This window comes from Clostridium sp. (genome assembly GCF_017888565.1).
Lineage (GTDB): Bacteria > Bacillota > Clostridia > Clostridiales > Clostridiaceae > Clostridium.
Map to the genome: position 1 here is coordinate 1 of NZ_JAGHFX010000049.1, position 57,671 is coordinate 57,671.

Sequence of the window (57,671 nt, forward strand, 5' to 3'; positions counted from 1 at the left end):
GATTATACTCCAACTAAGGCTGGAAGATATACATTTACAGTGCATGTAAAACATAAGAGCAGCAATAGTAGTGTAGAAGATGATTATAGATCAGTAGATGTAGATGTAACAAAACCTACGTCTAAGGTATCATCACTTACAGTAACAGGAAATAAAACTGTTGGTAGCAAGTTGACAATGTCAGCAAATGGAACACCTGAAGCAGATACATTATATAAGCTATGGATAGGCGATAGACAAACTGGAACATGGACAGTACTAAGCGATTGGAGTACTAAGAAGACAATAGATTATACTCCAAGTAAGCCTGGAAACTATACATTTACAGTGCATGTAAAACATAAGAATAGTAATAGCAATGTAGAAGATGATTATAGATCAGTAGATGTAAAAGTTGATACAGGTAAATCTTCTGTAGCTAGTATTAATGTAGAAGGAGATATGTTTTTAGGAAGTACGCTTAAGCTTAAAGCAGAGGCTAATCCATCTGATAGTACCTTGTATAAGCTATGGATATGTGATAGAAGCACAAATACTTGGACTGTACTAAGCGATTGGAGTACAACAAAGGCTATTAATTATACTCCTAATAAAATTGGTAAGTATACATTTACTGTACATGTAAAACATAACTCTAATACTGGAAACGTAGAAGATGACTATAAATCTGTAGATTTTTATGTTACAAAAAAGAATGAATCTATGGCTATTGATCTAAATATAACTGGAGAAGTTAAAAAGGGCAGCACACTTACAATTAGTGCTACAGCTGCACCTGAAGCAGATACTTTATATAAGTTATGGGTATGTGATAGACAAACTGGAGTGTGGACAGTGTTAAGTGATTGGAGCTCTAAAAGAACAGCCACATATAAGATACCGGATGAAGGTAACTATACATTTACGGTTCATGTTAAACATAAAAATAGTGCAAATGTAAATGAAGATGATTATTTATCTAAGGATATATTTGTAAAAGATAAAATTACTATAGTTATAGATCCAGGTCATAATCATGGTGGTGATTATGGAGCTGTGTCTAATATAAATGGCAAAAAATATGAGGAAACAGAACTAAATATGCAAGTAGCTGAATTACTTAGAAAAGAACTTGTTACTAGAGGATATAATGTTGTTATGACTAGAGAAGTTGGGGACAAGCTATACGATGAGTTAAGGCCTAGCTTAAAAAAGAGAGTAGACTTAGCAAATTCACTAAAAGCAGATTTATTTGTAAGTATTCATCATAATACTGCAGGTGATTCAAGAGCAAATGGTGTTGAAGTTTATTATTCAGATGAAAAACCGGAGTCAGGAACAGCAAACTCAAACAAGGTTTCAGTAAGTAAAAAGCTTTCTGAAGTTATGGTTAATAATTTATCAAAAGCTGTTGGTCAAACTAACAGAGGGTCAAAGAATGATGCATTTTATGTAGTAAAGAATACATTGATGCCTTCTGTATTAGTTGAAACTGGGTTTATTACTAATCCTGATGAAATAAATAAGATTTCCAAACCAGAAACTCAAAAAGTAATAGCAACTCAATTAGCTAATTCAATAGATTCTGTATTGAAATAGTAAGGATAGGAAAAGTGGAACTGAGTAAACATCAGTTCCACTTTTTCGTATAGTAGATTATTTGATATTTATGATATAATGATATAAAATAAAAAAAGAATATGATTTTATGAGGTGTGCGATATGAAAATTGTAGTAATTGGACTTGGATCAATGGGAAAAAGAAGGCTTAAGTTATTAAAAGATGAGTATAAAGATATTGATATAATAGGGGTAGATTTAGATAGTAATAGAAGGAATTTTGTTGAAGTGAATTTTGGAATTAATACATATGATGACTTAGAGTTAGCAGTAAAGGAAGAAAGACCTGATGCAGCAGTTATAAGTACATCACCACTATCTCATAGTAACATCATTTTAAAATGTCTTGATTTAGGGTTGCACGTTTTTACTGAAATTAATTTAGTTAAAGATAAATATGAAGAAATAATTAATAAAGCAAAAGAAAGGAAATTAGAGATATTCTTATCATCAACTCAATTATATAGAGAAGAAATCAAGGAAATAGAAAGTAGGGTTTCTGATTGTACTAAAAGAGTTAACTATATTTATCATATAGGTCAATATCTACCGGATTGGCATCCTTGGGAAAGTTATAAGGAGTTCTTTGTAAGCGATAAAAGAACAAATGGCTGTAGAGAGTTATTTGCAATAGAACTACCATGGATATTTAAGATATTTGGAAAGTTGAAAGATATAACAGTTAAGAAAGATAAAATATCAAAGTTAGATTTAGACTATAATGATTCTTATTTATGCATTTTAGAACATGAAAATGGCAATAAGGGGATAGTTTGCGTTGATGTTGTATCAAGAAAAGCTATAAGCAACCTTGAAGTGTATGGAGAAGAAATTTACTTAACTTGGGAAGGAACTCCTGATTCATTAAAGGTAATGAATTTAGAATCTAAAATGATTGAAAATATTAATACCTATAATGATGTAAAGAAAGATAATAAATACGCTGAAAATATTATAGAGAATCCTTATTTAGAAGAATTAAAAACTTATATAAATAAGATAAACGGAATTAATAATGTGAGATATACATTTGAAGATGATTTATATACTTTGAGTATAGTTGATAAAATTGAGGAGGAAGCTTAATGAAAGTATGTTTTGTAGGGTTAGGCTCAATAGGAAAGAGACATATTAAGAATTTAAAATTTATATGTGAAAAGAATAGTGTTGATTTAGAGGTTCATGCATTAAGAAAAACAAATAGGAAACTAGAGGAGGATATAAGTTCTATTATATCAAGATCAGAAACTAGTATTAATGCTTTGGATAATGATTATGATATTACTTTTATAACCAATCCTACGTCTTTACATTATAAAACTATTGAAGAGTTTAAAGATAAGTCGAAAAATATGTTTATTGAGAAACCATTATTTCATAGTACAGATTGTAATTTAGATAATTTAAACTTAAACAAAGAAGGTGTTTACTATATTGCTGCGCCTATGAGATATACTAATGTTATTATGGAATTAAAAAACATAATCAAAAATGAAAAAATATATTCTGTTAGAAATATATGTTCAACTTATTTACCAGAATGGAGAAAAGGCGTAGATTATAGAGATGTTTATAGTGCAAAAAAAGAGCTTGGTGGAGGAATTAGTCTTGATTGCATTCACGAATGGGATTATTTAGTGTATTTATTTGGATTTCCAAAGGAAGTAATAAATATTCAGGGTAAATATTCTGATTTAGAAATAAATAGTGATGATATATCTATATATATTGCAAGATATAAAGATAAATTAGTAGAGTTACATCTTGACTATATTGGAAGAGAATCAAGAAGAGAAATTGAATTGTTTACAGATAAAGGGTTAATAACAGCAGATTTTATAAAGAATGAAATAAGATTTTCTTACAAAGAAACGATTAAGTTTGAAAATGATGATGATGAAATTTACATTAGAGAATTACAAGAATTTTTTGATATGATTCAATTAAAAAAGAAAAATACTAATGATTTAGAGCATGCATATAAAGTTTTAGAAATTGCAAAAGGAGAAAGTTAAAATGAATATTTTATTTACTGTATGTGGTAGAGCTGGTTCTAAGGGGTGTAAAAATAAAAATATTAAAGAATTTTTAGGTAACTCTTTAATGTATTATACATTATCTTCAATAGATTTATTTATAAAGAGAAATAAAAACAATTATAATAATATTGATATATGCATAAATAGTGATAGTGATGAATTATTAGATCTAGCAAAAAAAAGTAACTTAAAGTTAAATATTGTTAAGAGAAATATAGAGTTAGCTGGTGATAATACACCTAAAACTGATGTTATAAAATCATCAGCTGAAATATGTGAAAATAATAATAAAATAAAATATGATATAGTAGTTGATTTAGATATAACTTCACCACTAAGAAAAGTTTCTGATATAGAGGCTGCTATAAAAAATAAAATTGATAATAGGGAAAATAAGGTAGTTTTTTCAGTAGTAGAAGCTAGAAGAAATCCATATTTTAATATGGTTATTAACGATAACAATAACTATAAACTAGTTATTGAATCTACTTATGTAACTAGACAAGAGGCTCCTTCAGTATATGATATGAATGCGTCAATATATGCTTATGAAAGAGTTTGCTTAGTAGATGGAGAAACTGAAAAAATATTTGATGGCCCATGTGGAATTATTGAAATGAATGATACTGGTGTCTTAGATATAGATTCTGAAAGGGACTTTGAAATTATGCAAGTTATTGCAAAGTACTTTTTTGAAAAAGATAATGAACTAGCTGAAGTTAAAGATAATATTGAAAATGTATTAATATAATTTTACGTGGAGATTATCCATGATACGTTTAATATTCAGTTTTTTTATTTGAGCATCATAATTTATAAAGAGGTGTAGTTAAATGAGGAAAATAGCTGTAGTAACAGGAACAAGGGCGGAGTATGGGCTTCTTAAGAATATTATGAAGGCAATAGATAATGAAGAAGAACTTTCTCTCCAAATAGTAGTTACAGGAATGCATTTGTCTCCAAAGTTTGGAATGACCAAGGATGATATTGAAAAAGATGGATTTAAAATAGATGAGGAGTGTCCTATATTATTAGATTATTCAGGTAGAGATAAGAATGCAAGAGAAATATCTTGTGCTATTTCTGAATTCGTTGGTGTGTTTAATAGACTTAAACCAGATATAGTTATGATATTAGGAGATAGATATGAAGCTTTTGCTGCTGCCACTACTGCTATGGCTATGAATATACCAATAGCACATATTTCAGGTGGAGAAATTACAGAAGGTGCTATAGATGAACAAATAAGGCATGCTATAACAAAGATGGCACATATTCATTTTCCAGGTGTTGAGTGTTATGCTGAAAATATTAGAAAAATGGGAGAGGAACCTTGGAGAGTTTTTAATGTTGGAGATTCGGGAATAGAAAATATAAAACTTACTAAATTAATGAGTTCTGAAGAATTGACAGAAAGTTTAGGAATAATTGTTGATGAAAATACGCTTTTAGTTACATATCATCCTGTTACTTTAGAAATAGATGATGTTGAGAATCAAATTAAGAATGTAATAGAAGCTTTAGATAAAATAGATAAACCTATGATAATAACTTATCCGAATTCAGATAATGGCGGAGATAAGATTATAAAAGCTTTAGATGACTTTGCAAATAAGAATAAAAATGTTCACTTGTTTCAAAGTTTAGGTAGCATAAGATATTTAAGTGCTATGAAGTTATGTGGAGCTATAGTTGGAAACTCTTCAAGTGCTTTAATTGAGGCACCTTTTTTAAAAAAGCCTGTTGTTAATATTGGAAATAGACAAAAAGGAAGATTAATGGCTGAAAATATTATTTCAACAGACTATTGTAGGGAAAATATCTATAATTCCATAAAAAGAGCTTTATCAAAAGATTTCAAGGAAAAAGTTAAGAATGTTGAAAGTTTATATGGTGAAGGGAATACTAGTGAGGAAATTGTAAAAGTTTTAAAAACAATAGAACTAGGTGAAAAATTATTAAAGAAAAAATTAGTATGGAGTGATTAGTATGTCAGTGTATATAATAGCTGAAGCAGGAGTAAACCATAATGGAAGTTTAGAGCTTGCAAAAAAATTAGTTGATATGGCAGCGGACTGTGGCGCTGATGCCATAAAGTTTCAGACTTTTAAAGCAGAAGAAAGCACAGGAGCTTACGCTGAAAAGGCAAAGTATCAAATGGAAAATATGCCAGTTCAAGAGTCGCAGTTAGATATGATTAGAAAGTTAGAACTTCCTTTTGAAGAGTTTAGAATTTTACAATCCTATTGCAGAGAAAAAAATATAGATTTTATTTCTACGCCTGATGGAACAGAAAGTCTTAATTTTTTAGTAGGTCTAAATGTACCTTTAATTAAAATTGGTTCAACAGAAGTATCAAATATTGAGTATCTAAAAGAGATAGGTAATACTGGAAAAGAGATAATAATATCTACTGGAATGAGTACATTAGGTGAAGTTGAGAAAGCTGTTAATATTTTAATGGAAACAGGTAATAAAAATATTAAGATTATGCAATGTACAACTGATTATCCAACAGCAGTAGAAGATGTTAATTTAAGAGCTATGGTTACTATGAGAGAAGCTTTTAAAGTTCCTACTGGTCTTTCAGATCATACCTTAGGCAATGAAGCAGCAGTAGCAGCAGTAGCTTTAGGTGCTGAATTTATTGAAAAGCATATAACATTAGACAAGGATATGGAAGGTCCGGATCATAAAGCTTCCATGTCACCAGTGGAATTTAAATCATACGTGAAGGCTATAAGAGATACAGAAAAATTATTAGGTGATGGTATTAAAAGGCCTACGAAAAGAGAAGTGTTAATAATGAAGGATGTTAGACGTAGCATAGTAGCAAAAGAAGAGCTAAAGGAAGGGACAGTTATTTCAAAAGATATGCTTATGTATAAAAGACCAGGATATGGAATAAAGCCTGAACTTTCTGATGCTATAGTAGGAAGAAAATTAAAGAGAGATTTAAGAAAAGATGAACTTATTCTTTGGGAGGATTTAGTATAGCATGAGAGAACTATATTTGAAAGAAGATTATAAGCTATTAGATACCCCTTGTTATATTTTAGATGAAAGTAAATTATGTAATAATTATGATAATTTAGAAAAAGCATTCAAGAAAAGATGGAGAAATTTTAAAATAGGATATTCTTACAAAACTAATTCATTACCATGGATATTAAATTTTATGAAGAAAAAAGGGGCTTATGCAGAAGTAGTTTCTGAGCCAGAATATAGGTTAGCACTAAAATTAGGTTACAAGCCATCGGAGGTTATAATTAATGGGCCTTATAAAGGTTATGAGGCTATAAGAGAAATTCTAGAAGGTGGAGGGATTGTAAATCTTGATTCCTTCCATGAAATAGAGTGGCTTAAAGAAAATAAACCTAAGATGAAAAAAAAATGGGAAGTTGGAATTAGAATAAACTTTGATTTAGAAAAAAAGTGTCCTAATGAAACTATTATGGGAAAAGAACCAGGAAGATTTGGATTTAATATTGAAAATGGATCCTTTAAGAAGGCTTTAGATATTTTAGATAAATTAGACTATGTAAAGGTTGTTGGAATTCATGGACATCATAGTACTAAAACTAAGAGTTTAAGCATATTTAAGGCAATAACTGAAGAAATGATGAATGTTTCAAGAGAAATATTAAATGACATAAAATATATTGATATTGGTGGATGCATTTTTGGAGATAAACCTGGTGCTCCTACATTTGAAGAATATGCAGAGGCTATTTGTAGTAATCTTGAGAAAGTTTTTGATAAAAATAAAGTATCATTAATTTTAGAGCCAGGAGCAGCATTAGTAGCATCTCCATTTAAGTATTTATGTAAAGTTATTGATAAAAAAGATGTAGCAGAGAAAAGAATAGTTTCTACGGATGGGAGTTTAATACATATAGATCCTCAGATGCATGGGATAAATTTTTATTATGAAATTCATTCTTTAAGTAATAGAATGATTTCAAATCAAATAATTTCTGGATTTACTTGCATTGAGAAGGATAGAATGGCGTTTTGTGAAAATGGAAAAGAATTAAACATTGGCGATTATGTAATGTTCTATAATACAGGTGCTTATTCAATGGCACTTAGTCCTTTATTTATACAATACTATCCAGCCGTTTATGTAGAGCGTGAAGATGAAATAATAATAGCAAGAAAACCTTGGAGTGTAGAGGAATACATTGCAAATTCAATATTAGAATAGTATTTATGAGGTGTTGTTAATGAATATAATGATATTAAGTCCTGGAAGAAGGGTTGATATTGTACAGTATTTTAAAGCTGAGATACATAAGGAAGGCGGAAAAGTATTTACAGTAGATATGAGTCCTTATGCACCAGGTTTATATGAAGGTGATGAATCTTTTGTTGTAAAAAAAGATTTCAATGACTTGGATAAATATATCGATTCAGTAATAGAAATATGTAAAGATAATTCAATAAAGGCAATAATAACTTTAATTGATCCAGAATTAGTTTTACTTGCAAAGAATAAAGATAAATTTATCAATAATGGTATATTACCAATACTTTCAAATTATGAAGAAATTATATTTACTTTCGATAAATATAATTTTGCTGAAACACTAAAAGAAAGGCTTCCTGTAATAAAAACTTATAATGGATATAATGATATTAGGCTAGCTTTGGAGAATAATAATGTGAAGTTTCCTTTATTTGCAAAGGAAAGAGAAGGAAGTGGCAGTGTAGGTATAGGGAGAATATCTAATTATGAAGATTTATTAACTTATAAAGAGAAAGAAAATTATATATTCCAACCTTATGTTAAAGAAAGAGAATTTGGAGTTGACGTTTATTTTGATTTTATAGACGGTAAAATTAAATCTTTATTTATTAAAGAAAAGCTTAATATGAGAGCTGGAGAAACAGATAAATCAGTATCAGTTTATAGAGAAGACATTGTAGACTTAATACTTAAATTGCAAGAATTAAAATTTAAGGGGCCTATAGATGTAGATATTTTTGAAGATAAAAATGGTGAATTATACATAAATGAAATTAATCCTAGGTTTGGTGGAGGATATCCCCATGCTTATAATTCTGGAGTTAATTTTATAAAAATGATAATTGAGAATATAAAGGGTAATAGCTGCGAGGAATGCGTAGGTAATTACGAAGAAGGAATTATTATGATGAAATATAACGGTATAAAGATAATAAAAGAGAAAGATTTGAGAGTATCTCAATAAAGGTAATAATATGTCAAGTAGTAAGAGGCTTTTAAAAAACTCAGGTATTTATGCAATAGTTCAAGTACTACAAAAATGTATAGGATTTATATTAATACCAGTTTACATGACTGTACTAACTCCTACTGAAAACGGAATAGTTACTTCAGTTACAGCAGTAGTATCTTTCCTTGGAATACTATATACATTATCTTTAAATTCAGCTATTGTTAGATTTTATATAGATTATAAAGAGGATGAAGATAAACTTAAAGAGTTTTGGGGGACGTGTATTACTTTTATAATATTAAATAGCTTAGCGCTAACAATAATCTTTTTTCTTTTAAGGAATGTATTATTAGTTCCTATTCTTAAGGGAATATCATTTTTCCCTTATATGGCAATAGGAATGGTTTCCATTGCTTTAAATCCAATATACACTGTATTTCAAAGCACTCTACAGGCAAAAGAAGAAAGTAAAAGATATGGAGCTAACAATTTCACATATTTTTTAACTAATTTGACCTTAACAATACTTTTTGTAGTTGTATTCAGATTTGGTGCATTAGGTATAATATCAGCTTTAGCATTAACTGATTTTATATTTTTTATTTATACAATTTATAAATTTATACCTACAATTAAGGTCACTATAAAAAAATACTATTTAAAAAAGGCGTTAAAATATTCATTGCCATTACTTCCACATAGTTTATCTGGATGGGCAATTTCTATGATAGATAGGCTATTTTTAAATAATCAAGTTGGAACAGATGTAGCAGGAGTTTATGGACTAGGGTCTCAGTTTGCAAATATTATTAATGTTCTTGCAGCTGCTGTTAATCAGGCATATGTTCCTTGGTTTTTCGAAAGAATGAAAGATAAAGAAAAAAATGAAGCTGAAATAGTTAAAATGTCAGAAGTTATAACTATTTTTTATTGTATCTTAGCAATGGGAATGTCGCTTTTTGGACCAGAAGTTATAAGGATATTACCTAAAAATGGATATGATGAGGCTTGGAAAGCCATACCATTATTGAGTTTTGCATTTGTATTTAATGGAATATACTATTTCTTTGTTAATCCACTTTTTTATAATAAAAAGGGAGTTAAGTATATAGCTATTGGAACTTTTACATCAGCAATACTTAATTCTATTTTAAATATGTATTTTATTCCTAAGTATAGTATAGTAGGTGCTGGATTAGCTAGTATGCTATCTATGATAGTGGCTTGTATTTTAATATACTTTATATCACAAAAAATAGAACCTATAAAGTTTAATATAATAAAGCTATTTTCTATGTCATTTTTCTTTTTAGGGGTAGGATTATTATCATTTGTTTTACAAGGAAATTCATTTATTTTTAATGTGATAATTAAATGTATTATAGTTTTAGTAGTATTTATTTTGATATTCTTAAGATATAAAGATGAAATATTAAGTATTATTAAAAATGTGAAAAATATCAAAAAAAGTTAGGTATATAGACAGCTTAAGTGGAAAGTAGTATAATCAACTGTAGATTATAGTGCTTTAGAAATTTCTAAATTGGAGGACTAATATGAGGCGAATAAGAACAGTTTTATTAATAATTGCAGATATATTTTTAGTGAATATGGCGCATTTATTAGCTATAAATATTACATTTCCAGACAAATTTACTCATATAACTACTATATATCAACATGATTTTATGGTTGTTAGCTTAGTATATATTATAGCTTTTTTGGCTGCTAAAATGTATCACTCATTATGGGATCAAACAGGTACAGATGAATTTTTACTTGGTGTATCAGGAGGAACTATAGCAGGTATTGTTGTAGTTATATATACTAGGTTTATTGGTGCTACTATTCCTATAAACGTTTGTGTCCTAGGAACAGTGTTTAGTATAGTATTTGTACTAGGGCTAAGAATATTATATAGAGTATATAGAAGAGCATTACTTTATATGCCATATAAATATTCAGCAGATCAAAGAAGAGTAATGATTGTTGGGGCAGGATCAGCAGGAACTATGATAATAAATGAAATGTTTTCAAAAAGAGAACTAAAATATAATCCCGTTGTGTTAATTGATGATGATAGATATAAAAGAGGTAAGAGAATATCTGGTGTAAAAATTGAAGGTAATAGATATGATATACCACATATAGCTAAGGAAAAGGAAATTGACCTAATAGTAATAGCAATTCCAACACTGGATACTAAGAATAAAAATGAAATTATTGAAATTTGTACGAAGGCACGTTGCAAGATACAAATTATACCTGGTATTTATGAAATATTAACTGGTGAAGCTTCTGTTAGTAGAATCAAGGATGTAGAACTTGAGGATCTTTTAGGTAGAGAACAAGTTAGCCTTGATGGTGAATGTATTAAGAATTATATAAACAACAATAATATTATTGTTACTGGTGGCGGAGGGTCAATTGGTTCAGAATTATGTAGACAAATTGCAATATATAATCCTAAGAGTCTAATTATTTTTGATATTTACGAAAATAATGCATATGATATTCAAAATGAATTAAAATATAAATATCCAAAGCTTCATATAGAAACACTTATAGGAAGTATTAGAGATGAGAAAAGATTAGAAGAAGTCTTTAGTAAATACGATATAGATGTAGTATTTCATGCTGCAGCGCATAAACATGTACCATTAATGGAGGATAGTCCAAAAGAAGCAATAAAAAATAATGTGTTTGGAACATATAAATTATCTAAAGTAGCTGATAAATACAATGTTAAAAAGTTTGTATTAATATCAACTGATAAGGCTGTAAATCCAACTAATATAATGGGGGCAACTAAGAGATTATGTGAAATGATTATTCAAGCAATGAATAATGAGAGTGAAACAGATTTTGTTGCTGTAAGATTTGGTAATGTATTAGGAAGTAATGGTTCAGTTATACCATTGTTTAAAAAGCAAATAGCTAATGGTGGGCCAGTAACTGTTACTCATAAAAATATTACAAGATTTTTTATGCTTATACCTGAAGCAGCACAGCTTGTATTGCAAGCTGGTGCTCTTGCAAAAGGTGGAGAAGTATTTGTTTTAGATATGGGGAAACCAGTAAAAATATATGACTTAGCTTGTGATTTAATAAGATTATCAGGATTAGAACCTAATAAAGACATTAAAATTGAAGTTACTGGCTTAAGACCAGGAGAAAAATTATATGAAGAATTACTTATGAGTGAAGAAGGATTAACAGATACTACTCATAATAAAATTTATATAGGTAAACCTACATTTACTAGTTATAATAAGTTGAAAGATAAGCTTGAGCAATTAGAAAGCTTGTTAGAAGAAAATGATAATGATGTAATCAAAAATAAAATGGCAGAAATTGTACCAACTTATAAAAGACCAGTTCAAGATGAAGTAGCGGTTGAGTAAGTTTTTTAAATAAAGATATAATTTTAATAACTGTTAACAGTTAAATGTTAGCAGTTATTTTAAAATAGAGGGTGAAAGACTATGATTGATGTTTTCTTATTAACGGATATGAGAAAAATTATTTATGAGAATGGTAATGAAGTAGAGATAGATAGTATAATTACAAATATAGATATTGATTTTGAATGCAAAAAATTTCTAAAATATATAGAAAATCAAAAAATCAATAATATGAAAATTAAAGATATGTATCTATGGGAAAATATAGAGATTTATAATTTTTTTAGAGCTTCATATGCAGATACTCTTAAAGATATAATAGGCAATGTTATATTAGGGGAAAGTATTTTAAAAGAGTTAGAGGAAAAAGAGTTCTTAGTAAAAACAGATTCCTCACTTATAGTAGATATATTTCGAAACGTATTAAAAATAAAAAATGTAGAGTATGTAGAGAATATAAAACAAATAACAGATTCTTATAAATCAAATTATTATAAAATCGCTAGACGTTTAATAAAGGGTATATTTAAGTTGTTTAAATATAAACTAGAAAAATCTAAAAAAGATAATATGCTAATTTTTACGCAAGTTGGATCAATAAATTCTTTGAAAATAGGAGAAGATAATATTCAGTATGACTCTTTATATGGAATAATAAGAGATCAGCTAATTGAAAAATCAAATTTGTGTGAAGTACAATTTTTAAATAGTAGAAATATGATAAGTAAATCTGAATTGTTAGGATCTAATTTCATTCCTTTTGAAATAATTCAAATTTTCAAGAAAATTGAGCAGAGAATTAGTAAATTGACAATAAAAAATGAATTAAGATATATAGATGAATTTGATTATGTTTATAAAAATTATAATTTAAATAATATAATAAAAGAAAAGTTAATAAATATATTACCAGATACCTATAATAGTTATATTTTAGAGATTAAGGTATGGGAAAGACTTCTTAAGTTCTTAAAAATAAAGAAAGTTGTAACTGTAGATGAAGCAGATAGGCCGAGATGCTTAATAGTTGCAGCAAATAGATTAGATGTAAAATCCTTTGCTATTCAACATGGATTAATCAATGAAACATCATCAGCATATTTGATACCAAGTAAAGAGGAAATACTTGTACCAAATACAACATTTTTATGGGGAAATAGCTTTAAGGAGTTATTAATACAAAATACTAATGTATACAAAGATAAAAATTTACAAATTATTGGGCAGCCAAGAACTGATTATCTACATAAAAAAATAAAAGACAAGCAATTTGATAAAGATAACAAAAAGAAAATTCTTTTTGTAACACAGCCAATAGAAGATTTGGCACAAGGAGCTATTAATATGCTTTGTGAATCTTTAACAGATTTAGAGGACTACAAATTAATTATAAAATTACATCCAGCTGATACATTTCAAAAAATGTATGAATCATGTTGTATCAAAAATGGGATTACAAATTATGAAATTACTAAAGAACTAGATATTTATGATGCTTTGATTTGGTGTGATTTAATAATTAGTGTTCATTCAACAGTAGTTTTGGAAGGAGCAATACTAAATAAACCATCAATTTGTATATTATTACCTAAGTATAATGATGAAGGAAATTTTGTGAAAAGTGGTTTATCTATGGGCGCTAGTTCCTCAAATGAGCTGTATAATTTACTAAATAATAGTGAAGTATTAAATGAAATAAATTATGAACCATTTATAAAAGATAATTTTTATAATATAGATGGCCAAGTTTACAAAAGAGCAATAGATAGAATTTTAGAAGGAGAAAGTATGGATGTTTAATAAGATAGATAAGAAGCAATTAATAATTTATTTGATTACATTAGTTTTATTAGAAGGGATTCTTATAGGTTTATTATGGGGAAGTGAAGCAAAGTTAACTCTAATGCTAGGAATGCTATCTATTCCATTTGCAGAATTATTAGTGTTTTTTATGTTTTCATCACTTGAAAGATGTATTATGGCAATTTCATTTTCTATTCCTTTATTACCACTGAGTGGATATGTTTTATTAAGAATAGGCTTATTAGATTATCAATGGTTTTTTTATACATTATTTTATATCATTTCTTTAATAGCACTTATAAAAAATCAAGTACATAAATCAATTAATTTTAGAAATCTTATAATTAAAAATAAAATCCTAAGGTTAACTTTATTTATATTACTTATAGTAAGTAGTTGTTTTGCATATGATAAGCAGTTAAGCTTTATGATTGTATTGTTATCTTTTATACCTTTTTCAATATTTTTTATATTGATTAAGGCTTTAGATGTAAAAAATAAAAAGAAATTATTAAATAATGTATTCTTATCAATTGCAATAGGGTGTATAGTTTCATCAATACCTGATATTTTATACTTCATACTTCTTTGGGTTTCTGGAAATAAAGCATCAAGAATATATGGACCTTTAGGATCAAATTTTATACTTATATATGATTTAATAATATATTCAGTGTTACTTGCTAAGTGGCTAAAAGAAAGAAGTTTAAAAAATGTTTTGACTCTTCTAGTTATAGCTATGAGTCTGATTATTTCAATGCAACTTTCAAGAGGCGCATTAATTAGTTTTTTTGCAATATTAATTATTTTCTTTATATTCGATATTAAAAGTTATAAGAGGATTGTGCCTATAATACTTATATTTGGAACTATTTTGACTTATAACGTTATGGGGAGAGCAGATGTAGCACAAGATGCAACCATACAAGAGGCACACGAGATCATTTCTGGTAATAAGAATCAAGAGCTTGAGATGAATATTGGAAGTACTGGGAATTTAATAGTAAAGATTATTAAAAGTCAAAGCAAAACTAGACAAATTTTGTGGGAAACAGGAATAAGAATATCTATGGATTATCCATATACAGGAGTTGGTATAGGTAATTATAAGAATTTCTATCAAGAGTATTCAGGAAGTAACAGACCATATTCGGATGCACATAATATTTTATTAAATATGAGCTCAGAAATTGGAATGCCATTTATGGTAGTTTCGATCTTACTTATATTAATAATAGGTTTTGGAGCATTAGTTAATTATTTTAATACAGAGAAAAAAGATGTAAAGAAAAATAATATAGCTATTATGGCAGTTATAGTAGTCATACTTTTATATGGGAATCTAACGGGGATTGCATTCCAAACAACTAATGAGATTTATAGTTTTACCCCAACATTTATTATTATATTTATGTTATTTTATAGAGATTACATTAATGAATTTTAGTTCAATAAGAGGTGTTTAAATGAAAATTTGTTTTCTAGGAGATGCAGCAAGTATCCATATAAGAAGATGGTGTGAATTTTTTAGAGATAAGGGTGATGATGTTAGCATCATATCTTTTAATAATGCTGAAATACCAGGGATAAAGGTTTATTTTGTTGGTGATAAACTTAACATAAATGGTGATGGTGGAAATATAGCTTATTTAAAAAAAGTAAGAGTAATTAAGAAGCTACTGAAAAAAGTGAAGCCGGACATAGTAAATGCACATTATTTAACTAGCTATGGGCTTATAGGCACATTAATAAATTGTAAGCCTTTTATTGTATCAACCTGGGGAAGCGATGTTCTTGTGACTCCTAAAAAAAATATAGTATACAATGCTTTAACTAGATTTGTAATAAGTAAGGCATCATTGATTACATCAGATTCAAACTTTATGTCAAAGGAAATAATTTCATTGGGGGGGAAAATCGAAAAAGTTATAACAGCTCCAATGGGAATAAATAATATTGAATTTAATAATAAAGATGAAAATAGAAAAGAAAAAACTTTTTTAAGTATGAGAACATTATGCGATAATTCAAATGTTGATTGTATATTGAGAGCATTTAAAATGGTTTTAGCGGTATATAGAGATGCAAAATTAATAATTACAAATTCTGGAGAGAAAAAAGATGATATTATAAATTTAATAAAGGAATTAGATTTACAAAATAATGTAGAATATTTAGGATTTATAAATAGAGAAACTGTTAAGGAACTATTAAAAACTTCAAGTATATATATATCTATTCCTACTTCAGACTCTACATCTGTTACTTTGTTAGAGGGAATGGCAAGTGGAATTTTTCCTATAGTTTCTAATTTGCCAGCTAATAAAGAGTGGATAACTCATAATAAAAATGGATATATACTAAAAAATATAGATGAAAAGGAACTTTCAAAACTTATGATTAGTTCTCTAGAGAATGAAGAAATAAAAAATTATGCAAAAGATATAAATGAAAAAATTATAAATGAAAGAGCTATATGGGAAGACAATATGACATTTATAAGGGAAAAATATATAAAAGTGTTGATGGATAAATAATTTATTAGACAATACAAAGGAGAATACTACAATAAAGATTAAAATTAAATGTCAATAGACAAATATAATTATGTGATGTTATAATTATAAGGAATTTTATAATTTGTAAATAAGTTTAGAGGAATAGTATATGAAAAGTTTAAATAGAATTTGTAAGCGGTTATTTGATATAGTAGCATCTTTTATGGGGATAATAATAATAAGTCCAGTTCTTTTAATTATAGCTATTTTTATTAAATTAGGTTCAAATGGACCAATATTTTTTAAACAAGAGCGAGTAGGACTTAAAGGAAAACACTTTTTTATATTAAAATTTAGAACAATGATTATTAATGCGGAGAAATATGGAAAGCAGATAACTGTTGGGAAAGATAATAGAATAACTTCAGTAGGTAAATTTTTAAGAAAATATAAGTTAGATGAATTACCACAATTAATAAATGTTTTAAAAGGAGATATGAGTCTAGTGGGACCAAGGCCAGAGGTTCCGAGATACGTAAAGTTATATTCTAATGAACAACGTAAAGTCTTAGAAGTTAGACCAGGAATTACAGACTTAGCATCTTTAAGATATAGCGATGAAAATGACCTTTTAGGAACAGTAGAGAATCCGGAAGAATACTACATAAATGTAATTATGAAGGATAAGTTAAATTTGAATTTAGAGTACATTGATAAAAGCAATGTATTTTATGATATTGTAATTATTTTGAAAACAATAGCAAAATGTATTTAAGAAGGTGGTTAAATTATGAGAAGAATGAAATTTGCCATAATAGGTTGTGGAAGAATATCATACAAACATGTTGAAGCTATAATTGAAAATTCTGATACATCAGAATTAGTAGCAACTTGCGATGTAAAATTAGACTTAGCAATAGCAAAAAAAAATGAATATATTGGAAATTTAAAAACTAGAGAAGCTAAAGTTTCTGTATATGAGAATTATAAAGAGATGTTAGAAAATGAAGATATAGATATAGTTACAATTGCAACAGAAAGTGGATATCATGCTGAAATAGCAATTTACTGTATGAATAAAGGTAAGCATGTAATAGTTGAAAAGCCAATGGCTATGTCAATAGATGATGCAAATGAAATGATTGAAGTTGCAAAGAAAAATAAGGTTAAGTTATCTGTAGCTCATCAAAATAGATTTAACAAGCCGATTCAAAAATTAAGAGAAGCAGTTGAAGAAGATAAGCTTGGTAGGATAATGAATGGTACTGCAAGAATTCTTTGGAGAAGAGATAATAACTATTATAAGCAAGCACCATGGAGAGGTACATATGAATTAGATGGTGGTACTCTTATGAATCAATGTATTCATAATATAGATTTACTTCAATGGATGATAGGGTCAGAAGTAGAAAGAGTTTATGCTGAAACAGAAACTTTTAGAAATCCTATAGAAGCAGAAGACTTTGGAGCTATAATAGTAAGATTCAAAAATGGAGCTATTGGCATTATAGAAGGAAGCGCAGTAGTGTATCCAAAAAATTTAGAAGAAACATTAAGTATTTTTGGAACAGAAGGTACAGTAGTTATTGGTGGATTAGCTGTTAACGAATTAAAAACTTGGAGATTTAAAAACGAAGATGAGGAAGCTATAAAGAAGGATTTACAAGTTCAAATAGATAGTGTTTATGGAAAAGGGCATACTCCTTTATTTAAAGATGTAGTAGAGTCTATAAAAGAAGATAGAAAGCCATATGTAAGTGGTGAGGACGCAATTGTACCTTTATCAATAATATTAGCTGCATATAAATCTAAAAAAACAGGTTTACCAGTTAATTTTCCATTTACAGATTTTTCAACTTTGGATATGATAAATAAATAATAATTTAGCTTAATAAATGGGGAAGGGTTAAAGCTTATAAAGCTTTTGAAACTTCCCCAATTTGTGTATAATTGATTATTATAACAGTTATTAAAGTATATATTTTGAGGTGAGTTAATGAATAAAAGTGTTGCTGTAATTATACCTTGTAGAAATGAAGAGGACTATATTGGCAAATGTATAGAATCATTTTTAAAACAAAGCTATCCAAGGGAATTGCTTAAGATAGTTATTTCAGATGGTTTTTCAGATGATAATACTAGAAGTATTATTAAAGACTATATGAAAAATAATGAAAATCTAATACTGATAGATAATGAAGGATTAACTGCTCCTAAAGGGATGAATAAAGGAATAAAAGAAACTGATACAGATATAATAATTATATTTGGTGCTCATGCTTATGCAGATAAAGATTTTGTTTTAGAAAATGTTAAAGCATTAGAAAATAATGATGTTGGATGTGTAGGAGGAGTTCTTAAAACTATAAATAGTACAGCAAAAGGTGAAGCAATAGCACAATCTATGATGTGTCCTTTTGGTGTAGGAAATGCTACATTTAGATATGCAGAAAAAGAATGTTATGTAGATACAGTTGCTTTTGGAGCATACAAAAGAGAAGTTCTTGATAATGTTGGAATTTTTGATGATGAATTAGTAAGAAATCAGGATGATGAACTTAACTTTAGAGTAATAAATAATGGGTATAAAATATTATTATCACCCAAAATAAAATCTACTTATTATGGAAGATCCTCTTTTTCTAAGTTGTGGAAACAATATTATCAATATGGATTTTGGAAAGTTAGAGTTATTCAAAAACATAATAAGCCAGCTTCTATTAGACATTTGATACCAATGTTATTTGTTTTATATTTATTATTTGGTGGAATAGTTAGTTTATTCTTAAAAAGTATAAGATATGTTTTTCTTATAATTTTAGCTTTGTATGTTTTATTAGATTTGCTATTTTCTATAAAACTTTCACGTAAGAGTAAACTACAATATTTAGGATACATTGCAGTATGTTTTCCAATTTTACATCTTTCATATGGAGTAGGATTTTTATTTGGCATATTAAATTTTTATATCCTTAAAAGTGATGAAGTAATTAAGAAGAACTCGAATTTATCAAGATAATGATTAGAATTTATAATATTATAAGTTTAGTAGAATATAAAAATATGAATAGTATTAGTTTAACTGATTTATAGGAGAAAAGTAAATATGAAAAAAAATATATTATATATAGCTTATTATTTTCCGCCTTTAGCTGGTAGTGGAGTTCAGAGGACGCTAAAGTTTATTAAGTATTTACCTAGGTATAATAAGAAACCGATAGTAGTGACTGTTAAAAAGGGACATAACTTTGCGTATGATGAGGAGCTAATAAAGGAAGTTCCAGACATAGTAAAAATCTACCGTTCAAATTCAGGAGAAAATCTTTGGATAAGAAAGCAAATAGAAGGAATGAATAAGATTATAATATTAATTAAAAAAATGCTTAATTTGAAAAAGATAAAGAAAATAAATGAAGTAAAAAATATTAATGTTCAAATAGAAGATTTAACAAATAATATTACAATAAAGGATAAAATTTTTAAATACTTAGAGTACAATTACTATGTTCCAGATACAAAAATTAGATGGTATAAGAATGCTATAAAAGATGTATTGGGAAGAGTTTTAAAAAGTGAAGAAATAGATTTGATTTTTTCTACATCAGCACCTTATACAGATCATCTTATCGCGCTTGAAATAAAGAAAAGAACTAATAAACCGTGGGTTGTAGATCTAAGAGATCCATGGGTAGGAAATAAGTTTATATTTGAAAGATATAATGAAAAAAGAAAAGAAAAAGAAATAAAATTAGAAGCAGAAGTTATTAGATATGCGGATAAGGTTATCAATGTTACAGAAGAAATAACTAATATGTATATCGCAAGATACCCAGAATATAAGGAGAAGTTTATTACAATTACGAATGGTTTTGATATATCAGATAAAGTAGAAGAAAAAATTGAAAGTGAAAAGTTTATAATAAATTATTCAGGAATAGTAGTTGATGGACAAAATCCCGAAGTGTTTTTAAAAGCAATAGAAGAATTAATTAAGAAGGATACTAAATTTAAAAAAGATGTATTGATTAATTTTACAGGTACAATTGTAGATAAATATAAATATATGTTTGATAATGAGTATATTAAAAATAATATACAAATTAATGGATATAAGCCACATAATATTGTACTTAAAGAAATGAAAAAGGCATCTATAAATCTTCTTATATTACCAGACACTGAAGAAAGTAAAGGTATCTATACTGGAAAAATCTTTGATTATATATTAAGTGAAAAACCAATACTAGGAATAATGCCATTAGGTGGTGTGGCGTCAGAACTAATTAACTCTAAAAATATAGGTATTGCAGTTTCATGTAATGATTTAGAAGGAATAAGGGATTTTATTGAAAAGACTTATATATCATGGAAAAATGGCGTTGATTTAAATACTTCGGCAATTAGTATTTGTAATGAATTTGATAGAAGAAGTTTAACTAAAAGGCTTTCGGATGTTTTTGATGAGTTAATATAATAAAATGAATATCGAAAATATTATTAAGAAAACCTTAAGATTAATACTCACATATTAAGAAAATATTAATTGTTAAAATAAATCATATTCCATATAATACTAAGTGTACTATGTAAAGTAATACACTTAGTATTTTTTATTTTAGTGAAATTAGTAGTTACTATATATATAGGTAACTACTATATGATTTATTGATAAATAGAGGGGGATTTTATATGAAAAAATCTACACTTTTAGCCTTCAGTGGGCTTATTATAGTTTTTTTTATAATTACATCATTAGGTAACAGAACAAATGTATATGAAAAGCAAATAAGATATAATACTCCAGAAGAAGCAATAGTAAATTTTATTGGTTATATTAATAGTTATGAAGAAGTAAAAACTAAAAATGGATATTATACTATAACTCCAAATGAATTTTATGAAAGTATATCTAAGAGATATAGATTATATTTGGGAGAAGGTAATGCTAATAGGTATATAGTTGATCAAGTACCTGTAGTTCATAGCTATGAGTTAGAAGAAGTAAGTTTAAATGATTTAAGAAATTTAAAAATGAATTATGAGGATTCTTTTAAAGGAATGATGAACTATAGAAGTCCGAGTGAAGTTAGAGTATATAAGTTAGATGCAGTAGTTTCATACAATTATGCTGTAGATAAAAATTCTGTAAAGGAAGATGGAACTGTAGATAAAGCTGAGTATATGAAAGAAACTAAAGTTAATGATATTGAAGAAACTCAAGTGGAAATATATTTAGTAGTGGTTGATGAAGGGGAAGGATATGTTGTTGATTACTACAACACAATATATAAATAGTCTTTTAGAAGAGGTGAGATTATGATAATAATTGACTCAAGAAGTAGTACACCTATTTATGAACAAATTATAATGGGAATTAAAGATCTAATATTAAAAAATGCAATAAAATCAGGAGATAAACTACCTTCAGTAAGGGAGCTATCTAATATTTTAACTATAAATCCAAATACAGTAAGTAAGGCTTATACAGAGCTTGAGAAGCAAAATATCGTAGAAACTATAAAGGGAAAAGGAACCTTTATATCTAGTAACTATGGAAAAATGGTGCCAGAAGAAAAGATAAGTAAATTAATTTTAGATTTTAAAAGATTAATATTAGAAGCAAATTATTTAGGGCTTGAGGAAAATGATTTAATTTTATTATTAGATGAAGGCTTTAAGGAAGTAAGGGGAGGAATATGAAATGATAGAATTAAAGGACTATTCCTTAAACTATGGAGAAAGCATGATATTAGATAATATAAGTTTTTCCTTAGATAGAGGAAAGATATTAGGTATTGTTGGACCTAGTGGAGTAGGGAAAACATCTCTAATTAGAGGATTGGTTGGAATTTATAAAGGAACATCAGGGAAGTTACTTTTTGATGGAGAAGAAGTTTATGATAATCCAGATGTAAAGAAAAAAATAGCTTTTGTTCCTGATGAGCATAGTAGTTTTTATTTAATAACTTTAAAAGAAATAGTAAATTATTATAAAAGTATATATCATAATTTTGATGAAGATAAATTTTATAAAATTAATAAGTTTTTTAAGATTCCTCTAAATAAAAGATTTTTACAATTATCTAAAGGAATGAAAATGAGAGTGAATTTAATGATAGCATTTTCATTAAATTGTGAATTACTGGTGCTAGATGAGCCAACATCAGGGTTAGATCCTATACTAAAGGAAAGAGTTTTAAAGATAATAATGAATGAAGTATATAGTAAGGAAAAGTCAGTTATAATAAGTTCACATAATTTAGGAGAGCTTGAAAGAATATGTGATGAAATACTTATACTTAATGATGGAAAAATAGAATATCATAATTCTTTAGAAAATATAAAGCGTAATATAAAAAAGATACAAGTTGCATTTGACATGCCTGTGTATGAAGAGGATTTAAAAATAGAAGGTATATTTAGTATTTCTCAAGTTGGAAGAGTATTTACTATTATAACAGAAAGTTATGATGATGATTTTAAAGAAAATTTAAATAAATTTAAGCCTTTATTTATAGAAGAAATAGATTTAAGCCTTGAAGAAGTATTTATACATAGGTTAGGAGGGAAGTGTGAGTATGAAGAGATATTTGAATAAAAGTTTATTCTATCAAGGAGATTCAAAAATAATACTTCCATTAATTATAGCTTATATAGGAGTAATTCTATTTAATAAAATAAGTTTCAGTGAATATTTTGATTGGCAAATAAAACAAACACTTTATAGTAAATATAAAAGTAGTTTTATTTTTTCTATAGATGGAATAGTGATATTACTATTATATCTAATAATAGTATATATATTAGCTGTAGGAATTTTTAAACGAAAAAAGTGGTCTACATTATTGGCAGGTCCTTTTTCAAGAATGGATATAAGGTCTAGAGAATTTATAATAGTAGTTATGGCTGTATTTTTTTATTTATTAAGTTATTTAATCATAGTTGGACAAGAAGCTATGCAAAATAGTGAGATTATATATTATATGGGGAATTTTAAAGAAATTATAATTATTGACTTAATTAGAATAGTAAGTATATCGACAATTACAATAGGAGGATTAGCTTTACTAGATTCTATTTTTGCAAATTTATATTATTTATTTGGATCATTAATATTTATAATTATATATATGATTTCTTTATTAATTAATTTTGATTTAAGCCGTTATATTTATTTATACAATGATGATAGAAGAATTAGGTATATATATAATGGTATAATGGAATATTTGGGGGGATATTCTATTGGAAATGAAATAAGTAAATTACAAATTGCTTGTATATCAGCATTTTTTATAGTAATAGGAATAATATTAATAATTATATCTAAAAAGCTAACTAATAAAATGCTTGTAGAGAATATGAATGATGGCATAATATTTGATTTTCCTAAAAAGATCGCTAAATTTATGATAATAACATTTATTGGAATTATATTAGCTCCTACTTTAAGTAGCTTAATTAATGAACTTTATTTTCATTATACATTAAGCGGATTATATTTAATGATTATAAGGTTAGGAATAATAATAGTAATAGCATTTTTCAGTAATCTAGCGTTAAATAAATTTAAAAAAATAAAAAAAGATAAATATTATTTGTAAAATAAAATAAATTTTATTACATTTTAATTATAAAAATATAGGCATTGTTTTACAATTAAGTATATGATATAAAGGTCACTTTACTAGAAGAAATAATTAATACTATTAGATTAAATAAAAAAGATAATAAGTTGAAGAGATATGTTGATAATAAGAAAATTTAATTATTACTAAATTAAATATAAAAATGGAGCTGTAATATAATTTTATTTACAGCTCCATTTTTATGGAATTAAATTGCTATTTATTAAATATTGCAAACTTTATTATATAGTCTAAAACTATATTTATATTAAATTATTAATCTAATTGAGCAACTTTACTAACCTTAGGATTAAATATAATATATCCTACTATGATTGAAATTATTGTTGGGATAACCCATCCAAATCCAATATTTGATAGAGGAATAAAGCTTAAGTTTAATCCTGGAATTGCAAATATAATTCCAAAAACTAGTGAAGTATAAACTCCAAGTCTTACAGCATTTAAATTTTTCAGTACTTTAGATAAAAGAGTCGTTACAATTAATGTAATTGAAACTGGATATAAAACATTAAGAATTGGCACAGATAAAACTACTATATTATCAACTCCTAAAGTAGCAAGACCTAAGCTAACTATTGATAAAACTATTGCATTAACTTTAAATGGTAGTTTTCCATTTGATATTTTTTCAAAGAAATTAGCTCCTGCAGTTAATAAACCAATAGAAGTTGTTAAACAAGCAAGTCCCATAGCAAGTCCAATTATTACAGGTCCAATATTACCTAAAACACTTTTTGATATTAATATTAAAAGTCCAGTTTTTCCAATATCAGTTGGTGCTAAGTTAACTGTTTGAGCACCTATGTATGTTAAACCACCATATATAAAAGCAAGTCCTATCACGGCAATTGTGCTTGATTTTAAAATCATACTTGGCATATCTTTTGAGTTATATCCTTTATCCCTTAAAGAGGTAGTTATAATCCCAGCAAATAAAAGTGCAGCTATAGCATCCATAGTTTGATATCCTTCTAATAATGAGGATGAAAATACATTTATTGAATTAGTTTCTACTATAGAGCCTATAGGACTTATAAATCCTTTTAGAATAAGGAATACAAGAAGCAACATTAACGCTGGAGTCAAATACTTACCAATTGCATCTATTATTGATGTACTACTTAAAACAAAAAATAAATTAATAATAAAATATACAGCCATAGCTATAAAAGGAGATATATTAGGGAAAAATGGATTTATTGTAAGCTCAAAGGTTGTAGCAGCTGTTCTAGGAATAGCAAGCATTGGACCTATTGCTATAAAAAGAATAGCTGTAAAAATTACTGAAAATTTAACTCCTATTCTGCTTGAAAGAGTTTTAAAAGTTCCATCTCCTTTAGAACAAGCTAAGATTGCTAAAAGTGGTAAACCTACTCCTGTGCATATAAAACCAATAATTCCAACTAGAAACTCACTTCCTATTTGATTTCCAAGAAAAGCTGGAAATATTAAGTTGCCGGCTCCAAAAAACATTGAAAATAGAGCGAAACCAACAACAATAGAATCTTTTGTACTTTTTTTCATTATTTTATTTCCTCCGTTAAAAGTATAGTATAAATGCTTCAATATACTAATTCTTATTTATTCGCTAATATTATAAATAATAAAAGTTAATAAATTTATTTAAGCATAGTGATAAATTTGAAAACATATAATGTTTAATTTTTAAATAAACTTTCATAAATATTAATATATTATTTCCTTTATTGAAATATAATCTCATAAAATATAACAAAAGGTTAACAAATTAATAAAGAAAGAGTTGTTTTATTGAATAAACGCTAAATATGCATGTCTTATATTAACATAATACGACAAAATATTCAATGAATTATTAAATTAAAACATAAGAGAAAAAATGGTATAATATATATAATATTTATAGTTGAAGCTATTATTAAATTAGTAAAGCCTAGGAGGAAATCGAATGTTATTAAGTGAAATTATAGAATTTAAAGAGGATTTAGAGCTTCTTAAAGATGGAGAATTTACATCTTTGGGGTTAGCAATTTCTGTATGTGAGGAAAAATTACTTTCTTTTATTGAAAATGAAAAATATATAGATGCTTTAAGTGATAGGATAACTTGTTTAATTACAACAAAAGATATAGGAGAAAAGCTTAAAAATAAATATGGAATTATAGTTTCAGCTAATCCTAGGATGGATTATTTTAAGTTACATAATAAATTATCTGATTTAAAGGACTATAAAAGAAAAGAGTTTGATACAATTATAGGAGAAAATTGTGATATAAGTCCTTTATCATCTATAAGTAAAAAGAATGTTATTATAGGAAATAATGTGAAAATTGAAGAATTTGTTGTTATAAGAGAAAATACTGTGATTGATGATAATAGTATTATAAGAGCAGGGGTTATAATAGGTGGTGAAGGATATGAATATAAAAGAGTAGACGGAATAATAATGAATGTTAATCATTGCGGTGGAGTAATTATAGGAAATAATGTAGAGATACAATATAATTCATGTATAGATAAAGCGCTTTATACATGGGATAATACAGTTATAGGAGATTATTCAAAGTTAGATGATTTAGTTCATATAGAGCATGGAGTGAAAATAGGAAGTAGATGTCTGATTGCATCAAGAGCAACATTTGGTGGCCGAACTATACTTGGAGATGATTCATGGGTTGGTTTAGGAGCTATTATATCAAATGGTCTAACTCTTGGTAATAAAGTAAGTATAAGCCTGGGATCTGTAGTAACTAAAAATTTAAAAGATGAAGAAAAAGTTTCAGGTAACTTTGCAATTAATCATAATAAATATATAGATTTTATTAAAAGCATCAGATAATTATAATATAAACAGTTCTAAATAAAAATCTAACATATAAGTGCAATATTTTTCATATTAAATTTATTTAGTTTACAGTAATAGCTTTTTATATTATAGTTATTAACATAATTGTTAAATAGTTCAAAATATATAAGTCATAAATTGAACTGCTTATATTAATATGGTAAAATTGTAATTGATTATATTATGTAAAGATATGTGAATGAGAGGGATAAAGATGAAAGTAAGAAAAGCCATTATACCAGCAGCTGGTCTTGGAACTAGATTTTTGCCAGCTACTAAGGCACAACCTAAGGAAATGCTTCCAATAGTTGATAAGCCAACAATACAATATATTATTGAAGAAGCTGTAGCTTCAGGGATTGAAGAAATACTTATAATTACTGGAAGAAATAAAAAGTGTATAGAAGATCATTTTGATAAATCTGTAGAATTAGAAATGGAACTTGAAAAAAATCATAAAGAAGATCTTTTAGAACTCGTTAGGGGAATATCTGATATGGTTGATATTCATTACATAAGACAAAAAGAACCTAAAGGATTAGGGCACGCCATATTATGTGCAAGAGCATTTGTTGGAAATGAGCCTTTTGCAGTATTATTAGGTGATGATGTAGTTGATTCAGAAGTACCTTGTTTAAAACAATTGATGGATTGTTATAAGGAATATAAGACATCTATATTAGGAGTTCAAACTGTAGCCCATGAAGATGTAAATAAATATGGTATAGTAGATGGGATTCATATTGAAGATAGAGTTTATAAAGTTAAGAAGTTAGTTGAAAAACCAGCTATAGATGAGGCACCAAGTAATGTTGCTATATTAGGAAGATATATAATAACTCCTCAAATATTCGATGTACTACAAAATACAGAACCAGGTAAGGGTGGAGAAATTCAACTTACAGATGCTCTACAAACTTTAATAGGAAATGAAGCTATGTATGCATATAATTTTGAAGGAAGAAGATATGATGTAGGAGATAAGCTTGGATTCTTACAAGCTACTGTTGAATATGCATTAAAAAGAGATGAACTTAGGGAACCATTTATTCAATATTTGACAAGTAGGGAATGGAATAAATAATTTAAGTATATTTATTTAGAAATAATAAGATTATAAATAAAGCTAAACAATTAAGATAAATTTAATCGTTTAGCTTTTTATATTAAATTAATTTTTTATTTACATTATTACAATAACTTGCAATTGATAATATAATAAACATTGTAATAATTATTTTTAATGAATTATAGTAGCAATCCAATAAATTCATAAATTGAAAGCTAATAAATGAAATTGTTACTCCAATTAATACAGCTTTATTTTTGGTGTTATTACAACTATTTATATATGAGAAAAGTGATAATAGTGTTAAGGTCAGAAATAGTATAAAGAATATACTGCCTAGAACCCCTAATTCAACTTGAATCTTTAAAAATATATTGTGTGGATGCAGTGCCTTATAACTGCCATGAATCATTAATTCTTGATTATGATAAATATAGTTAGGATATGCTGATGAAAAGTTTTCATATCCAAGACCAAATAATGGATTATCTCTTATCATTAGTTCAGCAGACTTCCAAATTTTAAATCTGCTGCTATTTTGATCTAAACTAAAAATATCTAATATTCTAATTCTGCTTTGAGGAATTAGAAATAATACTATAGGAAGAATTATAGAAGCTATTATAAAGCGTTTATCATAAACTATTGCTATTAAAACTGATCCAAATAACAATGCTAATAAAGCATTACGGGATTGAGACAATATTATATTTGAAATAAGTAAAATTGAAATTATAAAAAAAGATATCTTCTCATATCTTTTTTTGCTATTTAAAAGTAATAGTAAAACTATAAATAAGGATAATATTGTATATGCTCCTAGATTATTTGAATTCTCTAAAAAAGAAGTAATTCTATGTTCTTCATCTAATGAAATATTTGAGAATATTTGTTTAAATAATTGAAAAATACTCACTAAACTAGATAATATAGCAACACCTAAAAATGAATTTAGTAGTATACGAAAGATATTTCTACCATTTAATTTATAAGAAATTGAATAATATATAAATATATACATAGAGAATCGTATACTATTTACAATTGTAACCTTTTTATCCATAGCAATAATTGTAGATGCATACATAATTATGTTTAATAATGATAAGGAGATGAAAATTTTATCTTTCAACAATAAGGATATATTCTTAAGCACAGTTTGTCTTTCTTTCTTTATAACAATAAATCCAAGAAGTTGTACTAAGAATAGTGAATATAAAATTAAGTCAGAATTTATAGCTCCATAACTTGGTAAAATTGGGTATAGAACTATAAATAATATTATTAAAATATTTAAAACATTTTTATATAATTTCATAGATATAAACCTCATTTTCTTAAAGTATATAAATAAAGAGCCCCTATTAAGGAGCATCTATTTATTTTTATTATCCCCTAGGAATAAATCCAATTTTCTTCTGCATTTTTCTAAGTGTCTTCATTGAAGCATAGTTTGCTTTTTCAGCTCCTAGTTTGTAGATATCTTCTAATGCTTTTTTATCTTTAAGGATATCTTTAACCTTATTTTGAATTGGTTCTAATTCGCTAACTATAGCATCAGCTACATCCTTCTTTAAATCAGCATAGCCTTTATCCTTATAGTATTCTACAAGTTCTTCTGCTGTTGAACCATTAATTGCGATTAGAAGATCAAGTAAGTTTTTAACACCTGGTTGTTCATCAGAATAATTTATAACTCCAAGGCTATCAGTAACAGCTCTAGATATTTTCTTTCTTATTACTTCAGGTGGGTCCATTATTAAGATGTAAGCATTTGGATTATCATCTGACTTAGACATCTTTTTAGTTGGCTCTTGAAGACTCATAACTTTAGCACCAACCTTTGGAATGTAAGGGTCTGGAATCTTAAATGTTGGGCTATAAGTATTATTAAATCTGCTAGCTATATCTCTAGCTATTTCTAAATGTTGTTTTTGATCTTGACCAACAGGTACTAAATCTGTGTTATATAAAAGAATATCAGCAGCCATTAAAACTGGATAAGTAAATAGCCCTGCCCCTATTGAATCACCGTATCTTTGTGATTTATCTTTATATTGAGTCATTCTGCTAAGCTCGCCCATATAAGTATTACATGTTAAAAGCCATGCACATTCGCTATGAGCAGGAACATGTGACTGAATAAATAAAGTATTCTTTTCAGGAACTATACCTGCAGCTATATATATTGCAAGGACTTCAAGAGTTCTTTGTCTTAAATCCTTAGGTTCTTGTCTAACGGTTATTGCATGTAGATCAACTACACAAAAATAACAATCAAATTCATCTTGAAGAGCAACCCAATTTTTTATTGCCCCTAAATAATTTCCTAAAGTTAATTGTCCTGAAGGTTGAATTCCACTAAAAATAACCTTCTTTTGTTCTGTATTATTTTCCAATTAAAGCACTCCTTTCATTTGTGCATGTTACATATAACGTTTAACTATATCATTAATTATAGATTTGGAAAATTACCATGTCAACAAAGAATGATTTAATATTAGACTTAATAAACTTTAAGTCTTCAAAATATAGGGATAGAATTAAATATTAACAACTTATATACGTTAATTTTCTAATTAAATCTTGATACTGATGAATTTAAAATTAATAAACTTGAAATTGATGAATTTAGAATAGATGAATTATATTTCATTTTAATCATGTGGGCTTTGGATTTTTCTACTGGTAAATTTAAAATTAATATACACGAAAAGTTTATAAATATATTTATCTAATCAAATTTTAATTAGATAATATTATTATAAGAAAATATTGTTATTAATTTGACAAATGCGCTTTTAAAAGTTAAAATTATATAGGTTTTTTACGAATTTTATATAATTATGTTGTGGAGGTGATTTATATTAGCTATATAGAGTTTAATAATTTATCAAAAAAATACAAAAATAGCAAAAAATATGCAATTAAAGATATAAATTTCACAATTAAAAAAGGTGAGTTTGTAGTTATTGTTGGACCTAGTGGTAGTGGTAAATCAACTCTTTTAGACTTAATTTGTGGTTTTGAAGATATTACTGAAGGAAATATAAAAATAGATAATGAGATAATTAATGACATAGAGCCAAAAGATAGAGATGTTTCTATGGTATTTCAAAACTATGCTTTATATCCTCATTTAACAGCATATGAAAATATTGCTTTTGGAATGAAGATAAGAAAAGTAAATAAGAATGAAATAAATGAAAAGGTAATGTGGGCAGCTAAGATATTACATCTTGAAGATTGCTTAAAATCAAAGCCCAAAAATTTATCTGGTGGGCAAAGGCAAAGAATAGCACTTGCAAGAGCAATGGTAAGAAATCCTAAGGTGTTTTTAATGGACGAGCCTTTATCTAATTTAGATGTAAAGCTTAGAAATTCAACTTCAAATGAAATAACTAATTTGCACAAGGAGTTGAATGCAACTACTATATATGTTACACATGATCAAGTAGAAGCTTTAACAATGGCAGATAAAATAGTTATATTAAACGAAGGAGAAATTCAGCAAATAGGAACTCCGCTTGATATTTATACAAATCCTAGCAACGTTTTTGTAGCTACATTTATTGGAAGACCTGAAATGAATTTATTTAATTTATCTATAGAGGAAGAGTATATATCGTTAGACAATTCAATTAGAATTATTAAACCTGAAGAACTTAATTATTTAGAAAAAGGTGAATATATACTTGGGTTAAGAGCTGAAGATATTAAAAATATAAATAATATAGGTGAAAATATCAAAAATAAATATAACTTAGGCAATTCAGATAACGTGGAGAAGAATAAGATAAATAAAAATAATATAACCGAGAAGAATGTAAGTTATAGCCATAAATATAACAAAGAAAATATAAATAAAGATTTTATAGATGCTACCATAGAAAAAATTGAGTATTTAGGAAGCGAAACTATTTATCATCTTTTATATGAAGAAATAAAATTTACATGGAAAGCTTATAATATTAATAATTTGAAGATAGGTGAAAAAGTTCATATTAGTTTTAACTTTACTAAAGCTAATATTTTTAATAAATTAACACAAGAAAATATAAGGAGTAAGCAAAATGAAGGCAAAGAAAATAATTAGTACTTTATTAATGTTACCTATACTTATGGTTGGATGTTCTAAGGCTGAAGATAAGAAAAGTGATGAAATAGGTGGAACTATAAAGGTAGTTACATCTAGAACAGATGCAGACAAGCTATTTGAAAAAATAGAAGAGGATTTTAAAAAGCTATATCCAAGTGTTGAGGATATAATATGGGAATCAGCTGCAGATTATGACAATTACATAATGACTAGAATGAATACTAAAGATTATGGAGATGTTTTATTTCTTCCATTTACTATGAATGGTACTCCAGAAGAATATGAAAACTATTTTGAACCATTAGGAAAAGTAGATGAATTAGAAGAAAAATACATAGATGTTACAGAAGCTGATTATGATGGAATAGCATATGGATTACCAGCAGCAGTAAATTCATTAGGTATTATATATAATGAAGAAGTTCTTAAAAAGGCAGGGATAGAATCTATGCCAACATCAACAGAAGAAATGGTAGAAGCTGCGAAGAAAGTAAAAGAAAATACAGAGGCTATACCTTTCTATACAAATTATAATAAAACATTAGGTACTTGGGGTGGAACTTTAACTTCTTATGGTGGAGAGCAATATAGATCAGAAATGTTAAAGGCAGGTACTGCATTTAAAGAAGGTCAACCAATACGTGAAGTAATGGATTTATTTTATGAATTATCATCAAATGGACTTATAGAAGAGGATCCAGTTACAGGAGATTTTGCAAAATCGCTACAAATGCTTGCAGATGGTAAAGTTGCAATGATAATGAAGGGTTCCCAAGATGCAAAGATGATCCAAGATTTAAGTACAAATGGCAGCAAAATAAATATAGCTCCATTACCAGTAAAGTTTAATGGACAAACAAGTATTGCATTTGGAGCACCATCAGTAATAGGAATAAATAGAAATAGTGAAAATAAAGCAACAGCTAAAGCATTTTTAGAATTCTTTATTTCAGCTAAAAGTGGATATGCAGATGATTTAGGTGGAATGTCACCAAGCAAAGAAGATTTAACTGACGAACAAAAAGAAACCTTTGAAAAGAATAATATTATATTAACTGTACCAACTGAAACACCAGAAGTTGATGCAAAATATACTACAATAGCTAATGAAGTAGGTGTTGCTAGATTAACAGATGTACTTCAAAAGGTTATTAATATAGGAATGTATCCAAATCAAAATGAAAGTTATAGTGATTATATCAATTCATTAGAAGCTAAATGGGAAGCGGCAGCACAGGCAAATGAATAATATGAACTTAAGAAAAAAAGAAAGAAAAATTATTTTTCTCTTTCTTTTTTTTCCACTTTTATTATTATTTTTATTTGGATTTTTACCTATAATAGAGTTGTTTATATATAGTTTTACTTCATGGAATGGTATATCAAAGAATAAGGAGTTCGTTGGTTTTGACAATTATATAAGGGTTTTAACAGATCCATCTTATTTTCAGGTATTTAAAAATAGTTTATATTACTTTTTATCTGGAATACTTCAAATAATAGTAGCAATGTTTTTTGCTATAATGCTGTCTTTCAAAGTTAAATTTAAAGGTTTCTTTAAGGCTACATTTGTATTTCCAACTCTTATAAGCGGAGTTGCTATTTCGATGATATTTAGAATATTCTTTGAACCAGGAGGAACTTTTGATGCAGCATTAGGTGCTTTAGGTCTTGGAGAGTTTATACACTATTGGCTTGGAGATCCTAGGTTTGTTAATTATACACTAGCTAGTATATCTCTTTGGAGGTTTACAGGTAGAAGCTTTATTATGTACTTTGGAGCAATTCAATCTATACCAAAGGAATATATAAAAGCAGCTGAAATAGAAGGTGCCTCTGTAATGCAAAAGGTAAGATATGTGATACTACCTAATATACATACAATAGTTAAGATTAATTTTATTTTGTTGATTATAGGTGCAATTTCTGTTTTTGAAATACCTATGATAATGACTAATGGTTCTAATGGGACTAGTACATTTTTATTACAAACTATGAAAACTGCATTTGAACAAAAGAAAATAGGACTTGCAGCTAGTATGGCAGTAATAATTACAATAATAATTGTAATTGCAACTCTTATTCAAAAGAAGGTGTATAGTAATGATGAAGATGAATATTAAATCTATATTATTAAAAGTGCTAAAATACACTGTTTTAATACTTTGGACTATAGCAATATTTTTACCGATAATTACTGTTGTTTTTGGTTCTTTTAAAACCTATGATGAATTTACAAGGACTAGTGGGATTACTATGCCAAATAGTTTTAGTTATTTTGAGAATTACATAAGAGCATTTGTAGATGGAAAAATGTTAATTGGTTTTATTAATACATTCATTTTAATATTTTTTGGAGCAATAGGAAGTGTAATATTAGGATCTATGGTGGCTTTTGTTGTAAGCAGGTTTGATTTCAAACTAAAAAAACTAATATTATTTATGTATTTATTTGTATCAATAGTACCAATGGAAATGTCTCAAGTTGCAACTTTTAAAATTGTTGATGCTGTAGGAATATACAATACTAGGCTTGCACCTATAATTATATATTTAGGAGCAGATGTTTTAATGGTTTATATCTATATGCAAGCTTTAGAAAAGATTCCTAGAGATTTAGATAAAGCTGCAATGCTTGAAGGTGCAGGATATTTTAAAATATACAGAAAGATTATATTTCCATTGTTAAAACCAGCAACTGCAACAGCAATTATGCTTAAGATAATTACCATATATAATGATTTTTATGTCCCATATTTATATATGCCAGGGGAAGGGTTAAACACTGTATCAACAACATTATTCAAATTTATAGGGCCAGCATCAACAGAATGGCAAGTAATATGTGCAGCTATTGTAATAAGCATGATACCAATGATATTATTTTTCATATTTTTGCAAAAGCATATTTACGAAGGAATAACTTCAGGGAGTATTAAATAAATGAAGAAGAATAATTTTTTAAAACGAATTTATACAGTAATGGAACTAAGAACAGGATTTGCAACTGGACTTCCAGCACTTAGTGGTGGATTATTTGGAGCATACTTAGAAAAGGATATTAAAGTTTTACCACTAGTTTTAATGTTTATTGCTGGATTTAGCTTGAATATAGTAGCAAATATAGCAAATGAAATAAGGGCATTTTTAAAGAATGAAGAAAATGAAGATACATTTACAGGCCATTTAGGTAGTGAAGGGTTAGTTAGAGGAGATGCAAAGTTTTTAGATGCAGTAATAGCTTTGCTTTTCATGTTAGCTTTAGGCGGAGGAAGCGGACTTATAGTAGTTTTTATAACCAAGAATATAAATATATTAATTATAGGAATAGTAAGTGCCGTTGCAGCATTAACTTATTCTTTAGGGCCAAAGCCATATATAATTTATCCTGTTGGTGAATTAGTATCAGGGATATTTGCTGGAGGAATAAGTAGCTTTGTATCTGCTTATATACAGCAAGGAAATATGAGTATAGAAATATTTTTATATTCCTTTATAGCTATGATAATGACTGTATTTCTAATGTCTACAAATAATACTTCAGATTATGAAAAAGATAAAGGTGTTAGAGTAACATTACCACATGTTATTGGATTTAGAAATTCCATTAAGATAATAATACCAGAAGCAATAATAATGGTTATATCATGGACAATATTATTATTGCTATCAAAGATAAGTTTACTAATATTTACATCAGGTATATTTATATTTTACTATTACGGGTATGTAAAGTGGTATAGAGATTATTATAAAATACAAAAAGTATATAAAGAAATGGGAAGAGAGTGGGGACCAAGACCACTACTTCTTATATATAGTTTTCATTTTATAATGTCAGTAGAATTTTTAATTTATATCATGGCAAAGTAAATTAGACTTTAAATTAATACTTAAAGATATAATTTTTAAATTATTAAAGGACTACTCATAAGTATAATTAAAGTATTTAAAGAGAATGTAACTACGAACATAGTCATATAATACCTAAAGGATAAGGTATCCATAAAAAGGTCGTTATTATAGTTAAAAGATAAAGTGCTACATAGGTTAATTTACTATAATTTAATGTTAAAGTAATTAAAAATGTGTTTGTTACACTTAAAAATAAGGTAACTTAAAAATGTAGTTACTATAGTTAAATATAAAGTAACTACATAGATGAAATTGTTATAGTTAAATTACAAAGTAGTTATATTAATGTAGTTACTATGTTAAATAATTAAGTACCTACATTTATAGTTTAAATTATTTAAATAAGTTGGTCTATTAAATCTTAAGAAGATATTTACTATATATAAGTAGATATAGTAATAGTATTTTAGAAACAGTAAGTCTACATTTTTAGGTATTTAATGCAAGTGAAAATAAAGGGAGATAGAGACATGGTAAAAATAAACTTAAATCTAATAAAGAATAATCCATTAAGTTTAACAGCAATATTAGCAGATAAGCAAAGAATATTTAAAAAACATGGCATAGACATGAATTTATATTTAGATGAAGATTTTTTCTTTAAGGGAAATGTTGAGTTTTTAGAAGGCAGATCAGATGCTATGATGGGAGATACAACATTTTTCTTTTATATGCTTGAAAAAGGGAAAAAGGCAGTCATAACTTCAAATTTAACAAGAACTATTAATTTAGTTGGAAAGAAAGAAGTTAAGAAAGATTTAGAAGGCATAAGAGTAGGAGTTAACAGAGCTGGATTGTTTAGATTGTTTTTAGAAAATGATTTAAAAGATATAATAAAAAATCCTAAAATAGTTTGGATTAATAATACATATGATAGAATTAAAGCGCTTCAAAAAGGAGAAATAGATGCTTTAGTAGCAATTGAGCCTTTTGTTTCAAAGATAGTAAATGAAGGTGGAGAGGTAATTTGGAATTCAAGAAATAGTGATAAGAATTTAGTCATGTGGTGTTTTGATGAAGAGTTTTATAATAATAATTCAGAAGGAGTTAAAAAGTTTCATAAAGCATTAAATGAAGCAGCTAGAATATTCAACAATTCTTCCGAGGAAGATAAAGTTAATTATTTTATGGAGTTTTGTGGATATTCAGAAGAAGTAGCACAGGGATTTAAAGATTTCACATTTGAAATCAGCAATAATTACCAAAAAGATGATTTTGATTTATGCCAAGAATGGATGTATAGAGAGGGAGAAATTAAAAAAGTATATAATTCAAATATTTTAATTAAAAATATAATATAAAATCAATTTATAACCATTCTTAAGCCTTAACATAAAAAATATCTACTAATAATAGTAAAATTGCTGAAATTAATATCACATCTATAGCCCAAAATGAAAATTTAAATATTAAAGATACTAAAACTAGTAAAATTAATATTGTGAAAAATATTTTTAATGATTTCATTACACATGCCCTCCTATTAAGTAAATCATTGTATAGATTATTAGTTTATACAAAATTAATAAAAAAATACTTATTATATAAATAAACTTTATAAATAAAGAAAGACTAACCATTAATTGGTTAGTCTTTAAAACAGAAATTATCTTCTGTTATTTTGAGCTTTTCTAGCTTTTCTACATTCAGGACATCTTACAGGATCATTATCAAATCCCTTTTCTTTGTAGAATTCTTGTTCTCCAACTGTGAAAACAAATTCATTTCCACAATCTTTACAAGTTAGTTTCTTATCTTCCATTTTAAAATCCTCCTTAAAATTCATAGGGATAAACTTGATAGATTTCTTCACTTAAGTATATTGAACTTTAAGGAGAGAACTTATCGAGATTAGCCTAATCATTTAAATTTTCAAAATAATTATACCATAAAAATAAATAAATTCAATACCTATATTAAGAAAATTTGGATTATTTAGAATCTTTCAATAATTTTTCTTTAGCCTTAAATTTAAAGTAGTAAGTAGAAAATACTATAAGTGGTATTAAAACAAAACTAAATAAATTAATTATTTGTAAATACTTTAATACATCATAAAGTATATAGTTATTCATTCCTAAAAAGCTTGATAAAACAAATACTATAAAAGTATAGATGCCTATAAAAAGACGTTTATTCTTAATATACTTTCCTAGAATCAATAATATACTATAAGTGGCTAATACATACTTTATAAAGAAGCCTAAAACTGTTTGAATTATGAAAAATAATTCACCAAATTCTAAAAATCCTGCTACTTCAATTCTTTGCCCTAATATAAATTCAGGATAAAAAATATTTGCAGCTCTTAGCGGACCAAAAGCTGTAATTACTCCAATTATTGAAACAACAACAAATGCAGAAGTTATAACTCCAGCATAAAGGGTATGTTTTCTTATATGTTCAAATTCATTTATATACTTTAAAAATGGTATTGTAATCATAAATGAGGAAAACCCACCTAAAATTAGGAGTAGAGAAACGGTAAAGCCTAAAGATATGCCGCTTCCAAGTACAGGTAATAAATTATTTATATCCTTATAACTTTGAGTTAATGCAAAAAAGACTATTCCATTTATTATAATTATAAAAACACTTACTAAAACAAATATTAATATAGTACGTAACCTTTTATTAAAAATAAAAAGTGATGGAAGTATAAAAAATATTAATGCATACCAAACTGGAGTTTCAAGAAATAATGTAGAGTGCAATACATTAGCCTCAACAGCAGCTGCTTCAATAGCATTTATAAATAAAGTAAGTACAAATATAAGCATAAAAATAATGCTTATAACCTTTGGCATAGAACGCTCAAAAATATCATTTATGTCAAAAGTTTTAGTAGAAACACAAATATTAATTATATACATTAAAAATATAACAAATATAATTGATGCTATAAGAGAAGCAAGCCAAGTATCTCTTCCCCCTATATCTATGAATATAGATGGATATGTTTTAACAGATATAAATGCCACCCCAATTATAAATAATATAAAATGCTTACTAGAAATTTTATTCATTATTAACCACCCTTCTTATGTTAATGGATAATGGACAATTAATGAAATAATTTAGCTTAGCTAAATTAGAAAAATATAAAAAGAAACTCTGGAAGAGTTTGAACCTCAATTATCCACTATGAATTATCAATTATCCAATTGTTTTTCATTCTTTCATAGTATTAGCAAAAAAATGAATATTAAACAGTTTTTCAACAAATAATATGATCAGGTGATGTATATGAATAATTTAGAATATGTAAAAGAGAAATTAAAAAACTCTTTTGATGTTAAGTATAGGCCAGTCCAAACAGTTTTGGGAAGGGCAACAGTAGTATTTATTGATGATTTATGTAATGTAAATATGATAAGTGAATATGTGCTTTTACCTTTAAGAGGTTTTGGTAAGATAAAGCCAACTACCGGAAGTATTACTTCAGTAAAAGAAGTAATAGAAAATGTTTTAGATATAGGGGCTACAGATATTGCGAAGGATGTAGATGATGCAATAATGCATATATTATCTGGAGATCCAGCTGTAATTTTTGATGATTATGAAGAAATTATATTTGTAGAAACTAAGGGATTTCCAGTTAGAGGTGTTGGAACGCCTGAAACAGAATCAGTATTAAAAGGTCCAAGAGAAGGATTTAATGAATTAATAGTAAATAATGTTGCTTTAATAAGAAGAAGAATTAAAAATCCAAATTTAAAATTTGAAGCTGTAGTTGTTGGAGAAAAATCACAAACTGCAGTTGCTATATGTTATCTAGATGGTGTTGCTCCAAAAGAATTAGTTGAAAATGTTAGAGAAAAAGTAAATAGTTTAGACTTAAGATTTATTTTAGATACGAATTACATTGAAGATGCTCTAAAGAATCAAAAAAGCTTTTTTGATACAGTAGGATACACTGAAAAGCCAGATGAAGTAAGTGCAAAATTATTAGAAGGAAGAATTGGGGTAATAGTTGATGGAACGCCATTTGTTATTACTGTACCATATTTCTTTTTAGAAAATTTCCAAATGCCAGATGATTATTATTTAAATAAATACTATACAAATTTTAATCGTATATTAAGATGGTTTGCATTTTTTATAGCAACATTAGTACCTGCTTTATATGTAGCAATAATAACGTATCATTTTTCTATGATACCATCATTATTTATGTTTAGGCTAGCAGTATCAAGGGCGGGGGTTCCATTCCCTACGTTTATAGAAGTAATACTAATGATGCTTGCATTTCAATTTATAAAAGAAGCAGGTCTTAGGCTTCCACAACCAATAGGTGGTGCAATGAGTATAGTATCAGCTTTAATCTTAGGAGATGCAGCAGTTGGAGCTGGAATTGCATCAAGGATAACAATAATAGTAGTGGCATTAAGTACATTATCATATTTCTTAATTCCAAAACTTTATGGAGCATTATCATTTTGGGCATTAGTCTTGGTTGGATTTTCTGCTGCATTTGGTATACCAGGATTTTTATGTGGAGCATTATTATTACTAATACAATTAGCTGAGTTAGATTCAATCGGATATCAATTTTTATTTCCAATTGGAAGTATCAATGAATATAGATTTAAAGATGTTGTACTTAGAGGAAGTTTAGGTAAAATTTCAAAAGGTTTTATAAAAAAGGGGGATGAAAAATGAAATTCAAAAGAGTAAGTAAGATATTAGCAGTATTTTTTATTCCTTTCTTCCTAGTTGGGTGTTTTAATTATAGAGATATAAATAAAGTTAGTTTTGCAACTAGTGTAATTTTTGATACAGATGATTTTGGAAGAGCAGTAGTTTATGTTGACTGCGTTAAACCTTATAGAAGTACTAATGAAAGTTCAGATAAGGGAAAGAGAATAATATATAAAGGTATAGGAAAGACAGCATTAGAAGCTTTAAGAGATGTAAATTTAGCTTCAAGCTATGAATTAAATTACTCGCAAAATAGAGCATATATATTTACAGAAAAGGCAGCAAGAGATGGAATAAAGAGATATATTGATTTAATAAATAATAATCAAGAGTTTCAAATTAAACCTGATATGTTTGTATATTTTGGAGAAGTTGATGAATTGCTAAAAATTACTTCCAATGATGAAGAATATTTAGGATTATATTTAGAAGAATTAGTTCATAAAAATAAAAGAAATCCAAGAGCTATGAGAGCAAACATAAATGATTATTTAAGTAATTCTATAACAGCCAGTGACACATATATTGTTGGTGCAATTGAAATAAGAGAGGATGCACTAGATAAAAAAATAGAAATTGGTGGCGGGGCAATAATCAAGGACAATACATTAGTCGAGAAAATAGATTCTAAAGATGCTATGAGCTATAATTTATTTATGAATAATATTAGAAGAGGAACACTTGAAATGTCTAATCCACAATCACAGAAAGGATTTATTACATTAGATATTTTAGATAATAGTACAGAAAGTAAACTTAAGTATGATGGAGAAAGTATTACTTTAGTTAAAAATTTAGAAATGAAAGTGTCAGTTGCAGAAATACAAGGTAGGCTTATAGTTGATAATGAACTTTTGAAATATATAAAAGATGTCAAAGAAGAAGAAATAGAAAGTTATCTTAAAGATATATTTAATAAATATAAAGAAAAGCAAATAGATGTTTTTGATATTGAAAGACTTTTAGATATATACTATCCTAAAGCAGCAGTATATAATCCAATTGCAAATACAAACTTAGAAGTAAATGTCAACTTAATAGTTGAAGGAACTGGATTAATCAAGGATAGTCTATAATAAATACTACAATGAAAATGATTTAGAGGGTAAAAAGCTATTGATATTAAAAGGGAAATAAAGTAATATTAAGTTATAGATTATCTGAATTCGATTCATACTATATGAGATGAGATGGGGAGGGAGTATGGACGATTATAAAGCAATGTATCACCAACTTAAGTCGGAGTACGAAAGATATCAGAAAATCACTGAAGAAAAAATACAAGAATTAAGTTCTGTAAATGTCCAGCATGAGAAAAATCTCGATATGCTTTCGAATGTAATATTAATCAGTAACTATATCAATTCAAATTTAAGTAGTAAAAATATAATACCTATGATAAATGATATGATAATAGGAATTATAGGTGTAACTCAATCTACAATATATTTGTTAGAAGACTCTAAATTTGTTATAAAGGCTACTAATGGCACACAAGATAGTATATCTCTTACAGAAGAATGTATAAATTACATAAGTAAAAATAAGACATTTATTTTAAATTCACAAGAACCAATTGTAAAAGATGAATTAAATAATATATATATTCACTCAAGGATGGGAGTACCAATAAAAGTTGCTGAAAAATTTATAGGATATATTGTAGCTGACCATACCCATTATAATTTTTTATCAGAGTTTCATGAAATATTCCTAAGTTCAATAGCAAGTCAAATTGCAATAGCTTTAGAAAATTCTATTCTATATAAAAAGATAGAAAGAGCAGCTAAATATGATGCATTGATAGGTATCTACAATAGAAAGACTTTTTATGAAATTATAGAAGAAAGGTTATCTAATGGAGGCATAGATAAATATGCTATAGTAATGATTGATTTAGATAACTTTAAAAGAGTAAATGATACTTTAGGGCATCAATTTGGTGATAAAGTTTTAATAGAAACTGCAAATTTAATTAGAAGTATGTTAAAGCCAAAAGATATAATTGCAAGATATGGTGGGGAAGAAATAATACTATATATAGATTGTAATAGTGATAATGAAGATATATATATAAGAATAGATAAAATAAGAAATTCAGTATCAAGTAATTTGGTTTCAAATGAAAAGAATGAAAGAAGCATTACGGCAAGTTTTGGAGTAGGCTTTTATCCTAATGATGGGGATACCCTTGAAACTGTTATTAATTGTGCAGATAGATTCCTTTACAAGGCAAAGCACGCAGGAAAAAATAAAGTTATGAGTTCACATTTTTTAGATAAAAGATAGAGATTAATGTATTTTCTCTATCTTTTATTATTTTTTATATTATATTGTAAATATTTTCAAAGGTGTAGAATATATATAAATTAAGAGAATAAAAATTCTATAAAAGGAGTGGATTCCAATGATTCAAGTTTTTTGCGCAAAGAGAGGGGCAGGTAAAACTAAAAGATTAATAGAACTTGCAAATGAACATTTAAGCAAAGCAAAAGGGGATTCAGTTTATATTGACGATGATGCTAGACGCATGATGCAACTTAAAGGTAAGATAAGATTTATAAATACTAATGAGCTTGGTGTAATGGATTGTGATAGCTTTTATGGATTACTTTGTGGAGTTATATCTCAAAATTATGATGTTGAAAATATATATATAGATGCTTTATCAAGTATAGTTACTAAAAATATGTCTGAATCAACTAAACTGTTTGGAAAGTTAAAGGAATTCTCTCAAAGATTTAATTTAAATTTGTATATAAATTTAAATTGTGAATGTAATGATGAGCTACCAGATTTGATAAGGGAATATGTGGCTTAGAGGAATAGGAAAAGTTAAAGAATTATGGAAATAACTCATGCAAGCTGAGTTATTAAAAATGAGAAATGAAAAAGAAAAGTAAGGGGAATAATGGGGGATGGTTCGGAAATTCTGAGTGGTTGAGAATTTAGAGAGTAGAAGTATAAATGGATAAAGATTGGTCTGGGAGTCTGGATTATGTGAATTACAAAGTTGTATGAATGAATATTATTTAAAATTTAAATTTACATTTTAAGTTCGAATTTTGAATAATGAATAAGAGAATTTTAGTTATAATTTGGATTAACAGAATTAATAATAATTAATTGTCGCAGATTTAGTAATGAGGGGTGATTCTAGTATATTGAATTACTCCTTTTTTATATTCTCAAAACATAACAATAGTATCATTAGTTGTTTTATTGTTGATAATATTTTAATAAAAAGATATACTATAATAAGTAAAATAAATAGGAGGTTACGTAGAATGGCTAATGTTTTAGACGAGTTATTAGATCGTGGATACATAAAGCAATTTACTCATGAGGATGAAACTAGAGAATTGCTAGAAAAGGAGAAAATAACTTTTTATATAGGCTTTGATCCAACAGCAGATAGTTTACATGTTGGACATTTCATTGCGTTAATGTTCATGGCACATATGCAAAAAGCAGGACATAGACCAATAGCACTTCTTGGTGGTGGAACAGCAATGGTAGGAGATCCATCAGGAAAAACTGATATGAGAACAATGCTTACAAAAGAGCAAATTCAACATAATGTTGATTCAATAAAAAAGCAAATGGAGAGATTTATAGATTTCTCTGATGATAAAGCAATATTAGTTAATAATGCAGATTGGCTATTAAACTTAAATTATGTAGATTTCTTAAGAGAAGTTGGAGTTCATTTTTCTGTAAATAGAATGCTTACAGCTGAATGCTTTAAACAAAGGTTAGAAAAGGGACTTTCTTTCTTAGAGTTTAATTATATGTTAATGCAAGGATATGACTTCTACGTATTAAATCAAAAGTATGGTTGCAAAATGCAATTAGGCGGAGATGACCAATGGTCAAATATGATTGCTGGTGTTGAATTAGTTAGAAGAAAGGCTCAAGGTCAATCAATGGCAATGACTTGTTCTTTATTAACTAATAGCCAAGGACAAAAGATGGGAAAAACAGTAGGGGGAGCTTTATGGCTTGATCCAGAAAAAACTTCACCATTTGACTTTTATCAATACTGGAGAAATGTAGACGATGCAGATGTAGAAAAATGTTTATCATTATTAACATTTGTTCCAATGGATGAAGTTAGAGCAATATGTTCTGTAGAAGGAGCAGCTATAAATGAAGCTAAAAAGCGTCTTGCTTTTGAAGTTACAAAGCTAGTTCATGGAGAAGAAGAAGCAACTAAAGCTAAAAGTGCAGCAGAAGCTTTATTCTCAGGTGGAGTTGATATGAGTAATGTTCCTACAGTAACTATAAGTAAGGAAAAGTTAGGATCAACTATTTTAGATATAATGGCTGAAAATAAAATAGTTCCATCTAAAGCAGAAGGAAGAAGATTAATTCAACAAGGTGGCTTATCTTTAAATGGAGAAAAAGTAACTGAAGTTACTAGAACTTTAGAGGAATCAGATTTAGAAGATGGTTCAGCATTACTTAAAAGAGGAAAGAAAAACTATAATAAAATAGTTGTAGAATAGAAATTCAACAGTTGTAGAATAAATTTTAGAAATTTATAATGAAAATAAAAAAAAAGAAATTCAGAGATTTTATCTGAATTTCTTTTTTACTATGTTTCTAATTTGGAATTATATAATCATAGATAGAGTTTATTTGAAAATTAAGCATTACTTATACTAGCTTAACTTTTATTGTCTAATGGTAAAGTAATATTTACTTTTATTTCATTACCATTAACTATGCTGATTGAACCATTATGATCTTTAATGATTTCGTTACATAGATACAATCCTAAGCCTGTACTATATTCATCATCAGAAAACTTTGACTTTGTAAATGGTTCAAAAATATGATTGTAAACATCTTCTGGTATGGGATTTTCAACGATGTTAGTAATCTCTATATTATATTTATCACCAGAAGTATAGGAGCTTACAGTAATTATAGAATCTTTGCTAGAATATTTTATTGCATTATCTAATACATTAATTAAAACTTCTTTTATTTTATTTGGTTTAAAGTGTACTGTTTCTTTTGATATGGTTGAGTTTATTTTTAAAGTATATTTTTCAGCTTTAATACTTAAATCAGTAATTGTTTGATTAATAATCTCAGAAATTTCTATATCTTCATAAGTATCTTTTATAGAGGATAATCCTTTTGAAATTTTTATTATTTCAAGTACTAATGTATTTAATCTTTCACTTTCTGAGTGTATTCTATCAATAGCTCGATATTTAAATTCTTCATCATCTACAACATTTTCTAAAATCATTTCTGAATATCCAATAATTGAAGTCAAAGGTGTTTTAAGTTCATGAGTAACAGTATCAAAAAATATTTTCCTGCTTAAAGCTAATTTTTCAACCTTTTCTTTTTCTTTTTCAATATCTAAAATTTGATCTTGAATTTTAGATTTCATATTAATAAACTCTCTAGATAATATAGATATTTCATCATTTTCTTTTGCATTGACATCTATATTTATATCATAATTTCCTACACTTAATTCTTTTGAGGCTGAAGTTAATTTTTCTATGGGATTAACTATTTTATTTGTTAATCTATAAGAAATAGCAAATATAAAAATAATAAGTGATATTTCAATTAGAGTTAATATGCTTGTAGCTTTCATATAATCTGAATAAAGATAAGTATAGTCTTTAGTTAAATTGATTATTCCAATATAAGATTCATTAATTATTATTGGATAAGAAAGCATTCCAATAAGAGTGTTATTATTATATTTTATATCAACAATAGTTTTACCAGATTTAATATTAGAAAGATTTTCAGTAAATTCAATATTAGCTTTTTCTAAATTAGAAGCAAGTACATTACCATCTATATCGCATATTTGAAGCTTGCTATCATAGTTAATAGAAATATATTCTATCAAATATTTACTTTCTTGAGATAAGGCTTTATCTTTATAGAGATAATTTCTTACTGACAATGTATATTTAACAGATTCACGAGTACTTTTCATTATTTCTTTTAAAGAAGAAGTAACTGTGCTTTCCATATTGTTTTTTAATATTTTTCGAACAGATATATTTAATGAAATACCTAATAAAACAATTGTCAGAGTAATAATTAAAGTGAATTTAAATTTAATTTTCATATTTACCTCATCATATATCCAACACCAAAGACTGTTTCAATTACTGATGGTTGTCCATTCGTATCAAGTTTGCTTCTAATCCTTCTTATATGAATATCTATAGTTCTTATGTCACCATCATAAGAAAGCTCCCAAATATTATCTATAAGTTGTTCTCTAGAAAAAACTTTATTTCTGTTTTGAACAAAGAATTCAAGAAGCTCATATTCTTTCGGTTTCAATTGAATAACTTCATCATTTTTTAAAACAGTTCTGTTATTAAAATTAATCTTTATATTTGAATTTATCTTAATGAAATTTTTATTATCTTTAGAAGAAGACTTTTCAATACGTCTAAATACAGCCTTTATTCTGCTTGTAACTTCTTTTATATGGAATGGTTTAGTAATATAATCATCAGCTCCAAGTTCAAGGCCAAGAACTTTATCAAATACATCATTTTTAGCAGTAAGAATTATAATAGGAATAGTATATTTAGAGTTTATATCTTTACAAAAGTCAAAACCACTTCCATCAGGCAAGTTTAAATCTAATAAAATTAAATCTGGTAAAGTGGTATTTAAAAAATCATTAGCCTCTTTTAGAGAAAAAACACTATGAGGTAAATAGCTTTCAGCTTTCAAAGTATGGAATAGTATATCATTTATAGATTTATCATCTTCAATAATAAGCACTTGAGCATTCATTACATATTCTCCTTAATATGGATATTATAATTTAATTATATTAAATATATTTTAAATAATAAATAGAAGTATAAAACTATTAGTTGTAAATTGCGAAGCAATTTATTAATGAAAGAATGAAAGAATTAAGGGTGTTTTGCTACGCAAAACTTAAACTATAGGTGCCAAGCACTTTCTATTCAAAAATCCTGTAAGGTTTTTACCTTAATTTTTCATTCCTTCATTTTTTCATTTTTTAATTATTTTGCTTCGCAAAATATAACTAAGGTGTATATTGTCTGTAGATTGAGTAAGCAACTCCATTTTTTAGTTCTATCCAACATAGGGTTTCTCTATGAGTTATAGGTTTTCCATCACTTATATCTAAATCTCCTATATCCATAGGATTTCTTAAATCAATATAATTTATAAAATCATTAAATGAAGCTTTTTCATTTATAGAAGAATTTTCTGGTGGAGGCACATTATATCCTAAAGCTAGAAAATCGTGATTTAATAATTGGAAGCTGCAATTACTTGATATCTCATAGGTGGTTAATTTACTATTATTATTTCTTATATAATAACCATCTGGAACATAAGGCTCTCCATTTTCTTGATAAGCAATTTTTTCGTTATCTTTTAATGCTTCTCTTAAAGCAATTTCATTTCCAAAGTAAAATTCAACTAAGTCAACATCTATATAGGTTTTTCCATCAATAGTATAGATATTATTGATACATCCAATTTGTTTATCATAAACATTTTCTAAAACTGTTAAAGTAAATTCTACTTGTCTTCCATACTCTTCGTTAATACCATAATAAGTGAAAGTGCCAGCAGTAGTAGTATCAACATTTGATACGTTCCATGTTAAAGGAAGTAAAAGTGAAATTCCATTTATATCAGTAGTTACACTTCCAGGAAGATTATATTCTGACTCTTGGTAAACAGAATCTGTAAGCTTAATTATTTCAAATTTAGATGATATTTCTTTAGCTATTGTTTTCATGTTTTCAGTATCAACATTATTAGCTAAAGCAGATTTTATTATAAAGTAAGCATCATCAAGTTTATTTGAATCAATATAAATATCTTTAATTTCTAAATATAAATCTTTATTAGATTTATCTAAAGAAATTGCTTTATTAAAATAAGCTTTTGCTTCATCATATTTATTATCAGCAAGAAGTTTTTTAGCATTAGTAATAGCTTCATCAACTTCATTTTCTTCTACTAAAATTTCACTTTGAGTATCATTAGAAACTGTTACCTTTTTTGTTGTGTCTGTACAAGAAAAGAGTGAAGTGCTTAGCATTAAAAAAATTGGGATAATAGCTAGTTTTATAAATCTTTTATTCACTGTAAAGTCTCCTTTTTAAATTTATAAATATTTTCTAGATATAGAGTATACATTGTTATTTTTGCTTTCAATCCAACATAAAGTTGTTCTATGAGTTGTTATTTTCTCACCCAATTTTTGATTATTATCTAGGTACATCTTATTCATCATATCAATATAATTTTTGAAGGTTTCATAAGGAACTGTATTGAGTTCAGGAAGCTTTGACTCACTGTCATAACCCAAGGCAAATAAATCGATAAAATATAGCTGGAATATACAATCTTTTGAAACTTCGTAAGTAGTTATAGTGCTATTATTATTTCTTATATAATAACCAAATGGAAGAAAGTATTCTCCTTTTTCTTCATCATATGCTGCCATATTATCTTTTTTAGATTCAGTCAAAGATTCGTCCAAACCTTCATATAATTCAACTAAATCAACATCGATATAAGTCTTTCCATCAATAGTATATATATTATTAATAGACCCAATTTGCTTATCATAAACATTTTCCATAACTGTAATTTCCATATTTACTTTTCTACCATAATCCTCATTAAAGCCTTCATAAATAAATGTCCCTGCAGTTGATGAATCAACTACTTGATTATCCCAAGTTACAGGAAGCGATATAGATTCACCTGAAATTACAGCTTTGACTTCATTTGGTAAGGTATAACTAGTATCTTGATATATGGATAGGTTCATGTTAATAGATTCAAATTTAGATGAAATATCCTTTAAAATTAATTTCATATTTTCAATATCTATATTATTTGTTAAAGCTGTTTTTATAATGAAATAGGCATCATCAAATCTATTAAAAGACAAATATATGTCCTTAATTTTTAAATAAATATCTTTATTACTTTTGTCTAATGATAAGGCCTTATTAAAGTATTCCTTAGCTTCATTAAAATTATTTTCAGTAAGATATTTCTCACCAGTTTTTATTGCCTCATTTATTTCATTTTCTTCAGAAGAAATTTCATTTTTAGTATCTTCCGAGATAGTTATTTTCTTTGAAGTGTTTTGGCAAGATACAAATGTTGATGATACAGTAATAATGGATATAATAATTATCTTTGAAAAAAGTTTTTTATTCATTTTTAACCTCCAGTTAAATTCTATATTTATATCATATAAGGAAGAAATTTCTAAAGATTATATAGTTATTTCTAAAATATTTCCAAATGAAAATTATTTTGATAATAGAGTTTCTAAAGTTATATATGCTAAGGTGTTAGATAAAGTATTCGACATTATAAATAATATAGATGTATATGAGGTGAAGATATGCCAGGAGTTTTTAATGTAGGTAATTCATATAATACAAATAATAAAAGAATATCTAGTAAGTTAACTTTTGATTCTGGTGAGAAGTTTTCAGGTAAAATAATTAAAAAAGATGATAAAAATGAAGTTACTATAAAGCTAATAGATGGTTGGGAATTTTCTGCACAAATAGATGGAGATGTAGAAGGATTAGAAAGTGGATTACAAAGATTTCAAGTTGAAGGCTTTATTGATGGAAAACTAAAGTTAAAAGTTATTGCTAAGAATATCAAAGGTGATGAGTTAGCTCAAGGTGAGTTTAATGATATAATTTCTAGTTCAGGGCTAGGTAAAGAGGATGTTACTTTATTAAAATCAATGTTAAAGTTTGATATTCCTCTTACTAAGGAAAATATAAGAGAAATTAAGGGATTAATTCAATTTTTAGATAAAATACAAGCAAATCCAAAGGAAATAGATGAATTTATATCTAAGTATTTAATGGGGAAAGGAATATCTCAAAATAGCAAAGAAGGAATAAAAATTAATAATGTATTAAAAGAGTTTTTTGTAGAGTTTAAAACTTTATCTCATGAGGATATTTTATTGTTTATTGAAAATGATATGGAGTTTAATAAGGAAAATATAAAAGGATATAATAATTTATTTAAAGGAAAAGAAAATATATTAAAAGTACTTGATAACATTTCTAATTCAATACCTGAACTTAATGAATTTTCAAAGGATAATATGATAAAAAGTAATTTAAAGCAAGGTATTGAAGGATTAGATACTAGTACTATAAGTCCTAAATCTATAGATGTAGATGGACAAAATATACAAGAACAAAGAATTACAAAAACACCACAATATATTAATGGGCAAGAGGCAAGTGTAAATAATAAATTAGCTAATGATGTTTATCAAAAAAGTGATATGGGAAATGCTAAAGTTAGTATTTTATCTATTCTTAAATCTATATCAGGACAAAGTGAAGAGTTACTTAATACATCCTTAAAAGATATAATAAGCAATAGAAGAATGGAATTCACAAGTAGTGAATTTGATAGGGTTTTCAATTTAATAAATACTATAAAACCAGAAGAATTAATAAATAAGCTTAAAGAAACTATATTTGAATTTAATGAAATTGGTGCCAAAAACATAATAGATGATTTTAGTGATTATTTAAATAAAGCTAATAATGAAACTTTAGGTGTAAAAGAGGCGTTAGATTTTAGCAAAGGACAATTAGAAAAGGTACTTTCAAGTGTTATTGGAAATGATGTAACATTAACAGAAGAGGAATTTTTAAAATTAAAAGATGTTATTAATTTAAAGAATCAAGAAATTATAGATAGTGATACTAAACAAGGTCAAAAGGTAAATGATTTAGCAAAAGATATATTAACTAAAGATAATATTATTGGAATTAATAGTAGTAATATTGATAAAGTAAATATAAATGAAAATAATATAATAAGCAAAAATCTAACTACAAGTATTCCTAAGAAAGAATTAGTAGAAGCTTCATTAAATAAAGTAGCTGAAGGTAATAAAGAAATAATTAAAGATTTAATATCTAATTTAAAAAGCGAATCAGTAATATCAGAGAAAATTTTAGATATTATAAAAAATAACATTAGTGATATAAAAGTATTTAATAAAATAAGCTCAGAATATTATTATGCAGATATTCCAATTAATATAAAGGAAAGAGAATATCCTTGCAAGATAATAGTAAAGGATAATAGAAAAGAAGGTAAAAAGATAGATAGTACAAATGTTAAGATGGTAGTTACTGTTGAAACTAAGAATTTAGGTATAATAGATGGTTATATGCAAGTATTAGATAAAAAAATAAATATAGAATTAAAATGTGAAGAAAGATTTGTTAAAATAATTGATATGACAAAGATAAAGTTAGTTAATAATATAGAAAACATGGGTTTTTTAGTTAATGTGAAAGTATCTAAGAAAGAAAATGAAGTTTCCTTAACAACATGTAGAGATTTCTTCAGTTCAAATGCTGGAATATCCCTTGATAGGAGAGTATAAACTAAATATCTTAGGAGGAGAAATGAAATATAGAAAAAAAGCAGCAGCTTTAAAATATGAAGAAAATTTAATGGCTCCAACTGTTACTGCAAGTGGTATGGGACATATTGCAGATAAAATACTTGAAAAAGCAGAGGAAAATGACGTTCCTATAGTGTATAATAAGGAATTGACAGATCTGCTTTGTAATGTAGATATAGGTGAGTATATACCATCTGATCTTTATGAAGCGGTAGCTCATATAATTGCATATGTGACAGACTTAGATAGTTTTTAGATGGATAAAAGTAAATAAATACTTAATATGCTTTTGAAATATGGGCTTTCATATTAGTTTAATAAATAATATTATATAGGTAACCTAATATATAATGTTAAGAAATTTATGTCAGAAAGGTGAGTAGATTAAATGGCTTTATATGCTATTTCAGATCTTCATCTTGCTTTTACAACAGACAAACCAATGGACATATTTGGAGCAAAGTGGCTTAAGCATGATGAAAAGATAAAAGAAAATTGGATAAAAAAAATTACAGATGAAGATACAGTGCTTATAGCTGGAGATATATCCTGGTCAATGAGATCAGATGAAAGTAAAGTTGATTTAGATTGGATAGATGCGTTACCAGGAAAGAAGATAATTTCTAAGGGAAACCATGATTATTGGTGGGGTGGAATATCAAAGCTTAATAGAATGTATGAAAATACGAAATTTCTTCAAAATAATTTTTATACTTACGAGGATTATGCTATTTGTGGATCTAGAGGTTGGATTTTAGAAGGTAGTGATAGATTTACTGAAAAGGATAAAAAAATATTTGATAGAGAAATTATAAGATTAAGGCTTTCATTAGATAAGGCAAAAGAAGCAGGATATGAAAATATAGTAGTTATGATACACTATCCCCCAATGAATGAGAAAAGAGAAAGTTCAGCATTTACTGATTTATTTAAAGAGTATGGAGTAAAAAAAGTAATATATGGACATTTACATGGACCTTCATTAGCAAATGTTCTTAATGGAGAACATGAAGGAATTGAATATTTAATGACAGCATGTGATTTTTTAAATTTCGATCCAAAAAAAATATTATAAAAAATAAACTATAAAGTATATTATTAAATTTACTTTATAGTTTATTTTTTATATACCCTTTTTAAAGATGAAAATTTAAGGAATTACGAAAATTGTGAAAATTAGGATTGACATTATCAACCGAATTAAGGTAAAATTTTCTATGTAAATGAATACAAATCAAATTAGCGTGTAACTATCAGAATAGGCATTAGCTAAAAAGAGAAGACTCTCTTTTTAGCTTTTTTTTTATTACTTTAAGATTTGTATATTCGTTTAAAAAATAATTTAAACCCTTAAGGAGGAAATTATTAATGAAAAACGTTAAAAAGCATATAGCTAAAGCCCTAGCTATAACCATTACTTCAAGTATGCTTACTTCTATACCATTTGAAGTACAAGCTTCTGTAGGTAATAAAATAAGTGCTGATAATATAAAGATATCAGCGAAAAGCAATACTTCTGGCCATGATGTAGAGCTTGCTGTTGATGGTGATCCAAATACTTATTGGGAATCATCAAATCATTATAGATGGGTAGAATTAGATTTAGATGGAACATATGATTTATCAGGAATTAAGTTAGTTAATAAAACCAATGGATATTATAATTATAATATTTATGTGACAACTGATGGAGAAAATTATACAAAAGTTGCATATAAAGATAACGAAGAAAAGGCAACAGTTGAAGGTGATTTATATAATTTAAATAATGTTAAGGCATCTAAGATAAGAATAGATGTAACATTCAGTTCAGAGAATAATGATTCAAATATAGCTGAAGTTGAACTATATGGTGAAAAAGTTTCAGATGTAAAGCCAGAAGAAAAAGCTATAAGTGTAGAGAACTTTAGTGAAACAAAATGGGCAGAAGAATATAATAAATTTGAAAATAATCAAGATTATGCATCTCAAAAGACAATAAAAGAAATGCATGATATGGTAGGAAGAGTTATTGGAGATGAATACAAAGATAAGTTCCAATTTGAGTTAATAAGCCAAACTTCATCAGGAACAGATGTTTTTGAAGTTGAGGATGGGGCTGATGGAAAGGTAGTAGTTAGAGGAAATGATGGTGTATCACTTGCATCAGGATTCAATTATTATTTAAAAAATTATGCAAAGGTTATGTACAACCCTATAATGGGATCAAATTTAAATATGCCAGAAGTTTTACCTAGTGTTGGAGAAAAGGTTGTGATAGATACACCATATGAACAAAGATATTCTTTAAACTTTTGTACTTATTCATATACAATGGCATTTTGGGATTGGAATGAGTATGAAGCATTTTTAGATTGGTCAGCAATGAATGGATACAACTTAATTTTAGATATTGTTGGACAAGAGGAAGTTTTAAGAAGAACTTTAAATAAATTTGGATATTCAGATGAAGAAATAAAAGAATATATATCAGGTCCAGGTTATTTTGCATGGTTCTATATGCAAAACATGACAAGCTTTGGAGGACCATTACCAAATAGTTGGTTTGAAGATAGAACAGAGCTTGGAAGAAAAATGCATGATAGAATGCAAACTCTAGGTATAACACCAGTACTTCAAGGATATTCAGGTGGTGTTCCTTTAGATTTTACTGAGAAAAATCCAGATGCTCAAGTTATTAAACAAGGTGAGTGGTGTGGTTTCGATAGACCTGACATGCTTAGAACCTATGTGGCAGAAGGCGAAGAGGATTACTTTGCAAAAGTTGCAGATGCATTTTATGAAGCACAAAAAGAAGTTTTTGGTGAAGTAAGCGATTACTATGCTGTTGATCCATTTCATGAAGGTGGAAATACTGGAGGATTAGATAATGGCACAATTTATTCAACAGTTCAAAATAAAATGTTAGAGCATGACGAAGATGCAATATGGGTAATTCAGCACTGGCAAGGAAATCCGGATAATGCAAAGCTTTCAGGTCTTAATAAAGAGCACTCATTAATATTAGATCTTAATTCAGACTTAAATCCAGACTGGCAAAGGTTTGACAACCAAGATTTACCTTGGGTATGGAATATGCTTCATAACTTTGGTGGAAGAATGGGATTAGATGGGCAGCCGGAAATATTAGCGAATAATATCCCAAGTGCCTATGCAAATTCAGAAAACATGAAGGGGATAGGTATTACTCCAGAAGCAATAAATAATAGTCCAATAGTTTATGAGTTAATTGGAGATATGATTTGGACAAGAGATGCTATAGATTTTAGACAATGGACTATGGATTATATTGAAAGAAGATATGGTAAGGAAAATGCTGATATTCAAGAAGCATGGAGAATATTATTAGAAACTGCATATAAAAAGACAAATGATTACTATCAAGGAGCAGCAGAATCAGTAATAAATGCAAGACCAGATAAGCAAATCAATAGTGCTTCAACATGGGGACATAGTAAAATACCTTATGATAAGGCAGAGTTAGAAAAAGCTTTAGAACTATTTATAAATGCATATGAGGATTTAAAAGGTAGTGAAGCATTTATATATGATTTCCTAGATGTAACAAAGCAAGTTTTAGCGAACTCCGCACAAGAATATCATAAAGAAATGGTTGCTGCTTATGATAACGGAGACATAAATAACTTCAAAAAGATTTCTACTCATTTCCTAGAGTTAATAAAGCTTCAAGAAAATGTTTTATCTACTAGTCCAGAATTCTTAGTAGGAACATGGATAGAGCAGGCTAGAACTATGCTTGAAGGTGCAGATGATTGGACTATGGATTTATTTGAATTCAATGCAAGAGCCTTAATAACTACATGGGGGGATTATAAAAATGGTTCTTTAAAGGATTATTCAAATAGACAATGGGCTGGTTTAACTAATGATTTATATTATAAGAGATGGGAAATGTGGGTTAATAACGTAACAAATGAATTAGAAGGAAAACCTACTCAAAATATAAATTGGCATAAAGTTGAATATAAGTGGGCTAATGAAAAAACTACTGAAAATAATAAATATGCAACAACAGGTTCAGGAGAAGATTTAGGAGCTCTTGCAAAAGAAGCTATGGATAAATTCTCTGTAACTAATATGGAAGCATTCTTAGAAGGTGGATCAAGTGCAGTAGAGAAGGCTAATATTGCACTAGGTAAAAACGTAATAATAGAAGGCGTTGAAACAGCTTCAGGATTCCCGGCATCTAATTTAACTGATGGAACTACAGGAAGTGCGTGGATGGCATCAGAAGCTAAATGGCCTGTTACAATGACAATAGATTTAGAAGAGGAAAAGAATCTTAACGGGATAGCTTTTGCTCCAAATCAAGCAGCAGGTGGATTCCCAATAACTTATAAAGTAGAAGTTAGAAACGGAGATAATTGGAGTACTGTTGCAGAAACTATTGATGGTACTATTACAGGAACCATATCAATAGATTACAAAGGAACTGCTAATGCTGTTAGATTTACTTTTAATAGTACAGATTCAACTCTAGTGCCAGAAATGAGAGAATTAATGGTATATGAAAGTGCAGAACAAAAAGTAGAATACGATAATATTGCTCTTAATAAAGCAGTAGATGTAAAAAATGTAGGTACAGATAGACCAGCATCAAATATAACAGATGGAGACGATAATACATTCTGGTCTGCAACAAGTGAAGGAATAGGTGCTGAGATAACTGTAGATTTAGAAAAGAATGAAATGGTTGATTTAGTAGAGCTTGTTTTCGAAAAAGCAAAATTACCATTCCAATTTGAAGTGAGAGCAATTGAAGTGGACGGAACTGAAACAACTATTCTGGACAAAAAATCAGAAGTTAATGCACTTGAAAGAAGATATCAAATTCCTGTAGGAAGGGAAATAAAAGGTATTAAATATATATTAACAGGTAAAAGTGGTGCTGGTGACTTTCCGGGGGCATGGGCAGCTTTAGCTGAAATTAAGGCTTTAAGAGAAAAAGAAGTTGTAGTTGAAGCAGTAAATGTAGCTTTAGACAAACCTGTAACAGGAAGTGAAGCACAAAGCGGAAAACCTCTTTCAAATATAACAGATGGAAAAGAGGATACATTATGGATATCAAATGGTGGAGTAATACCAGCAAATGCTCAAATTGATTTAATTAACTCGTATTTCGTTGAAAATATTGAGTTAACCTTTGAAAAGGAAGGGCTACCATTCCAATTCTATGTTGATGTAATTGACTCAAATGATGTAGTTCATACAGTATTAGATATGAGAGAAAATGATACAGTCATAGATCGTAAATACACAATACCTGTAGGAAAGAATATTAAATCTATAGATGTTAAAATAACTGGTAATAATGGACAAGGAAATGCTTATTTAGCATGGCCAGCCATAGCAGAAGTTAAGGCTTAC

Annotated in this window: 48 protein-coding genes (1 of these 48 running past the window's edge); 38 read left to right on the top strand and 10 right to left on the bottom strand. The window is 27.2% G+C overall.

Features of this window, described 5'->3' with window-relative positions; genetic code table 11:
* The 21 genes from J7M87_RS09140 to J7M87_RS09240 form a co-directional block, all read left to right on the top strand.
* A partial coding sequence (locus J7M87_RS09140; RefSeq protein ID WP_291650759.1) for an N-acetylmuramoyl-L-alanine amidase occupies positions 1 to 1,578 on the top strand: 1,578 nt, incomplete at its 5' end.
* Positions 1,579 to 1,701: 123 nt separating this feature from the next.
* On the top strand, positions 1,702 to 2,685 hold the full coding sequence (locus J7M87_RS09145) for a Gfo/Idh/MocA family oxidoreductase (protein WP_291650760.1): 984 nt from the start codon (positions 1,702 to 1,704) through the stop codon (positions 2,683 to 2,685).
* Positions 2,685 to 3,614 carry a Gfo/Idh/MocA family oxidoreductase gene (locus J7M87_RS09150; protein WP_291650761.1) on the top strand — a complete coding sequence of 310 codons (930 nt, stop codon included), beginning with the start codon at positions 2,685 to 2,687 and terminating at the stop codon, positions 3,612 to 3,614. The genes J7M87_RS09145 and J7M87_RS09150 overlap by 1 nt, the downstream gene beginning before the upstream one ends.
* A 1-nt stretch (position 3,615) precedes the next feature.
* A complete protein-coding gene (locus tag J7M87_RS09155) occupies positions 3,616 to 4,389 on the top strand; it encodes an acylneuraminate cytidylyltransferase family protein (protein ID WP_291650762.1) in 774 nt (257 codons plus the stop codon).
* 82 nt (positions 4,390 to 4,471) lie between these two features.
* On the top strand, positions 4,472 to 5,626 hold the full coding sequence (gene neuC / locus J7M87_RS09160; protein WP_291650763.1) for a UDP-N-acetylglucosamine 2-epimerase: 1,155 nt from the start codon (positions 4,472 to 4,474) through the stop codon (positions 5,624 to 5,626).
* Position 5,627: 1 nt separating this feature from the next.
* Positions 5,628 to 6,635, top strand: coding sequence for an N-acetylneuraminate synthase (gene neuB, locus J7M87_RS09165; protein ID WP_291650764.1), 1,008 nt, complete (start codon positions 5,628 to 5,630; stop codon positions 6,633 to 6,635).
* A gap of 1 nt (position 6,636) precedes the next feature.
* A complete protein-coding gene (locus tag J7M87_RS09170; protein ID WP_291650765.1) occupies positions 6,637 to 7,845 on the top strand; it encodes a pyridoxal-dependent decarboxylase in 1,209 nt (402 codons plus the stop codon).
* A gap of 19 nt (positions 7,846 to 7,864) precedes the next feature.
* Positions 7,865 to 8,851 (top strand): ATP-grasp domain-containing protein, encoded by a 987-nt coding sequence (locus J7M87_RS09175; protein ID WP_291650766.1) that lies wholly within the window; start codon positions 7,865 to 7,867, stop codon positions 8,849 to 8,851.
* 10 nt (positions 8,852 to 8,861) lie between these two features.
* Positions 8,862 to 10,313 (top strand): oligosaccharide flippase family protein, encoded by a 1,452-nt coding sequence (locus J7M87_RS09180; protein ID WP_291650767.1) that lies wholly within the window; start codon positions 8,862 to 8,864, stop codon positions 10,311 to 10,313.
* A gap of 82 nt (positions 10,314 to 10,395) precedes the next feature.
* Positions 10,396 to 12,243, top strand: a complete 1,848-nt coding sequence (locus J7M87_RS09185; RefSeq protein ID WP_291650768.1) for a nucleoside-diphosphate sugar epimerase/dehydratase — start codon at positions 10,396 to 10,398, stop codon at positions 12,241 to 12,243.
* 81 nt (positions 12,244 to 12,324) lie between these two features.
* Positions 12,325 to 14,043 carry a hypothetical protein gene (locus J7M87_RS09190; RefSeq protein WP_291650769.1) on the top strand — a complete coding sequence of 573 codons (1,719 nt, stop codon included), beginning with the start codon at positions 12,325 to 12,327 and terminating at the stop codon, positions 14,041 to 14,043.
* Positions 14,036 to 15,493, top strand: coding sequence for an O-antigen ligase family protein (locus J7M87_RS09195; RefSeq protein ID WP_291650770.1), 1,458 nt, complete (start codon positions 14,036 to 14,038; stop codon positions 15,491 to 15,493). Before J7M87_RS09190 ends, J7M87_RS09195 begins: the two co-directional genes overlap by 8 nt.
* A gap of 19 nt (positions 15,494 to 15,512) precedes the next feature.
* Entirely contained in the window at positions 15,513 to 16,583 is a 1,071-nt protein-coding gene (locus tag J7M87_RS09200; protein ID WP_291650771.1) for a glycosyltransferase family 4 protein, read from the top strand.
* A gap of 130 nt (positions 16,584 to 16,713) precedes the next feature.
* The gene (locus J7M87_RS09205; RefSeq protein WP_291650772.1) at positions 16,714 to 17,319 is read left to right on the top strand and encodes a sugar transferase; all 606 of its coding nucleotides are present in this window, start codon (positions 16,714 to 16,716) and stop codon (positions 17,317 to 17,319) included.
* A gap of 15 nt (positions 17,320 to 17,334) precedes the next feature.
* Entirely contained in the window at positions 17,335 to 18,423 is a 1,089-nt protein-coding gene (locus J7M87_RS09210; RefSeq protein ID WP_291650773.1) for a Gfo/Idh/MocA family oxidoreductase, read from the top strand.
* Between the two features lie 117 nt (positions 18,424 to 18,540).
* Complete coding sequence (locus J7M87_RS09215) at positions 18,541 to 19,563, top strand: glycosyltransferase family 2 protein (protein WP_291650774.1); 1,023 nt, start codon at positions 18,541 to 18,543, stop codon at positions 19,561 to 19,563.
* Between the two features lie 87 nt (positions 19,564 to 19,650).
* On the top strand, positions 19,651 to 21,018 hold the full coding sequence (locus J7M87_RS09220) for a glycosyltransferase (RefSeq protein ID WP_291650775.1): 1,368 nt from the start codon (positions 19,651 to 19,653) through the stop codon (positions 21,016 to 21,018).
* Between the two features lie 215 nt (positions 21,019 to 21,233).
* The gene (locus J7M87_RS09225) at positions 21,234 to 21,839 is read left to right on the top strand and encodes a hypothetical protein (RefSeq protein WP_291650776.1); all 606 of its coding nucleotides are present in this window, start codon (positions 21,234 to 21,236) and stop codon (positions 21,837 to 21,839) included.
* Between the two features lie 21 nt (positions 21,840 to 21,860).
* Entirely contained in the window at positions 21,861 to 22,244 is a 384-nt protein-coding gene (locus J7M87_RS09230; RefSeq protein ID WP_271831480.1) for a GntR family transcriptional regulator, read from the top strand.
* Position 22,245: 1 nt separating this feature from the next.
* Positions 22,246 to 23,142 (top strand): ABC transporter ATP-binding protein, encoded by an 897-nt coding sequence (locus tag J7M87_RS09235; protein WP_271831481.1) that lies wholly within the window; start codon positions 22,246 to 22,248, stop codon positions 23,140 to 23,142.
* Positions 23,123 to 24,148, top strand: coding sequence for a hypothetical protein (locus J7M87_RS09240; protein WP_271831482.1), 1,026 nt, complete (start codon positions 23,123 to 23,125; stop codon positions 24,146 to 24,148). Before J7M87_RS09235 ends, J7M87_RS09240 begins: the two co-directional genes overlap by 20 nt.
* 300 nt (positions 24,149 to 24,448) lie before the next feature.
* On the opposite strand, the gene brnQ is transcribed toward J7M87_RS09240, so the two are convergent.
* Positions 24,449 to 25,720: a branched-chain amino acid transport system II carrier protein gene (gene brnQ / locus J7M87_RS09245; protein WP_291650777.1), complete on the bottom strand. Its 1,272-nt coding sequence runs from the start codon at positions 25,718 to 25,720 to the stop codon at positions 24,449 to 24,451.
* A 403-nt stretch (positions 25,721 to 26,123) separates the two neighbouring features.
* On the opposite strand from brnQ, the gene J7M87_RS09250 reads away from it, so the two are divergent.
* Together J7M87_RS09250 and galU are read left to right on the top strand one after the other, a co-directional pair.
* Positions 26,124 to 27,014: a UDP-3-O-(3-hydroxymyristoyl)glucosamine N-acyltransferase gene (locus tag J7M87_RS09250; protein ID WP_291650778.1), complete on the top strand. Its 891-nt coding sequence runs from the start codon at positions 26,124 to 26,126 to the stop codon at positions 27,012 to 27,014.
* A 220-nt stretch (positions 27,015 to 27,234) separates the two neighbouring features.
* On the top strand, positions 27,235 to 28,104 hold the full coding sequence (gene galU, locus J7M87_RS09255; protein ID WP_271831485.1) for a UTP--glucose-1-phosphate uridylyltransferase GalU: 870 nt from the start codon (positions 27,235 to 27,237) through the stop codon (positions 28,102 to 28,104).
* Between the two features lie 82 nt (positions 28,105 to 28,186).
* Here galU and J7M87_RS09260 read toward each other — a convergent pair whose 3' ends face one another.
* The gene (locus tag J7M87_RS09260) at positions 28,187 to 29,407 is read right to left on the bottom strand and encodes an O-antigen ligase family protein (protein WP_291650779.1); all 1,221 of its coding nucleotides are present in this window, start codon (positions 29,405 to 29,407) and stop codon (positions 28,187 to 28,189) included.
* 70 nt (positions 29,408 to 29,477) lie between these two features.
* Positions 29,478 to 30,488, bottom strand: a complete 1,011-nt coding sequence (gene trpS, locus J7M87_RS09265) for a tryptophan--tRNA ligase (RefSeq protein WP_291650780.1) — start codon at positions 30,486 to 30,488, stop codon at positions 29,478 to 29,480.
* 458 nt (positions 30,489 to 30,946) lie between these two features.
* On the opposite strand from trpS, the gene J7M87_RS09270 reads away from it, so the two are divergent.
* From J7M87_RS09270 to J7M87_RS09295, 6 genes are all read left to right on the top strand, one after another.
* Positions 30,947 to 32,185: an ABC transporter ATP-binding protein gene (locus tag J7M87_RS09270; RefSeq protein WP_291650781.1), complete on the top strand. Its 1,239-nt coding sequence runs from the start codon at positions 30,947 to 30,949 to the stop codon at positions 32,183 to 32,185.
* Positions 32,163 to 33,437, top strand: coding sequence for an extracellular solute-binding protein (locus J7M87_RS09275; RefSeq protein ID WP_291650782.1), 1,275 nt, complete (start codon positions 32,163 to 32,165; stop codon positions 33,435 to 33,437). The genes J7M87_RS09270 and J7M87_RS09275 overlap by 23 nt, the downstream gene beginning before the upstream one ends.
* Complete coding sequence (locus tag J7M87_RS09280; protein WP_291650783.1) at positions 33,430 to 34,311, top strand: sugar ABC transporter permease; 882 nt, start codon at positions 33,430 to 33,432, stop codon at positions 34,309 to 34,311. Before J7M87_RS09275 ends, J7M87_RS09280 begins: the two co-directional genes overlap by 8 nt.
* Entirely contained in the window at positions 34,292 to 35,131 is an 840-nt protein-coding gene (locus J7M87_RS09285; protein ID WP_291650784.1) for a carbohydrate ABC transporter permease, read from the top strand. Before J7M87_RS09280 ends, J7M87_RS09285 begins: the two co-directional genes overlap by 20 nt.
* Positions 35,132 to 36,061, top strand: a complete 930-nt coding sequence (locus J7M87_RS09290) for a prenyltransferase (RefSeq protein ID WP_291650785.1) — start codon at positions 35,132 to 35,134, stop codon at positions 36,059 to 36,061.
* 512 nt (positions 36,062 to 36,573) lie between these two features.
* Positions 36,574 to 37,404, top strand: a complete 831-nt coding sequence (locus tag J7M87_RS09295) for a hypothetical protein (RefSeq protein WP_291650786.1) — start codon at positions 36,574 to 36,576, stop codon at positions 37,402 to 37,404.
* Positions 37,405 to 37,423: 19 nt separating this feature from the next.
* Here the strand turns inward: J7M87_RS09295 and J7M87_RS09300 are convergent, their stop codons facing one another.
* From J7M87_RS09300 to J7M87_RS09310, 3 genes are all read right to left on the bottom strand, one after another.
* Positions 37,424 to 37,570 (bottom strand): hypothetical protein, encoded by a 147-nt coding sequence (locus J7M87_RS09300; RefSeq protein WP_291650787.1) that lies wholly within the window; start codon positions 37,568 to 37,570, stop codon positions 37,424 to 37,426.
* 139 nt (positions 37,571 to 37,709) lie between these two features.
* Positions 37,710 to 37,865 carry a zinc-ribbon domain-containing protein gene (locus tag J7M87_RS09305; RefSeq protein WP_291650788.1) on the bottom strand — a complete coding sequence of 52 codons (156 nt, stop codon included), beginning with the start codon at positions 37,863 to 37,865 and terminating at the stop codon, positions 37,710 to 37,712.
* A 169-nt stretch (positions 37,866 to 38,034) separates the two neighbouring features.
* Positions 38,035 to 39,129 carry an endospore germination permease gene (locus tag J7M87_RS09310; RefSeq protein ID WP_291650789.1) on the bottom strand — a complete coding sequence of 365 codons (1,095 nt, stop codon included), beginning with the start codon at positions 39,127 to 39,129 and terminating at the stop codon, positions 38,035 to 38,037.
* A 220-nt stretch (positions 39,130 to 39,349) separates the two neighbouring features.
* Here J7M87_RS09310 and J7M87_RS09315 point away from each other — a divergent pair, with 220 nt between their 5' ends.
* The 5 genes from J7M87_RS09315 (at position 39,350) to tyrS (ending at position 45,312) form a co-directional block, all read left to right on the top strand.
* Positions 39,350 to 40,765: a spore germination protein gene (locus J7M87_RS09315; protein ID WP_291650790.1), complete on the top strand. Its 1,416-nt coding sequence runs from the start codon at positions 39,350 to 39,352 to the stop codon at positions 40,763 to 40,765.
* Entirely contained in the window at positions 40,762 to 41,880 is a 1,119-nt protein-coding gene (locus J7M87_RS09320; protein ID WP_291650791.1) for a Ger(x)C family spore germination protein, read from the top strand. The genes J7M87_RS09315 and J7M87_RS09320 overlap by 4 nt, the downstream gene beginning before the upstream one ends.
* 127 nt (positions 41,881 to 42,007) lie before the next feature.
* A complete protein-coding gene (locus J7M87_RS09325) occupies positions 42,008 to 43,093 on the top strand; it encodes a diguanylate cyclase (RefSeq protein WP_291650792.1) in 1,086 nt (361 codons plus the stop codon).
* A gap of 118 nt (positions 43,094 to 43,211) precedes the next feature.
* Positions 43,212 to 43,625 (top strand): hypothetical protein, encoded by a 414-nt coding sequence (locus J7M87_RS09330; RefSeq protein WP_291650793.1) that lies wholly within the window; start codon positions 43,212 to 43,214, stop codon positions 43,623 to 43,625.
* A gap of 466 nt (positions 43,626 to 44,091) precedes the next feature.
* Entirely contained in the window at positions 44,092 to 45,312 is a 1,221-nt protein-coding gene (tyrS, locus tag J7M87_RS09335; protein WP_291650794.1) for a tyrosine--tRNA ligase, read from the top strand.
* Positions 45,313 to 45,473: 161 nt separating this feature from the next.
* Here the strand turns inward: tyrS and J7M87_RS09340 are convergent, their stop codons facing one another.
* The 4 genes from J7M87_RS09340 to J7M87_RS09355 all read right to left on the bottom strand — a co-directional run bounded on the left by J7M87_RS09340 (position 45,474) and on the right by J7M87_RS09355 (position 50,036).
* Positions 45,474 to 46,916, bottom strand: a complete 1,443-nt coding sequence (locus tag J7M87_RS09340) for a HAMP domain-containing sensor histidine kinase (protein ID WP_291650795.1) — start codon at positions 46,914 to 46,916, stop codon at positions 45,474 to 45,476.
* 2 nt (positions 46,917 to 46,918) lie between these two features.
* On the bottom strand, positions 46,919 to 47,602 hold the full coding sequence (locus J7M87_RS09345) for a response regulator transcription factor (protein WP_291650796.1): 684 nt from the start codon (positions 47,600 to 47,602) through the stop codon (positions 46,919 to 46,921).
* Between the two features lie 262 nt (positions 47,603 to 47,864).
* Positions 47,865 to 48,944 carry a tetratricopeptide repeat protein gene (locus J7M87_RS09350; RefSeq protein WP_291650797.1) on the bottom strand — a complete coding sequence of 360 codons (1,080 nt, stop codon included), beginning with the start codon at positions 48,942 to 48,944 and terminating at the stop codon, positions 47,865 to 47,867.
* 21 nt (positions 48,945 to 48,965) lie between these two features.
* The gene (locus J7M87_RS09355) at positions 48,966 to 50,036 is read right to left on the bottom strand and encodes an Ig-like domain-containing protein (protein ID WP_291650798.1); all 1,071 of its coding nucleotides are present in this window, start codon (positions 50,034 to 50,036) and stop codon (positions 48,966 to 48,968) included.
* A gap of 189 nt (positions 50,037 to 50,225) precedes the next feature.
* Here J7M87_RS09355 and J7M87_RS09360 point away from each other — a divergent pair, with 189 nt between their 5' ends.
* The 4 genes from J7M87_RS09360 to J7M87_RS09375 all read left to right on the top strand — a co-directional run.
* Positions 50,226 to 52,262, top strand: a complete 2,037-nt coding sequence (locus J7M87_RS09360; protein WP_291650799.1) for a hypothetical protein — start codon at positions 50,226 to 50,228, stop codon at positions 52,260 to 52,262.
* 22 nt (positions 52,263 to 52,284) lie between these two features.
* Positions 52,285 to 52,539: an EscU/YscU/HrcU family type III secretion system export apparatus switch protein gene (locus tag J7M87_RS09365; protein WP_291650800.1), complete on the top strand. Its 255-nt coding sequence runs from the start codon at positions 52,285 to 52,287 to the stop codon at positions 52,537 to 52,539.
* 132 nt (positions 52,540 to 52,671) lie between these two features.
* A complete protein-coding gene (locus tag J7M87_RS09370; protein ID WP_291650801.1) occupies positions 52,672 to 53,358 on the top strand; it encodes a metallophosphoesterase in 687 nt (228 codons plus the stop codon).
* 293 nt (positions 53,359 to 53,651) lie between these two features.
* Positions 53,652 to 57,671 carry the 5' portion of an alpha-N-acetylglucosaminidase TIM-barrel domain-containing protein gene (locus tag J7M87_RS09375; RefSeq protein ID WP_291650802.1) on the top strand. 1,965 nt of this gene lie beyond the right edge of the window, so 4,020 of the gene's 5,985 nt are visible here — the first part of the coding sequence; it begins with the start codon at positions 53,652 to 53,654; its stop codon lies beyond the right edge, outside the window.

Bases quoted from the DNA above. Each gene is read 5' to 3' on its own strand.
- J7M87_RS09240 (WP_271831482.1), top strand. From the start codon at position 23,123: ATGAAGAGATATTTGAATAAAAGTTTATTCTATCAAGGAGATTCAAAA.
- J7M87_RS09290 (WP_291650785.1), top strand. From the start codon at position 35,132: ATGAAGAAGAATAATTTTTTAAAACGAATTTATACAGTAATGGAACTA.
- J7M87_RS09180 (WP_291650767.1), top strand. From the start codon at position 8,862: ATGTCAAGTAGTAAGAGGCTTTTAAAAAACTCAGGTATTTATGCAATA.
- J7M87_RS09205 (WP_291650772.1), top strand. From the start codon at position 16,714: ATGAAAAGTTTAAATAGAATTTGTAAGCGGTTATTTGATATAGTAGCA.
- J7M87_RS09325 (WP_291650792.1), top strand. From the start codon at position 42,008: ATGGACGATTATAAAGCAATGTATCACCAACTTAAGTCGGAGTACGAA.
- neuC (WP_291650763.1), top strand. From the start codon at position 4,472: ATGAGGAAAATAGCTGTAGTAACAGGAACAAGGGCGGAGTATGGGCTT.
- brnQ (WP_291650777.1), bottom strand. From the start codon at position 25,720: ATGAAAAAAAGTACAAAAGATTCTATTGTTGTTGGTTTCGCTCTATTT.
- tyrS (WP_291650794.1), top strand. From the start codon at position 44,092: ATGGCTAATGTTTTAGACGAGTTATTAGATCGTGGATACATAAAGCAA.
- J7M87_RS09235 (WP_271831481.1), top strand. From the start codon at position 22,246: ATGATAGAATTAAAGGACTATTCCTTAAACTATGGAGAAAGCATGATA.
- J7M87_RS09340 (WP_291650795.1), bottom strand. From the start codon at position 46,916: ATGAAAATTAAATTTAAATTCACTTTAATTATTACTCTGACAATTGTT.
- J7M87_RS09320 (WP_291650791.1), top strand. From the start codon at position 40,762: ATGAAATTCAAAAGAGTAAGTAAGATATTAGCAGTATTTTTTATTCCT.
- J7M87_RS09145 (WP_291650760.1), top strand. From the start codon at position 1,702: ATGAAAATTGTAGTAATTGGACTTGGATCAATGGGAAAAAGAAGGCTT.
- J7M87_RS09280 (WP_291650783.1), top strand. From the start codon at position 33,430: ATGAATAATATGAACTTAAGAAAAAAAGAAAGAAAAATTATTTTTCTC.
- J7M87_RS09300 (WP_291650787.1), bottom strand. From the start codon at position 37,570: ATGAAATCATTAAAAATATTTTTCACAATATTAATTTTACTAGTTTTA.
- J7M87_RS09225 (WP_291650776.1), top strand. From the start codon at position 21,234: ATGAAAAAATCTACACTTTTAGCCTTCAGTGGGCTTATTATAGTTTTT.
- J7M87_RS09250 (WP_291650778.1), top strand. From the start codon at position 26,124: ATGTTATTAAGTGAAATTATAGAATTTAAAGAGGATTTAGAGCTTCTT.
- J7M87_RS09220 (WP_291650775.1), top strand. From the start codon at position 19,651: ATGAAAAAAAATATATTATATATAGCTTATTATTTTCCGCCTTTAGCT.
- J7M87_RS09230 (WP_271831480.1), top strand. From the start codon at position 21,861: ATGATAATAATTGACTCAAGAAGTAGTACACCTATTTATGAACAAATT.
- J7M87_RS09330 (WP_291650793.1), top strand. From the start codon at position 43,212: ATGATTCAAGTTTTTTGCGCAAAGAGAGGGGCAGGTAAAACTAAAAGA.
- J7M87_RS09190 (WP_291650769.1), top strand. From the start codon at position 12,325: ATGATTGATGTTTTCTTATTAACGGATATGAGAAAAATTATTTATGAG.
- neuB (WP_291650764.1), top strand. From the start codon at position 5,628: ATGTCAGTGTATATAATAGCTGAAGCAGGAGTAAACCATAATGGAAGT.
- J7M87_RS09175 (WP_291650766.1), top strand. From the start codon at position 7,865: ATGAATATAATGATATTAAGTCCTGGAAGAAGGGTTGATATTGTACAG.
- J7M87_RS09360 (WP_291650799.1), top strand. From the start codon at position 50,226: ATGCCAGGAGTTTTTAATGTAGGTAATTCATATAATACAAATAATAAA.
- J7M87_RS09345 (WP_291650796.1), bottom strand. From the start codon at position 47,602: ATGAATGCTCAAGTGCTTATTATTGAAGATGATAAATCTATAAATGAT.
- galU (WP_271831485.1), top strand. From the start codon at position 27,235: ATGAAAGTAAGAAAAGCCATTATACCAGCAGCTGGTCTTGGAACTAGA.
- J7M87_RS09370 (WP_291650801.1), top strand. From the start codon at position 52,672: ATGGCTTTATATGCTATTTCAGATCTTCATCTTGCTTTTACAACAGAC.
- J7M87_RS09355 (WP_291650798.1), bottom strand. From the start codon at position 50,036: ATGAATAAAAAACTTTTTTCAAAGATAATTATTATATCCATTATTACT.
- J7M87_RS09150 (WP_291650761.1), top strand. From the start codon at position 2,685: ATGAAAGTATGTTTTGTAGGGTTAGGCTCAATAGGAAAGAGACATATT.
- J7M87_RS09195 (WP_291650770.1), top strand. From the start codon at position 14,036: ATGTTTAATAAGATAGATAAGAAGCAATTAATAATTTATTTGATTACA.
- J7M87_RS09275 (WP_291650782.1), top strand. From the start codon at position 32,163: ATGAAGGCAAAGAAAATAATTAGTACTTTATTAATGTTACCTATACTT.
- J7M87_RS09310 (WP_291650789.1), bottom strand. From the start codon at position 39,129: ATGAATAAAATTTCTAGTAAGCATTTTATATTATTTATAATTGGGGTG.
- J7M87_RS09215 (WP_291650774.1), top strand. From the start codon at position 18,541: ATGAATAAAAGTGTTGCTGTAATTATACCTTGTAGAAATGAAGAGGAC.
- J7M87_RS09305 (WP_291650788.1), bottom strand. From the start codon at position 37,865: ATGGAAGATAAGAAACTAACTTGTAAAGATTGTGGAAATGAATTTGTT.
- J7M87_RS09260 (WP_291650779.1), bottom strand. From the start codon at position 29,407: ATGAAATTATATAAAAATGTTTTAAATATTTTAATAATATTATTTATA.
- J7M87_RS09170 (WP_291650765.1), top strand. From the start codon at position 6,637: ATGAGAGAACTATATTTGAAAGAAGATTATAAGCTATTAGATACCCCT.
- J7M87_RS09285 (WP_291650784.1), top strand. From the start codon at position 34,292: ATGATGAAGATGAATATTAAATCTATATTATTAAAAGTGCTAAAATAC.
- J7M87_RS09365 (WP_291650800.1), top strand. From the start codon at position 52,285: ATGAAATATAGAAAAAAAGCAGCAGCTTTAAAATATGAAGAAAATTTA.
- J7M87_RS09200 (WP_291650771.1), top strand. From the start codon at position 15,513: ATGAAAATTTGTTTTCTAGGAGATGCAGCAAGTATCCATATAAGAAGA.
- J7M87_RS09185 (WP_291650768.1), top strand. From the start codon at position 10,396: ATGAGGCGAATAAGAACAGTTTTATTAATAATTGCAGATATATTTTTA.
- J7M87_RS09295 (WP_291650786.1), top strand. From the start codon at position 36,574: ATGGTAAAAATAAACTTAAATCTAATAAAGAATAATCCATTAAGTTTA.
- J7M87_RS09210 (WP_291650773.1), top strand. From the start codon at position 17,335: ATGAGAAGAATGAAATTTGCCATAATAGGTTGTGGAAGAATATCATAC.
- J7M87_RS09155 (WP_291650762.1), top strand. From the start codon at position 3,616: ATGAATATTTTATTTACTGTATGTGGTAGAGCTGGTTCTAAGGGGTGT.
- J7M87_RS09315 (WP_291650790.1), top strand. From the start codon at position 39,350: ATGAATAATTTAGAATATGTAAAAGAGAAATTAAAAAACTCTTTTGAT.